A 56384-nucleotide genomic window follows, 5' to 3' on the forward strand; every position below is an offset into this window, starting at 1 on the left:
GTCCCAGAGGGGAAACGGGCTGTGGCATCAGGTCAAACGCTTTGACAGTGTACCCGCCTGACGGCGGGTAACTGAAGTGACTTTAAACATACAAGAGGGAATGAAAAGAAGTGTCCGGAGGGAGACTGGAAAAAGCGCTTTGAAAAACGACAGCGCCCAGAAATTCAAGGCAAAAAAAAGCTCCCTGGCGGGAGCTTTTCAATTTTTGGCACTGATTAATCGTCCAGGAAGCTACGCAGCACTTCAGAGCGGCTTGGGTGGCGCAGTTTGCGCAGCGCCTTCGCTTCGATCTGACGGATACGTTCGCGGGTAACGTCGAACTGTTTACCCACTTCTTCCAGCGTGTGGTCGGTGTTCATGTCGATACCGAAGCGCATACGCAGGACTTTCGCTTCACGCGCTGTCAGGCCAGCCAGAACGTCGTGTGTTGCGGAACGCAGACTTTCGGAGGTGGCAGAATCCAGCGGCAGCTCGAGGGTGGTGTCCTCGATGAAATCACCCAGATGCGAATCTTCATCGTCGCCGATTGGCGTTTCCATGGAGATAGGCTCTTTGGCAATTTTCAGCACTTTACGGATTTTGTCTTCCGGCATCAGCATACGCTCGGCTAACTCTTCCGGCGTTGGCTCACGGCCCATCTCCTGCAGCATCTGGCGCGAAATACGGTTGAGCTTGTTGATGGTCTCAATCATATGCACCGGAATACGAATGGTACGCGCCTGGTCGGCGATGGAGCGGGTGATAGCCTGACGGATCCACCAGGTTGCATAAGTCGAGAACTTATAACCACGGCGGTATTCAAACTTATCAACGGCTTTCATCAGGCCGATGTTGCCTTCCTGAATCAGGTCGAGGAACTGCAGGCCACGGTTGGTGTATTTCTTAGCGATAGAAATAACCAGACGCAAGTTGGCTTCAACCATCTCTTTCTTCGCACGGCGCGCTTTCGCTTCACCAATGGACATGCGACGGTTGATGTCTTTTACCTGCTCGATGGTCAGGCCGGTCTCTTCTTCGATCTGCTGCAGCTTCTGCAGGCTGCGGTGAACGTCTTCGGACACTTCATGCAGCTTCTCAGACCACGGCTTGTTCATCGCAATGGCCGCGTTGAACCAGGTTTCGCTGGTTTCGTTACCGGTGAACAGCGTGATGAAGTTTTTCTTCGGCATTTTGCACTGCTCAACGCACAGCTTCATGATGATACGTTCTTGGGTACGAACGCGGTCCATCATGACGCGCATGCTGTTGACCAGGTAGTCGAACTGTTTTGGCACCAGGCGGAACTGTTTGAACACTTCAGACAGCTGCAGGATCTCCGCGGCGGCGTCAGCGTGGCTGCGGCCCTTCGCTTTGATGGTGTCGCGAGTCAGTTCGTACTGCTTACGCAGCTCACCAAATTTTTCGCGCGCCAGTTCCGGGTCGATGCTGTTGTCATCGTCGGAGCTGTCGTCGTCAGACTCTTCGTCTTCGTCCTCATCATCGTCCATCTCTTCCTGAGAGAGTTCGGAGCCGACGTGGGTTGCGGTTGGTGCAAGATCTTCTTCCGCGTTCGGGTCAACAAAGCCGGTGATAAGGTCGGACAGGCGCGCTTCTTCTGCTTCGACGCGATCGTACTGCTCCAGCAGATAGGTGATCGCTTCCGGGTACTCGGCAACCGAGCACTGCACCTGGTTGATACCGTCTTCGATACGCTTCGCGATATCGATCTCACCCTCACGGGTTAACAGTTCAACGGTCCCCATTTCGCGCATGTACATACGCACGGGGTCGGTGGTACGTCCGATTTCGGATTCCACGCTGGACAGTACCTGAGCAGCCGCTTCTTCCGCGTCTTCATCGGTGCTGTTTGAGTTTTCAGCAAGCAAAAGATCATCGGCATCAGGGGCTTCTTCCATCACCTGAATGCCCATGTCGTTGATCATTTGGATGATGTCTTCGATCTGATCGGAGTCGACGATATCTTCCGGCAGATGGTCATTGACCTCGGCATAGGTCAGATAGCCTTGCTCCTTACCACGTTGGACAAGAAGCTTGAGCTGTGACTGCGGGTTTTGCTCCATAAGACGGTATCCACACTTCAGTATTAGGGTTGTGTCGGTAGGCGTTGCCGCCAACAATAACGTACGAGGGCTGATTTATTTTTATGCCGCAGCCCGTCCGTGCGGCGTTCGGGGGTGACCCGATCAATGTTCGGCAGTTAAGCCGCGAATCTATTTTTTGGCGCGCGACTGCGTGATCACGCGAACTTCTTCACGCTCCGCCGGGGTCAGCCCGGTCGTTCTGGAACGTGCCATTAATTCTTCAAACCTCAGCTCCAGCGCGGACTCAAAAAGATGGTCCAGCGAGTCGGTGAACGTTTTTTCAGCAATGTCCTTATCTGCTATATCGTCCCACGCCGAGAGTTTTTCAAGGGTCGTGGCCTCATTTGTGCCACGATATTGTTCCAGTAGTTGCCCTGTGGTCAGCCCTGGATGCGCCAGACAGGCGTCAACCAGGCCGCTAAACAGCGTTAAACCCGGCAACTTTGCGGCATCCAGCCCGCTTAGTGGCGGGACCAGCGGAGCCAGTTCCGGATTCTGTACCAATAACCCTATCAGTATACGCATGGTTGTGCGTTTTAGCTGAGGCGCCGGACGAGGTGTCGCACCTTCGGCCTGTTTAGGCATCAGCTTTTCAAGCTGGCTGTCGTCCAGAATACCGAGCTTATTGCCCAGCTCCTGGCGCAGATAGATACGCAGCGTTTCGCCGGGTACCTGGCTAATCAGCGGCAGAGCCAGCGTGCTTAGCCGCGCTCTTCCGTCTGGCGTACTCAAATCAACCTGCGGCAGCAGGCTGTTAAACAGGAACGTGGAGAGCGGCTGAGCCTGCTCCATCCGCGCTTCAAACGCGTCCTTTCCTTCTTTGCGCACCAGCGTATCCGGGTCTTCGCCGTCGGGGAGGAACATAAACCGCAACTGACGACCGTCCGTCATATAAGGTAGCGCAGTTTCCAGCGCTCGCCATGCCGCGTCTCGTCCTGCGCGATCGCCGTCATAACAGCAGACGACGTTATCCGTAACCCGGAACAGCAACTGAATATGATCGGCGGTTGTGGAGGTGCCCAGAGAAGCGACGGCGTAAGAAATGCCGTACTGCGCCAGCGCCACCACATCCATATATCCTTCGACTACCAGAAGGCGTGCCGGTTCCGGCTGACTCTGCTGGGCTTCATACAGGCCATACAGCTGGCGGCCCTTGTGAAAAATGTCGGTTTCCGGGGAGTTCAGGTATTTCGGCAGGGCATCGCCCAGCACGCGTCCACCAAACCCGATGACCCGGCCACGTTTGTCACGAATCGGGAACATCACCCGCTCGCGGAAGCGGTCATAACTGCGGCCCTGATCGTTGGTGACCAGCATGCCCGCGTCCGTTAGCGCCTGGCGGTTTTCGCTGTTGCCACCAAAACGTTTAAGCGCATTATCCCAGCCGGGCGGCGCATAACCGATGGCAAAATGGCTAATGACTTCGTCGCTCAGGCCACGCTTGCCCAGATACTGGCGCGCCGGTTCTGCGGCGGGCTGCTTCAGGGACTGCTGATAAAAGGCGTTCAGGCCATCCATCAGTTGATACAGACTTTGGCGCTGGTGTCGTTCGATCTGGCTTGGGCCATTGCCCGCTTCGTACGGCACTTCAAGGTTGTGCATGGTCGCCAGCTCTTCAACGCTTTCGACAAACTCGAGCTTGTCGTAGTTCATCAGGAAGTCGAGGGCGTTACCGTGTGCGCCACAGCCAAAGCAGTGGTAAAACTGTTTATCACCGTTCACGGTGAAAGAGGGGGTTTTCTCGTTATGGAATGGACAACATGCGTGGTAGTTCTTGCCCTGCTTTTTCAGCTTCACGCGAGCATCGATCAGGTCGACGATGTCGGTGCGAGCGATCAGGTCATTGATAAAAACACGCGGGATTCGTCCAGCCATAGGCCCCATGCTATATCCGTCATCTCTCAGGCGGTGGCCTAAAAGCTCAGGGATATGTCAGTTTATAAACGAGAATAAGCCGCGCATTCCTTTCGGAAGCACGGCCTTATAACTACTACTCAGTCTGAAGTTGAGGAGTGAATCCTCAGAAGATTAGTACAGACGAGTGCGGCGTGCGTTTTCGCGAGCCAGTTTCTTCGCGTGGCGTTTCACAGCAGAAGCTTTAGCGCGCTTACGTTCGGTCGTTGGTTTTTCATAGAACTCACGACGACGGACTTCCGCCAGAACGCCTGCTTTCTCGCAGGAACGCTTGAAGCGACGCAGTGCTACGTCGAACGGCTCGTTTTCACGTACTTTAATTACCGGCATGTAACTCTCACCTTTAATAATTCGGTTTGCCGCTGGCATACAGGCCAGCTTAATTCAAAATGGTGCGGAATTTTACTGCAACTCTTGCTGCTTTGTAAAGCACCGAACGACCAGAAACCTGGCTTTTAGGGCCGGTATCTTCCAGGGCCGCAGATTATACACCATTACTCCCGCCCAGGGGCAGCAAAGTTTTACTCCCCGTCATCCTTTGAGCCGCAACTGCACCGTCTGCACTCCCTTACCCCAGTCACTTACCTCAGTAAGCTCCTGGGGATTCAGTCCCTGGCCGTCTTGCTGCAACTCAAATGCTATAGGGTATACAAAGGAAGCCACCGGGATTAAACTTCGCGCCGGGCCAAAGAGGTAAAACAAGCCATGCGTGTACTGGGAATCGAAACATCCTGTGATGAAACCGGCATCGCCATTTATGACGATGAGAAAGGGTTATTAGCCAACCAATTGTATAGTCAGGTGAAACTTCATGCTGACTACGGCGGCGTGGTGCCGGAGCTGGCCTCCCGCGATCACGTTCGCAAGACCGTGCCGCTTATCCAGGCTGCCCTAAAAGAGGCTGGATTAACCGCCAAAGATATCGACGGCGTAGCTTATACCGCCGGGCCGGGCCTGGTTGGCGCGCTGCTGGTTGGCGCAACCATTGGCCGCTCGCTGGCGTTTGCCTGGGATGTGCCTGCCGTGCCGGTCCACCACATGGAAGGCCACCTGCTGGCCCCGATGCTGGAAGATAATCCGCCAGAATTCCCGTTTGTCGCGCTGTTGGTTTCCGGCGGCCATACCCAGCTCATTAGCGTTACCGGCATTGGTAAATATGAACTGCTGGGCGAGTCTATCGACGATGCGGCCGGTGAAGCTTTTGATAAAACCGCCAAGCTGCTGGGGCTCGACTACCCGGGCGGGCCGCTGCTTTCCAAAATGGCGGCGCAGGGCACGGAGGGACGTTTCACTTTCCCACGTCCAATGACCGATCGCCCTGGCATGGATTTCAGCTTCTCTGGCCTGAAAACCTTCGCGGCAAACACCATTCGTGATAACGACGCTGACGATCAGACTCGCGCGGATATCGCCCGTGCTTTTGAAGATGCGGTGGTGGATACGCTGGCCATTAAATGTAAACGTGCGCTCGAACATACCGGCTTTAAACGTCTGGTGATGGCGGGCGGCGTGAGCGCCAACCGCACTCTGCGCGCTAAACTGGCCGAGATGATGACCAAACGTCGTGGCGAAGTGTTTTACGCGCGCCCGGAGTTTTGCACCGATAATGGCGCGATGATCGCCTATGCCGGGATGATTCGTCTGAAAGCCGGTACTTCTGGTGAGCTGAGCGTTAGCGTTCGCCCACGCTGGCCGCTGGCAGAGTTACCCGCCGCCTGACAAGCAAACTAAAAGGAGCGTTTAACCGCTCCTTTTTTGTTTCTGAACTGCCTTCCAACGAGTCATATTCTGCAACAAACGAAAGCGAAATTAGCCCGGTACTTTCAGCGCACAATCCGGCACTCTATCGCGATACCCGACTGAACCTGGAGAATGTTGTGTCCGATATCCTCAGCAAAATTATCGCCGTTAAGCATGAAGAAATTGCCGCCGCCAAAAAAGCGATTTCCCTGAGCCAGCTCGCCGAACAGGCCGCTGCACAGAATCACCGCGATTTTGTTGCCGCACTCCGTCGCAAGCGTGATGCGGGCCTGGCGGGGGTAATTGCCGAAGTGAAAAAGGCCAGCCCGTCGAAAGGCTTAATCCGCGAAAATTTCAATCCTGCGGAGATAGCCGTTTCTTACCAACAAGGCGGGGCCGCGTGTTTGTCGGTGCTAACCGACGAACAGTTCTTCCAGGGAAGCGCTGCATATCTTCAGCAGGCTCGAGCTGCCTGTAAGCTGCCGGTTTTACGCAAAGATTTTATGATCGATCCTTGGCAGGTTGTGGAAGCCCGGGCGATGGGGGCGGATTGCATCCTGCTTATTGTTTCTGCGCTGGAGGATGGTCAGATGCAGGAGCTTGAGGCGCAGGCTCACGAGCTGGGTATGGCGGTACTGGTAGAGGTGCATGATGCCGATGAGCTGGAGCGTTCGCTCCGGTTGACCACGCCGCTTATTGGCGTGAATAACCGTAACCTGCGCACCTTCGAGACCACGATAGAAACCACCATCAGCCTGTTGGCACAGCTGCCGGCAGATCGCATGGTTGTTACCGAGTCAGGCATCGCTACGCGCGAGCATGTCATCCGTTTGCGCGAAGCTAACGTGAATAATTTCCTTGTGGGTGAAGCTTTTATGCGGGCAGAAGAGCCAGGCAAAGAATTAGCCGCGATGTTTTTCCCCGAGCGCTAAACGTCTGAACGTTTGTTAAACCACGCCTAAAGCCTGCTGAGATAGCGGGCTTTTTTATTGATGTTTGCCAGGATTATGTTGATAAATGTCGTGCACTTAAAGTGCATAAAAATGCAATTTATACAATAACGATAATGAGTGGGACAATATGAGCGATAAATGGTTAACAACGCTGATCACTGACGATCCGCAGGCAGGATATGAACTGGCGGTGACGCTGAGCCGTCGCGGAGTCAAAACCGTGCAGCCAGATCCGGAGGTATTGAAAAAGCTGCGTCCGGTTTACGCCAATGACGCAGATGCGCTGATTGCCTCATCGCAGGTCATCGCGATTCATTTCCAGACGATTGCTGCGGCGAATAATTACTGGAAGGTTTAGCGCTTAGCTGATTTACCTAAGAAAAAGGAGTGATTTATCACTCCTTTGTTGTTTCTGCGAGGTTCAAACAAGACAACGTTATTCAGGCTCGTCTTTTTTCTTTTTCTTTTTGAATCGCGCCCAGATTTTCGTTTCCTGGCCCCGCCACAGGCGCTGAATATTGTCGTGATGGCGCATCAGGATCAGGCAGGAGAGCATCGCCACCGGGAAGGTAAACTGCGGCTTGAACCACCAGACATAAAATGGGGCAATCAGGGCGCTGATAATGGCACCGAGGGAAGAATAGCCGCTTAACAATACGCTCAGCAACCAGGTTCCCGCCATCACGCCGGTTAAGTCCCAGCCAATGGGGGCAATAGCGCCAAACGCAGTGGCGACACCTTTACCGCCTCGAAACTTAAAGAACACTGGCCAGATATGGCCCATGCAGGCGGCAATAGCAATCAGGCCAAGCCAGAAGGGCGTCACACCTAGGGCCCAGGCCGCCCAGACCGGCAGCATGCCTTTCAGCACATCAAAAATTAGTACCGCTACGGCTGCACCTTTACCGCCAATGCGTAACACATTGGTTGCTCCTGGATTACCGGAGCCGCTCTCGCGTGGATCGGGGAGACCGGCAATGCGGCACACCAGAATGGCGCTAGAAATCGAGCCGCAAAGATACGCGAGGAAAATCATACCAGGCGCGATTGCACTCATAACGCTGTTCCATGTTGAAAGTGTCGAAGTCTTCTTTGCATCTGTGGATAATACGCATATTTCGCCGGAAGTGGTATCCGGCATGACTAAAAACCGGGCAGGGCGTGATGGACATTGTATTTATAGAGCAACTTTCGGTAATCACCACCATCGGTGTTTATGACTGGGAACAAACCATTGAACAGAAGCTGGTGTTCGATATCGAAATGGCCTGGGATAACCGCAAAGCCGCGAGCAGTGACGACGTTAAGGATTGCCTCAGCTATGCGGATGTCAGCGAAGCTGTTTTGCAGCACGTCGGCGGCGGGCGTTTTGCGCTGGTGGAGCGAGTAGCTGAAGAGGTTGCGGAACTGCTGCTGAGCCGCTTTAATTCTCCGTGGATTCGGTTAAAGGTGAGCAAGCCTGGCGCCGTTGCACAGGCCGCTAACGTCGGCGTCATTATCGAGCGTGGCAGTAATCTGAAACCAGGTAAATAATGGCCTGAGCGTTAAACCAAACGGCGACGCGCTGGTCTTATCAACGTATCTTTTGCGGCAGACGTAATTCGTGTGCCGTTTTTTGTGTTCGTTTTTCGGGATGAGGGGTAAGTGATGAGCGATTTACCAACGTTGGCGATTGCCGCCATTCTTGGCGTTGTGGAAGGGTTAACGGAGTTTTTACCGGTATCGTCTACCGGGCACATGATCATCGTAGGGCATCTTTTAGGTTTCGAAGGGCAGACTGCGGAAACCTTCGAAGTAGTTATTCAGCTAGGTTCTATTCTTGCCGTGGTCGTGATGTTCTGGCGTCGTCTGTTTGGTCTGATTGGCATCCACTTTGGTCGTCCTCCCGAGCATGAAGGGGTAGGCACCGGCCGTCTTTCTCTGATTCATATTTTACTTGGCATGATACCGGCGGTAGTGCTGGGCCTTCTTCTGCACGATGCCATCAAATCGCTGTTTAACCCGGTTAACGTGATGTACGCCCTGGTGGTGGGTGGCGTACTGCTGATCGCCGCCGAATGCCTGAAACCAAAGGTGCCGCGTGCCGTAGGCGTGGATGACATCACCTATCGCCAGGCGTTTATGATTGGGTGCTTCCAGTGTCTGGCGCTGTGGCCGGGATTCTCTCGTTCCGGGGCAACGATTTCCGGTGGGATGCTGATGGGCGTAAGCCGCTATGCGGCCTCCGAGTTCTCATTCCTGTTGGCGGTGCCGATGATGATGGGGGCGACGGCGCTTGATCTCTATAAGAGCATCGGCTTCCTGACCATGGGCGACCTGCCGATGTTTGCCGTGGGCTTTGTCACGGCGTTCATCGTGGCGCTGATCGCCATCAAAACCTTCCTGCAGCTCATCAAGCGAATTTCGTTTATTCCGTTTGCGATTTACCGCTTTATTGTTGCCGCCGTGGTGTTCTTTATCTTCACCTAGTAACCCTTGCCCTCAGCCTTGTGGCTGAGGGCAATGTGCTTCCTTCCAGGCCGCAACGGCCGTAATTCTCCGCTTCGTTAATTCTTCACGAATCGCCGGGCCGCTGAAGCCTGCTTCAATCACTTCTTTATTGGTTACGCTCTGCGCCGCAACCCAGGCCGCGCGTAGCATTCTGCCCTGCGGATAATCGCTGGCCTCAAAGCCGGTGCGCCCGCGCGCATCCGCTTCGCTGGTTAAGGCGATTTGCTCCACGCGTTGCGGCTTGCGCCAGGCATCAATGGCGTCGAACAGCTTGATCACCGTTTTGGGCTGCAAAATCGGGAAGGTGTGGATTAAGTCGTGGAATTCGGCGACCAGTTTGGCCAGATCCCGAATTTCGTTTGGCACGCGCAGGCGGGCACAAAGCTGTTCCACAAGCTTAACGCCCGCTGGCCCATGGCCGTGGTGGCTGGGCCATTTTTCCTTTGGCGTCAGCCCCTTCCCCAGATCGTGACACAGCGTGGCGAAACGCACATCTACCGCCGGGCTAAGCTGCGCGGCCATAGACAGGGTCATCAGCGTATGAATGCCGGTGTCGATCTCCGGATGCCATTTTGCCGGCGCCGGAACGCCGTAAAGCGCGTCAATTTCCGGGAACAGCACTTTCAGGGCGCCGCATTCGCGCAGTACGGCAAAAAAGACCTGCGGATTACGACTGGTTAGCGCATTTTCCGTCTCTTTCCACACGCGTTCGGCGGTGAGATGGGCAATTTCGCCGTTATCCGTCATGGATCGCATCAGGGCGAGCGTTTCTGGCGCGATCTGGAAATTAAGATGGGCATAACGTGCAGCAAAGCGCGCCACGCGCAAAACGCGCAGCGGGTCTTCATTGAAAGCCGGTGAAACATGGCGAAGCAGGCGACGCTTAATATCGGCAAGGCCGTTATACGGGTCGATTAGTTCGCCATTTTCGTCCTGGGCAATCGCGTTGATCGTCAGGTCGCGACGCAGGAGATCCTGTTCAAGCGTGACGTCCGGTGCCGAATAGCAGGTAAAGCCGGTATACCCCTGGCCCGATTTTCTTTCGGTACGGGCCAGCGCATACTCTTCGTGAGATTGCGGATGCAGAAACACCGGGAAATCTTTCCCAACCTGTTCGTAGCCTTCGTTCAGCATTTGCTGAGGCGTCGCCCCAACCACAACCCAGTCTTTATCCTTAACCGGCAGTTTTAATAACCCGTCACGAACCGCACCACCGACAAGATAAATCTTCACGCTTTACACCCCAGGCACCGTTATTGAACCACGAATGGTAAGTGTAGATGCGAGGGGGAATCAACGGCTAATCTGCCGCCTTTAGTTCATCCAGCGATCTTTCTTCTTGCGGCTTGGGATCATGTGCGGAAGCAGCAGGCCAATCAGCAGGCCAAACCCAGCCACGCCGCCGCCGTACATAAACCACTGCATGATGATGGCACGCTGTTTGTCATCAAGCTGGACGTTGGCGGCATCCACCTTTTTCTTGGCGACGATAAGCTGGTTTTTGAGCTGCTGATTCTCGTCCTTCAGGCCGTTAATCACGGTGTCGCTCTGGGCCACTTTCTGCTGCATTTCAGCGGTACGCTGATTCCAGGTTGTGTCGATGTTATTCAGCTTGTCGGTCAGCGTTTTGACCTGGTTTTCCAGATCGGGCACGCGGGTACGCAGGCTTGGCGTGGTGCTTAGCTGCGCGAGGGGGATCCAGGAGGTACGCCCGTTGCTGTCGCGTACCTGGCCGTATTTGGTTTCTTCATTGCTTTGCAGCAGCGTGACTTGTTCCCCTGCGTTGACTGTGCCAACCAGGCGGTAGTTATCGCCCGGGCCGCTGCGGACCCAGGTGTTTAATTCATCAGAGACATAACGTTTTTCTTCGGCATGAGCCACGACGGAAACGCTAAGGGAGAGCAAAGTGAGGCAAATCAGGCGTAATTTCTGCATTATTTCGTCGTTATTTTCATAAAGTGTGGAACGATAGTAGTGGCAACAGTCTGACGGCGCAATCCGTAAACCTGAATGAGAATCATCCTGATGTCAATTTGACCACCCGGTGTTCCCGCCCTACCGCAAATTCGCTACCCGACGGGGTATTTTGTCGTACTATTACAGACCTAATCGACGCTATTTAGTTCGCCAGGCGATCGCCTGGTGTGACGTAAACATAAGTAAAGAAGACATGGCCCAGGAAATCGAACTTAAATTCATCGTTAACCCCGCTGCGCTTGACGCGCTGCGCGAAAAATTAAATGCCCTGCCGGGCGAGCACAGCGACCCGCGTCAGTTGCTCAATATTTATTATGAAACGGCGGATAACCTGCTGCGTCGCCACGACATGGGGCTGCGTATTCGCGGGGATGCCGGGCAATACGAAATGACGATGAAAATCGCAGGCCGCGTGACCGGCGGGCTGCATCAGCGTCCTGAATACAACGTGGCGCTAAGCAAGCCCGAGCTGGATCTCGCTTTGCTGCCAGCAGAAGTTTGGCCGGAAGGGCTGGACGTGGCGACGTTACAGGCCGACGTGAAGCCGCTGTTCAGCACCGATTTTGCACGTGAAAAGTGGGTAGTTACTCACGGTGAGAGCCGCATTGAACTGGCGTTGGATCTGGGTGAAGTGAAAGCCGGTGAGCACCAGACCCCCATCTGCGAGCTTGAACTTGAGCTGCTGAGCGGTGAGACGGCGGATCTACTGACGCTGGCGGAAAGTCTGGTCACCGAACCTGGCCTGCGTCAGGGCAGCCTGAGCAAGGCGGCACGGGGCTATCACCTGGCCCAGGGCAATGCGGTGCGCGAAGTGAAACCGCTGGGCGTGCTGTATCCACCGGCCAAAGCCACCGTTGAACAAGGTCTGGAAGGTTCCCTGGAACTGGCGCTCGCCCACTGGCTTTACCATGAAGAACTCTGGCTTAGCGGCGTGAAAGCGGCTAAACAGCAAGTGATTGATGCCGTAGGTCTGGTGCGTCATGCCCTCGCGCTTTTTGGCGGTATTATTCCAAGAAAAGCGAGTACCCACTTACGTGAGCAACTGATTGCGCTCGAAGCACGCTTTGCCGGTGACGAAAAAGCCGAAGTGATTGTCTACAGCGCGCAGGCAAGCAGCGCTAAGCTGGCGCTGACCCGCTGGCTGGTGGAACGCCAGTGGCAGCCGTTCATTGATGAGAAAAACCGCACGAAACTGGATAGCTCCTTCAAGCGTTTCGCGGATACGCATCTTTCCCGCCATGCGGCTGAGCTAAAAGACGCGTTCCAGCGCCCGCTGGGGGATGCATACGCAGACCAGTTGCCGCGGCTGGCGCGTGAAACGGATGCGATCCGCCTTCTGGCCGGGGTGTACAGCGATGCGCAAACCCAGCCGTGGCTGGAAAACTGGCAGGGGCTGCGTCACGCCATTGTTACCCGCCAGCGCATAGAAATTGAGCACTACCGAAACGAAGCGATCTCGCAGGCGCCTTTCTGGCTGCACAGCGGGAAATAATAGACTGGTAACGGATACCCACCATGATGGCGCTGACCCCTTTATTACAGCAGCACCTGCAGGCGTTTTTACCGCGCCTGCCGCAAGAGATTGACTCCCTGACACTGAGCGAAGAAGCTCGCGCGGTGCTGGCGATAAGTGATTTTGTTGGTGACAGCGTGGTGGCGTATCCCGCCTGGCTGCAAACCCTGCAGCAGGACGCCCCCACGGCGGACGAATGGTGTCATTATGCCGCCTGGCTCCAGCAGGATCTGCAGGATGTGCACGACGAAGCGGCATTGATGAAAGCGCTGCGTTTTTTCCGCCGCCGTATCATGGTGCGAATCGCCTGGGCGCAGGCGCTGGAGCAGGTAGATACGCAAAGCACGCTGCAGCAGCTGAGCGTGCTGGCGGAAACGCTGATTGTTGCCGCCCGCGACTGGCTTTACGCCGCCTGCTGCCGCGAATGGGGCACGCCCTGCAACGCCGCCGGTGAGCCGCAGCCGCTGCTGATCCTCGGCATGGGGAAACTGGGCGGTGGCGAACTTAATTTCTCTTCCGATATCGACCTGATTTTTGCCTGGCCGGAAAACGGCTCAACCCAGGGCGGGCGGCGTGAACTGGATAACGCCCAGTTCTTCACCCGTATGGGGCAGCGCCTGATCAAAGTCCTTGACCAGCCCACGCAGGACGGCTTTGTCTACCGCGTGGATATGCGCCTGCGCCCGTTTGGCGACAGCGGTCCGCTGGTGCTGAGCTTTGCCGCGCTGGAAGATTATTACCAGGAGCAGGGGCGCGACTGGGAACGCTACGCGATGGTAAAAGCGCGGATTATGGGCGACAACGACGATGTCTGGAGCCAGGAATTGCGCAACATGCTGCGGCCATTTGTGTTCCGCCGCTACATCGATTTCAGCGTGATTCAGTCCCTGCGCAACATGAAAGGCATGATTGCCCGTGAAGTCCGTCGCCGTGGGCTAACGGACAATATTAAGCTCGGCGCCGGTGGCATTCGCGAAACCGAGTTTATCGTGCAGGTCTTCCAGCTTATTCGTGGTGGCCGGGAGCCTTCGTTGCAATCCCGCTCGCTGCTCCCCACCCTTGAAGCCATTCAACAGCTTCATCTGCTGCCAGAAGAAGATGCGCAGAAACTGCGGGCGGCTTACCTCTATCTGCGTCGGCTGGAAAACTTACTGCAAAGCATCAACGACGAGCAGACGCAAACCTTGCCCGGCGACGATCTTAACCGTGCGCGACTGGCGTGGGCGATGCAGGCGGCTAACTGGGCCGAGCTGCAGCAAACGCTGCAGCTGCATATGAACGACGTGCGTCAGGTCTTTAACGATCTGATTGGCGACGACGAACCGGAAGCCGGTGAAGATAAAGTGGCTGAAGGCTGGCGTGAGCTATGGATCGACGCCCTGGATGCCGATGAAAATACGGCGGTTCTGAGCCATCTAACCTCTGAGGCGCGGGCCGAATTACTTAAGCAAGTTAGCCATTTCCGGCAAGAGATCGACAAGCGCACCATTGGCCCGCGCGGCCGCCAGGTGCTGGATCAACTTCTGCCGCACCTGCTGAGTGAAGTCTGTTCCAGGGCAGACGCGCCGCTGACGTTTTCCCGCCTGACGCCGCTGCTGTTTGGGATCCTCACCCGCACAACCTATCTGGAGTTGCTCAGCGAATTCCCCGGCGCGCTTAAGCACCTGATTACGCTGTGTGCGGCCTCGCCGATGATTGCCGCGCAGCTTGCCAGCTACCCGCTGCTGCTGGATGAACTGCTCGACCCCAATACGCTGTATCAGCCCACGGCCATGGACGCCTATCGCGACGAACTGCGTCAATATCTGCTGCGCGTGCCGGACGAAGACGAAGAGCAGCAGCTGGAAGCGCTGCGTCAGTTTAAACAGGCGCAGATGCTGCGCGTGGCGGCGGCCGATATCGCTGGCACCTTGCCGGTGATGAAGGTCAGTGACCATTTGACCTGGCTTGCGGAAGCGATTCTCGATGCGGTGGTACAGCGTGCCTGGGCGCAAATGGTGGCGCGCTACGGCCAGCCTCGTCATTTGCAGGACAGAGAAGGGCGCGGCTTTGCCGTGCTGGGCTATGGCAAACTGGGCGGCTGGGAGCTGGGCTACAGTTCCGATCTGGACCTGGTTTTCCTGCATGATTGCCCGATGGAAGTGATGACGGACGGCGAACGAGAAATCGATGGCCGTCAGTTTTACCTGCGCCTGGCGCAGCGCATCATGCATCTGTTTAGCACACGAACTTCGACCGGGATTTTGTACGAAGTTGACGCACGCCTCAGGCCGTCCGGTGCGGCAGGTATGCTGGTCACCACCGCAGAATCGTTTGCTGATTATCAGAAGAATGAAGCCTGGACCTGGGAACATCAGGCGCTGGTTCGCGCCCGCGTGGTGTACGGCGATCCGGCGCTAAACCGCCAGTTTGACGCCATCCGCCGCGAGATCCTGTGCACGCCGCGTGAAGGAGAAGCCCTGCAGGTAGAAGTGCGCGAGATGCGTGAAAAAATGCGCGCGCATTTGGGCAATAAGCACCGCGATCGCTTTGATATTAAAGCCGATGAGGGCGGGATCACTGACATTGAATTTATTACGCAATATCTGGTGCTGCGCTATGCCAGAGAAGCGCCGAAGCTAACCCGCTGGTCCGATAACGTGCGCATTCTGGAGCTGATGGCGCAGAACGACATTATGGATGAAGCCGAGGCCAAAGCGCTGACCCACGCCTATGTCACGCTGCGGGATGAATTGCACCATCTGGCGCTGCAGGAATTGCCGGGCCACGTTGCGCTGGACGCCTTCGTGAAAGAGCGCGAGCAGGTGCGTTGGAGCTGGCAAACCTGGCTTGGCGAGCCGCAAACGCACGCGGGAGAGTAATTATGTTATCATCCCGCGCAAAATTTTATCCCTCGCTGGAGAGTCAGGAATGAAAGTAACGCTGCCCGAATACAGCCGTGCAGGCGTCATGGTGGTTGGTGATGTGATGCTGGATCGCTACTGGTACGGCCCAACCAGCCGTATTTCGCCGGAAGCCCCGGTGCCGGTGGTGAAAGTCGATACCATCGAAGAACGCCCTGGTGGCGCGGCTAACGTGGCGATGAACATTGCTTCGCTGGGCGCGAATTCTCGTCTGGTTGGCCTGACCGGCATCGACGATGCGGCACGCGCCCTCAGCCAGAGTCTGGCCGGGGTCAACGTGAAGTGTGACTTCGTTTCTGTTCCGACTCACCCGACGATTACCAAGCTGCGCGTGCTGTCCCGCAACCAGCAGTTGATTCGCCTCGACTTCGAAGAAGGGTTTGAGGGTGTCGATCCCGAGCCGCTGCACGAGCGTATCAGCCAGGCGCTGCCGCAGATTGGCGCGCTGGTGCTTTCCGACTACGCAAAAGGCGCCCTGGCGACTGTGCAGCAGATGATTGGCCTGGCTCGCGAAGCCAAAGTCCCGGTGCTTATCGACCCGAAAGGAACCGATTTTGAGCGCTACCGTGGCGCAACGCTGCTGACCCCGAACCTTTCAGAATTTGAAGCCGTAGTCGGCAAGTGCAAAACCGAAGCCGAGCTGGTGGAACGTGGCATGAAGCTTATCGCCGATTATGAACTGTCGGCGCTGCTGGTGACGCGTTCAGAACAAGGCATGACGCTCCTGCAGCCGGGCATTGAGCCTTTCCATCTGCCGACTCAGGCGCAGGAAGTTTATGATGTGACCGGGGCCGGTGACACGGTGATTGGCGTGCTGGCGGCAACGCTTGCGGCGGGGAACTCGCTGGAAGAAGCCTGTTACTTCGCGAATGCTGCGGCTGGCGTGGTGGTTGGCAAGCTGGGGACGTCAACCGTTTCTCCGGTCGAGCTGGAAAACGCGGTGCGCGGGCGCGCGGAAACGGGTTTTGGCGTGATGACCGAAGCCGAGCTGAAAGTTGCGGTTGCCGCTGCCCGTAAGCGCGGTGAGCGCGTGGTGATGACCAACGGCGTGTTTGATATTCTGCATGCAGGGCACGTTTCCTATCTGGCGAATGCCCGCAAGCTGGGCGACCGCCTGATTGTCGCGGTCAACAGCGACGCTTCAACCAAACGTCTGAAAGGGGAAACCCGTCCGGTGAACCCGCAGGATCAGCGCATGATCGTGCTGGCTGCGCTGGAAGCGGTGGACTGGGTTGTGTTGTTTGAAGAAGACACGCCTCAGCGCCTGATTGGTGAAGTCCTGCCGGATCGTTTAGTGAAGGGCGGCGACTACAAACCAGAACAGATTGCCGGGAGCAAAGAAGTTTGGGCCAACGGCGGGGAAGTGATGGTGCTGAACTTCGAAGATGGCTGCTCCACCACCAATATCATCAAGAAGATTCAAAATAATGGCTAAATGAGCCGCTGAGAAAAAAGCCCTCGTCAGAGGGCTTTTCTGTTTTTAGTGCTTCACTAACGTGGCGAAGTAGTAAACCAGCGGAATAGCCAGCAGGTACAGCCCTACCGGAATTTCACGCCACTTACCGGCAATCACTTTAATGATGATGTAGAACAGCAGGCCGCCGGCGATCCCGGTCCCGAAGCTGTTGGCGATAAGCGTAATCATCACCATCATCAGCACCGGCAGGCCTTCGGTGAAGTTGCCCAGATCCACTTTGCGCAGGCCGCTGAACATGTTCAGGCCGATAAGGATCAGCGCGGGGGCGGTAGCCTCTTTCGGGATCATCAATGCCACCGGGGTAAACAGCAGCATCAGCAGGAACATCACTGCGGCCGCCAGTGCGGTCAGGCCGGTTTTACCGCCCGCTTCTGCGGCTGCCGAAGACTCAATCAGCGCCGTAGCCGCCGGAATACCGACCCACGGACCAAGAGCGGCGGCAATGGAATCCACCATAAACGGACGGTTGATGTGCGGCATGTTGCCGTGCTCGTCCAGCAAACCAGCTTCACCTCCCACCGCCAGCGTCGTGCCCATGGTGGAGAAAAACTCTGAGGCAAAGAACACAAACAGGAACGGCAGGAAGGCGATGTTCAGCGCGCCGAGCATATCCACGTGACCGAGTACCGGTGCCAGCGAGTGCGGCATCGCGATAAAGCTTTGTGGCAGGTGGGTGACGCCCAGCGGAATACCGACCAGAGTGGCAAACAGAATCGCCCATAAAATGGCCCCCGGCACGCGGCGAGCCTGAAGCGCAATGGCCAGGAACAGGCCGCACAGCGCCACGACAGCGCCAGCAGAAGTGAAGTCACCGAGCGCCAGCGCGTTAGTTTTGGCGTTGGCGAGCACCAGCCCGGCGTTGCGGAAGCCCAGCACTGCAACAAACAGGCCGATGGAGGCCGTCAGCCCAAGCTTGATTGACTGCGGTACCGATCGTGTGACCACTTCACGCAGGCCAAGGCGGGTAAGCGCAAAGAACAGAATGCCGGACCAGCAGGCGATACCCAGGCCAATCTGCCAGCCAATATGCTCACTCCCGGCCAGCGTCACGCCGACCAGTACCGAACCGCCGATGCCTGGCCCGACAATAAACGGCAGGTTGCCGTAAAAGGCCATCAGCAGCGTGCCGAGAACGAAAACGATGATCGTCCCGGTCGTTGCTGCGCCTTTATCCATCCCGCCCACGGCCAGCAGGCCAGGGATCACAACCAGCAAATAGGCGGCGGCGAGAAAGCCGGTGATGCCCGCGAGGCATTCGGTTTTCACTTTGCTTTGGCGGCTGCGAAGCTGGAATCGCCGCTCCAGCCAGCTTTCGCTGGCAGCCTGAGACACTGAATTTTCGGCCATTATTTGGCTCTCCGGATTAATGTGTTGTGTGTGCGTCTGCCGGGTGTTCGTGGCATTCAATAAGCGGGTCGACGATCTGGCGAGTGCTGCCGTCCGTCAATCCCAGGTCGGTCAAATGTGGCCCGGCGTTACAGGCCAGGCAGGTGCCTTCGATGGCCTTGAACACGCGGTAGGGCGGCTCCCAGTCGGCGACTTTATTGCTCAATTCACGGAGTTGAGCAAACTGCTGCGCCAGCTCGGCGGCGGGCAGGTCGGAGAGCATCCCGGCAATCGGCATTTCTACCTTTGCCAGCATCTGCCCGTTCTGGCTCAGCGCCATCCCGCCTCCGCAGGCAATCAGCTCGTTAGCGGCGAGCGCCATGTCCTGCGGATCTCTGCCGAGGACAACGAGGTTGTGCGAGTCGTGGGAATAGGTGGTGGCAATCGCGCCGCGCAGCTCACCCCAGCCTTCGAGCAGCGCTAGCTGTGGTTTTGCCTCATGGCGACCGTGGCGATGCTGAACCCAAATCAGGCTGAAGCCGTCCGGGATCTGAACTTCACCGTGCCGGACTTCTACTTCAACTTCGCTCCACTGTGTGAAGCGAGCTCCCTTGATGTGGCGCAGGCGCGCGCGACCATTATTCACTGGTACCTTGAGAACAAAATCGTTCGGACTCAGCGGCTGCAACTGAACCGTATCTCGCGGGGGAACGATGGCCGGTGCCGCGACGGGTTCCAGCATTTTTCCCTGCTCCGCGACGAGCTTACCGGCGACATAAACGGTTTGGGCGCTCAGTTTTTCCAGAGAATCGAAGACCACCAGATCGGCGGTGCGGCCCGCGGCAATCAGGCCGAGATCCGGACGTTGCAGGCGCAGCGAGGCGTTCAGCGTAGCCAGGCGCAAAGCATCCTCGGCCTTCATGCCGTGCTCAATGAGTAAATTCAGCAGGGCAACGATGCCGCCTTTTGCCAGCAGCATGTCTGGTGGCACGTCGTCGGTGCAGACGGTGACCTGCGATGACAGATGCGGCAGGCCGTTCAGGGCGGCGACAATCTCTGGCAGCAAATACGGATGTGACCCGCGTATCTCCAGAGTCAGCCCGGCACGCAGTTTTTCCAGCGCGTCGGCTGCGGAGGTCAGTTCATGATCTGACGTCACGCCAGCGGCAAGGTAGGCCTGCAATCCGACGCCGTTCAGGCCGCGGGCGTGTCCTTCAATCAGTTTGCCGCTTTCCAGGCCAGCATTAAGAATTTCGAGCATTCTTTCGCTGCCGTTAAGCACGCCGTGCATATCCATCACTTCTGCCACGCCCGCCACTTCCGGCCATGAAAGCAGGGTTTCCATCTCTTTTCCGGCAAAATCAGCGCCGGACATTTCCAGGCCCGGCGTTGAAGGCACGCTGGACGGGGCTGCGCAGATCACGCGAAGCGGCAGGTTGCGGCTGGCGTCAACGGCGTAACGCACGCCTTCAATACCGAGCACGTTTGCCAGCTCGTGCGGATCCCAAAAAATCGTTGTGGTGCCCTGGGCGACGATGATTTCCGCATAGCGCGCGGGCGGTAGGTGGGAGCTTTCAACGTGGACGTGGGTATCCATCAATCCCGGGCTGAGATAGTTTCCGGCGAGATCGTGAATCTGTTCGGCATCTTCGCGGCTGCCGCGTGGATGTACGCTGGCGATAAGCGTACCGACGATACCGACATCCGCCTCACGGATTTCACCGGTGGCCATATCCACGATCCGGCCATTGGTGAGCAGCAGGTCGAAGGGCGTTTCGCCGAGGGCGGCTTTTACCGCGCGGCGACGTAAATCAGCAGGCGTCATGACAGGTTCCAAAAAAGGGGCTCTGACGGCTACTCTAGGCAGGGGAATACACTTTGCCCAGATGATTTAATTTATCAGCCGATAAGAAACGTTTATCCTGTGGCAAACGTTTACCTGGTAACCCTGATACTCCAATGGCTGAACCCTGGCAGCGCCTTCCCGCACTCTCGTTAAAACAGATCCAGTATTTTGTGACGCTGGCCAAACTCCGTCATTTCACCGATACCGCCAACCGGCTGGCCATTAGCCAGCCCGCGCTAAGCAGTGCGTTAAGGCAGATTGAGTCCGTGCTGGGCGGGAAGCTGGTTAACAGAACCGCTGCGGCAGTGACGCTGACGGACCTGGGCGCAGCGCTATTGCCCCATGCCGAACGCGTGCTCAACGTCGCGCAGCGCGCCTTTGACGACATGCAGCGAATTGTCCAGGACGGCGGTGACGGCACGCTTCGCATAGGCCTGGTGCCCTCGGTCGGCAGCCTTTTATTTCCCGAAATTCCTCAACGTATTGCAGAGGCTTTTCCTCGCCTGCGAGTGGAGTTTCATGACCGTACTAATGACGCGCTGATTGCCCAGCTTGAAAGCGGCCAACTGGACTTTGGCCTGGGGGCGCTGGACAGCTCGGTGCCCAAAACGTTGGAGATCCATCCGCTGCAGGAAGATCCCTTCGTGGCGGTAGTCAACTGTCACGATCCTCTGGCAGAATCCAGCCACGCGCCGTGGCGAAGCCTGGTGAAGCGGGACATCGCGGTGTTTTCAAAAGGTAATATCAGCCGGCTGGTAGCGGCGATGGCGGAAAGCCAGCGCCTGACGCTCAATGCGCGCTATCAGGTTGATTTTATTGAAACCCTTTATGGGCTGGTGCGCTCTCAGCTGGCGGTGGCGATTCTGCCGCAGCTCTACACCACCTTTTTGCAGGACCCTGAGCTGAAAGTGATTCATTTGCAGCAGCCATCGCTGAGTCGCACCGTGGCGCTGATGCGCAGCACCGAGCCGTTCGCGCCGCAAATAGAAGCCTGCTTCCAGCTTATTGTCCGCCTATTACAACAACGAAAAGTACTCTGACTTTACAAGGAAAACCTGACATGAAAAAGATCCTGCGCGTGGTGGTTGTGCTGCTGATTTTGCTGGTGGCCGCCGTCGCAATCCGCCTGTGGCTACTGCATCGCCACAGTGACGCTCTGTGGAATATCATCAGCCAGCAGTGCATTCCCAATCAGCAGCAGAACAACTCGCCTGCACCTTGCCTGAAAGTCGATCTGACCGGGCGCTATCTGGTGTTCAAAGATGCCAAAGGCCCGCTGCATAATTTGCTGATGCCGACGGACAAAATCACCGGTATCGAGAGCCCGAAGATCCTCGAAAACGGCGCGCCGAACTACTTCCTGGACGCGTGGGAGAATCGTCACTATCTGCTGGATGAAACCACGAAAGCGGTTCGCGATGATGATTTGGTGCTGGCCATTAACTCTCGCTACGGACGTTCTCAGAACCAGCTGCACATTCATTTGTCCTGCCTGCGCCCTGAAGTGTATCAATCCATTAACCAGCTTGCTGATAAGGTCGGTGACCAGTGGCAGCCGTTTGGCGCGGAGATCCTTGGCCATAAATATCTGGCGAGAAAAATCCCGGCAGAGGCGAATCCGTTTACCGTGCTGGCGGAGTACGTGAAGGCTCAGGGCGATGAGATGGAAAACTTTGGCCTGGCGCGGGTGGTGACGGCGAAAGGGGATGTGATGCTGTTGGCTAACCCTCGCCAACTGCTGGGCGGGAACCAGGGCTCGGCGGAAGAGATGCTGGACTACAGTTGCTCGCTGGCAAACTAAAGAAAAATGGCCTCGAATAAGAGGCCATTTTTTTATGCTATTACGACAGGTAATTCATGCCCTGTTTGAGCACCAGATCGCAGGCTTTAGTTTTCACCTTTTCAGCCAGCGGCGAGTTGCCGATGCTGTTCAGATCCAGCTTCTGGCCGTTGGCCGTGTTCAGTAAGCCCATCAGGCCCTGATTGTAGTCCTGCTTGTCGGCAGGCTTGGTGCTGCTTTCCAGCCCCAGCTTGGTCATCAGCTGGTTTTTAATGTTGTCGGTATTGGTGACGGAAGCCAGTTTGTTCTTCGCGCAGTATTCCATCACGCCAGCCGCATTGGTCATCGTACTTGAGCTAAGAGACTTGCTGTTGCCGTTCAGCAGGCTGGTCAGTGAAGAGAGAGACAGACCGCCGCTCTGAGCACCATTGCTGGTGGAGGTTGCGTTGCCGCTTTTAGTCAGCTCATTGGCGGCGCTGGAAAGTTGTTCCTGCCAGTTTGCTGCCGAAGCCTGGCCCGCGAAAAAGGCTGCTGCCAGCGCCATTGCGCAGAGCGTTTTATTCCTTGCTTTCATCTTGTGATACTCGCTTTGTTTGCCTGCGGTGCAGGAGATTTCAGGCGAGAGTATAGCGCTTTGGCCGGAAGCAGGGGGATTGAGAGTTGTCTTAAACCGTGGGGGCAGGTGAAAAAGCCGGGTTTCCCCGGCTTGTCATATCAGTTGATGATGTTCAGGGTCACATCGATGTTGCCGCGGGTTGCGTTGGAGTATGGGCAAACAATGTGTGCCGCATCGACCAGTTTTTTCGCTTCAGCAGCATCCATACCCGGCAGGTGGATGTTCAGCTTCGCTTCGATACCGAACCCAGTTGGCAGTGGCCCGATGCCGACTTCCCCTTCAATGAAAGCGTCAGACGGCATGGAGATTTTGTCGCGACCGGAGACAAACTTCATCGCGCCCAGGAAGCACGCGGAGTAGCCCGCAGCGAACAGCTGCTCAGGGTTGGTGACTTCGCCGCCCGCGCCGCCCATCTCTTTTGGCAGACCCAGCTTGACGTCCAGTACGCCGTCGGAAGAGGTTGCACGACCTTCACGGCCACCGGTGGCTTTGGCTTTTGCGGTGTATACGACTTTTTCTAAAGACATGGCAGGTTCCTCATCTTACATTTGGTTTGTGCTATAAAATAGCGTGCGATTTATATGATGTTTTAAAAATCGCCGACAGTATCGACGATTAATTATTACGTATTTAAATTACTGCGCAAGGTTTCCAGCTGCGCCTTCAGCGCCAACATGCTGTCCACGCTACAGGCGGAAGCGCAGCGCACGGAGTCTGGAATACCCAACGCTTTTTCCTGCAGCGCTTTGCCTTCCTGAGTCAGCGTCACGGCGACCTGACGCTCATCTTCTCGGGAGCGCTGGCGTAATAAGAGTCCGGCGCTTTCCAGGCGTTTAAGCAATGGCGTTAAGGTGGCTGAATCTAAAAACAGCCGTTCGCCGATTTGCGAAACCGTGACATCGTCCTGCTCCCACAGCACCAGCATCACCAGATATTGCGGATAGGTAAGCTGCAGCGGCGCAAGCAGCTGGCGGTAGAGCTTGTTCACCGCCAGGTTGGCGGAGTAGAGCGCGAAGCAAAGCTGGTTGTCCAGCAGCAGGGCGTTCGTTTCGGTCGATGTCTTCTTCATGATTTCCAATATAGATAGTGCGCGATTAAATAGCAAATTTTATTTTGTACGTGTTTGCCTGCGCGATCATACCCGGGGCTTTTTGCGATAAAGCCACAGTCCCGGCAGCGAGAGCCCGATGGAGAGCGCCCCCACGATAAATGACGCTTTTAAGAAGTTGGTCACCAGTTGGATCATCAGCGGATCGCTGTAACCAAAGTGCGTCAATTTTACCGCCGAGATCATCGCGGTGTAGGCGTAGATCCCCGGAAACATGGGAATGACGGCCGCAACGGTAAAGACCTTCGGATGAGCAAGATACCAGCGCGACCACTGAATACCAATGATACCGACCAGAATCGAAGCCAGAAAAGTGCTCCATTCGATGTTTAAACCCGCCATCATCATCGCCATGCGTGAGCCGTGGCCGATGGCACCGAGCAGGCCGCAGTAAGGCAGGGCGCGCTGAGGCACGTTAAAAACTAATGCAAAGCCCACCGCCGGTACGGCAGACAGCGCCATGTCCTGAGCCAGAGCGAGAACAAACTCAATTATGCCCATCCTCTTAGCCCCCATACCGCCATCGCCATCACTACGCCAATGCAGGTGGCAAGCGTAAGCAGGCTGGCCATCGCCCACCGGGCAAGCCCGGTGTTAACGTGGCCTTTGAACATGTCGGCCACGGCGTTAATCAGCGGGAAACCGGGAACGAGTAATAACACGCTCGCGGCCATCGCAATATTGGAAGTGGCGGCGAACGGGCCTTTGGCGATAAGCAGCCCCGACACGGTAGTGGCGACAAACGCGGTGATGCAGAAATTGATCTGCGGATGAAGCTGGCGGTGGGTGAGCAGCTGGCGGACATACATCGCCAGTGAGCTGGCGATAAAGGCGACAAACGCCCCGTCCCAGCCACCGTTGTTCAGTTTACAGAAGCAGCCGCAGGAAAGTCCCACCATCAGGACGACCAGCCAGCGCGGGTAGCGCAGCGGTTTGATGTGCTCGAAGCGTTTGAGAACGTCCCTGGCATCCAGCAGTTTGTGCTCGGTGAGGATCACGATGTGCTGAACTTCAGTCACGACGTGCATGTTGATCCCGCGATCGTTATTTTTACGGGTGGTCGTCAGGCACTGATTGTCTTTAATGGTGCTAAGCACAATGGCGTTAGCGGAGATTGAGCTTTCCACGCTGTCCATCCCCAGCGCTTTGCCAAGGCGGGTTGAAAGCTCCTCTACCAGCGCGCTTTCTGCCCCGTGCTGCAGTAAAAATAGCGCGCATTGAATACATAAACGAGTGACGTCCCGCTGGGAAGCAACATCTGGCTGCATGCTTGATCCTGACCAAAGAGAATGAAATACGCTTAACGTTTATCCATTTAACATGAGCGCTTCGCTTTATTAGCGGCGTTAGATCAAGCTTTGCGTCACTATCTCCGGCGATGAAACGTGATTATTTTTTCCAGCCATTGGTTGCAGCTCACGCAGACAATGCCGCCGATGACGAAAACCGATCCCAGCAAAAAACCGGCGTTTATCTTTTCATTCAGTAACCAGGCACCAAACACGACCCCGAGCAGCGGCGTGACAAAAGAAAAGGCGCCGAGCGCAGAAGCCTGGTAGCGCCGCAGTAAAGCAAACCAGATAAGCAAGCTCAGGAAGGAAACAATCACAGACTGAAAGACCATATTGGCCAGCAGCAGCGGTGTGGGGTTAAAGCGGGTTTGCCCCAGGAGGAACGACGCTGCAAGCAGCACAATAAAAGCCCCCGCAAGCTGAAACAGCGTCGTTTGGGCGGCGGAAACCTGGGCCAGGCGGGAGGTGCGAACCAGCACGGTGGTCGCGCCCCATGATGCGCCGGAAAGCAGGCAAAAGAGATCGCCGAAAAGCGATGAGTGCCCACCATCTGGCGCTGAAAATGTGACGATGACGCCAATAAATGCCAATACGATCCCAATCCATTGTACCGGCGTCAGGCGCTCAGAGAGCAGGGTAAAGTGTAGGCCCACGGCGGCAAACAGCGGTGCGGTATAGAGAAAAACTACGCCGTGCGCGGCACTCGTATAACGCAGGCCGATGCCAAGAAACAAATACTCGAGTGCAAACAAAACCCCAGCTCCCGCGCCAGCAAGCCAGGGCAGGGAGGCGTACTGAATTTTCTCTTTTCTCAACAGCATATAAAGTGCGACCAGCCCCGCGCCTATACCAGAACGTAAGGCGATTTGTAGGATGGGGCTGGCGTCTTCAGCCGTGGCTTTCAGGCCAGGCTGTTGCAGGCTCCATATCAGGCAGAGGGTGATCATCCCGGCGACGGCCAGGCGGTCTATGGTCTTGTATCTGGACATGCGTTTTCTCCCGAAAAACGCATTATCAACTGGGGCGATATGCTTGATATAGTGAGAAACCGCCATGCCATTGTGCGTTTCGGTCAATGTTTTCTCGACGACCTTGAAGGTGGATATCCGTGCCAAAGAAAACGCCCAGTATCCTTACCGCGCCTTTTACCGGCGAGCTTCCGGCGACGCTGTACTTTCGCAGCGCGCCGATGCCTGCGCACGGTTTGTACCTGGAACACAGTCATCCGTGGGGAGAATTTGTCTCGGCGGTAAGCGGCGTTGTGGAGGTGCAATATGCCGGAGGACACTTTGTGGTGCCGTCCCAGTACGGTATCTGGCTGCCGCCGGACACCCAGCATCTTGCGCAAAATCGGATGGAGGCGTGGCACAGCTCCGTATATGTCAGCCTCGCGGAGTGCGCAGCGTTTCCGCAGCAGGTGACCGTTATGGCTATCACGCCTCTCGTCCAGGCGATGCTCGAGCATTTACACCTTAACCCGCCGGGTATCCCTCCTTCTGAAGAGGAGTCGCGGTTCCTGCGCGTGCTGGTTGACAGGCTGATTGAGGCCGAACGTGTGGGGAACTATTTGCCAGGGTCGGACGACCCAGTGGTTCAGCGGGTGCTTAACCTTCTGGAACAAAACCCTGGGGATAGCCGCTCCGTGGCGGCGTTGGCGGCTTTGGCCAATACCAGTGAGCGAACGTTGATGAGACGTTGCCAGCGGGAGTTGGGTATGACGCTGGCGGAGTGGCGGCAGAGGCTAAGAATTGTGAAAGCGATGCCTTTGCTGGCCGAGGGATGGACCGTCGAGAATATCGCTTTTGAGCTAGGTTACGGCAGTTCATCGGCGTTTATTACGATGTTCCGCCGCTTAACCCAGGAAACGCCGGATGAGTATCGCAAGCGTGTCACCGGGCTGGAGCGTTAACTGAGCCGAAAGTCTTTTGCCTCCGGCTGCAGCAAACTTACTGGCAGACGTCGACCCATTTAGCGTGTGTGAGTTCGGCCATACGTTCAGGTGAAATGCGGACGGCGCTGTGGATAGCCCCTGCGGCGGGCAGCACTTCATCGTACTGGCGGAGTGAGATGTCGCAGAACACCGCCAGCGGGTTTTCCAACCCGAACGGGCAGACGCCGCCGACCGGATGCCCGGTCCAGTTCACCACTTCATCGCTGCTGAGCATTCGCGCTTTAGAGCCAAATGCTTCTTTAAGTTTCTTATTATCAAGACGTGCATCGCCCTTCGCGACGATCAGAATAATGTCGTTTTTGACCTTTAATGAGAGCGTTTTGGCTATTTGCCCAGGGGCCACATTGTGAGCTGCAGCGGCAAGCGCGACGGTAGCGGTGCTTTGGTTTAGCTCGATGATATCTATATCGGGGGCATGGTCGGCGAAGAATTGCCGCACGGACTGCAAACTCATGATTTTCTCCTGATCCAGGTGGCAAATAATTTCGCATAAGCTTGTGCTTTCTGTAAACCGCTTATACTTATCTCATACCCCCCTTGTCAGAAATTTCTGGATCTCCTTCACAATCACTGAAACCGGTTGCGGTAACCGGTTGCAGTAATAAATTCCGCGAGGAATACTGAACCCTGTAACCACCCCCTGTACCTAATAATAAGAGTCGTCTATGAAACGTATCCTTTTATGCTGTGCCGCTGGTATGTCTACCAGTATGGTCGTGAACAGGATGAAACAGGCCGCCCAGGATCAACAGATTGAGGTTGAGATCAAGGCGGTGGGTATCGAACAGTTCACGGATGTTATGCCTGAATTTGATTGCTGTTTACTCGGTCCGCAGATCAAATACCGTCTGGAAGATTTTAAGGCTCAGGCCGCGCCCAAACGGATCCCGGTCACGGTCATTAACTCTATGGATTACGGAATGATGCGCGGCGACAGAATTCTCGCCGATGCACTCGCGTTGATAGCCTGACAGGAGAGCCACTATGTCTTCCAACCATGCTGCATTTAATTTAATTTTTCGGTTTGTTGAAAACTACGTTAGCCCGATAGCGGGTCGCATTTCTTCCCAGCGTCACGTGATGGCCATTCGCGACGGCTTTATTTCTGCGATGCCGTTTATGATTGTCGGCTCGTTCCTGCTGGTTTTTGCTTATCCACCGTTTTCGCCAACAACCACCTGGGGCTTTGCCCGCGCCTGGCTCGACCTGGCGAAGCAGTTTGAGGGGCAAATTCTAACGCCGTTCGATATGACGATGGGCATCATGTCTATCTACATTTGTGCGGCCATAGCCTACAACCTCGGGAAACACTACGTTAAATCGCACGGGCTTGATCCTTTCATGTGCGCGATGCTGTCGCTGATGGCTTTCCTGGTGGTTGCGGCCCCGAAAACCAAAGGTACGCTGCCGGTGGACAGCCTTGGCGGTACAGGGATCTTCACCGCGATTCTGGTGGCGATTTACTGCGTAGAAATGATGCGTTTCCTGAAGGCACACAACATCGGCATCAAGCTGCCTGACCAGGTGCCACCGATGATCAAAAACTCCTTTGATCTGCTGATCCCGGTGCTGGTTGTGGTGCTGACGCTGTATCCGCTGAGTCTGTTTATTCAGTCCCAGTTCGATATGCTGATCCCACAGGCGATTATGGCCGTGTTCAAACCGCTGGTGTCCGCGGCGGATTCCCTGCCGGCGATTCTGCTTGCCGTGTTGATTGCTCACCTGCTGTGGTTTGCGGGTATCCACGGGGCGGCGATTGTCTCCGGGATGCTGCAGATGTTCTGGCTGACCAACCTGGGCCTTAACCAGGGCGCGCTGGCGGCCGGTGCACCTCTGCCGCATATCTTTATGGAGGCATTCTGGACCTTCTTCATCGTGGTCGGCGGTTCCGGGGCGACGATGGGGCTGGTTATCTGCTACCTGCGCAGTAAATCTGCTCACCTGCGTTCCATTGGCCGTCTGAGCATTGTGCCAACCTGCTTTAACATTAACGAGCCGGTGATCTTCGGTACGCCGATTGTGATGAACCCGGTGTTCTTCATTCCGTTCCTGCTGGCACCCATGGTTAACGCCGTGCTGGCCTGGGGCGCGATGAAGCTGGAGCTGATTGGCCGTGTGATTTCCGTTGTGCCGTGGACCGCGCCTGCGCCAATCGGTGCTGCCTGGGCGCTGGGCTGGGACTTCCGTGCCGCTATCCTGGTGATTCTGCTGGCCTGCGTGTCGTCCATCATCTACTTCCCGTTCTTCAAAGTGTACGAGAAGCAGCTGCTGGAGCAGGAGAAAGAAGAAGCTCAGAGAGCGAGCGAGGAAGGGAGCCAACAGCTGGCTTAATGGTTTAGCTCAATGAAGAACGGCGGGGAAACCCGCCGTTTGCTATTTCAGGGTACAGTCGCCGCAGCGTTGAACGTCAGGCAGCTTATAGCGCTGGCAGCAGGTGCGTCTGACCAGAATGCCTTCACGCGAAATGACCGTGCGGTAGAGTGGATTATCCCGGCCACATGAAAGCTGTTTTTCAAAGAAACAGGTCTGTACCAGCGTTGCCAGGCTCTGTTCATCCAGCAGCGGTTTTAGCTCGCCGAAGAACCAGTTTACCAGGTAGCCGGTGTTGCTCCAGATAAGCCGGGCATTGATCTCTTCGCTGGCTTCCAGCGCCGCCACTACCGGCATCAACCCTTCGACGATGAATTTTTCCAGCCGCAGGTGGAGCGGCAGCTCGCTTACCTGACAATCCTCAGACACATCAATCCAGAAGCATTTTGCCCGCCCCGTTTCGTGGAACTCCACCCGCACATGCTGAGGCGAAATGTTCAGCGCTTTAGGCTGAGTCAGCAGCGCCATCATCATCGGCGGCACCAGCAGGCCGATGTACCATTGCGCCCATAAAGACTTCAGCGGTTTGTGCTCGCGGGTAAGCTGAGGCTGGTGACGATAGATATGGTCGCCGTAGGCCGCCATCAGAGAGGTTAGCGTGGCGGGACGCTGCCACTCGCTTAGCGACATTGCTGCGGCGGGAGCCTGTTCGTTTAATTTGAGGATGTCGTTGAAGTAGGGGCGGTGCGCGGCAAAATACTCCCGCAGCGAATCTGCCAGTGGGCTTTCCGTTGGGGGCCAGGGAAGCACAAAGCAGCCGCTGTCGTCGCTGAGCTGGAGGGATTGAAGCGCCATACCTTTGTCAGTACTTAATCTAAATGATAATGATTAGCAATACTAACTGCGGGGGAAATCTCTGGCAAGGTGAATTCACCGCCATCGCTGAGAGATGGCGGTTTTTGCGATCCAGGGCGCGTCTCGCCGGGTTAACTCACGGCAAGCATTTCGTTCGTCAGGATGCTGTTTCTTCCGCGGTTTTTGGCCTGGTATAACGCTTTATCGGCAAGGCTCAGGGCATCGTCAATGCTGCCTTCAGTGAAGGGCGCAAGCCCAATACTGACGGTAACGTTGGTCGCGACCTGGTTATTAAACATATGTGGAATGTCCAGATCGAAAACGCGCTGGCGGATCCTTTCCGCCGACTGCATAGCACGTTCAGCATCGATGTTGGTGAGCATAATCATGAACTCTTCCCCGCCGTAGCGCGTGACAAGATCCCTTGAACGCACGGCATCGCGAATCGCCGCTGAGACCCGAATCAACGCCTGGTCGCCCATCGCATGGCCGTAGTGGTCGTTGTAGGACTTGAAGTGGTCGATATCCAGCAGCAAAACGTAGTGGCTGCCGCTGCCAGAGGCCTGAATGTGATCGAGGCGGTTTTGAAAGCCGCGGCGGTTGTACAGGCCGGTTAAAGGATCAAGCATGCTGAGATCGGTCAGCGTCTCTTTTTCTTCGAGCAGTTTATTCATCAGTCGCTGGGTGAAGCGGTCATTACGTTTCTGAATAATATGCTGAATAGCGATCCCGATAGCGGGCAGCGCAATGGAATAGATCACCCGCAGCCATTGATCAACGTTGCCCAGCCAAAGTACGACCAGTGCAACAGGGAGGCTGTGCAGCAGGAAAGCCACAATATTATTAATAAATGCAATCGCGCCAATAAAAAGCACCGACATCAGGCTAATCACCAGAAATGAGGTGTCCAGATCCCCGATAGCCGCATTTTTAATGAAAATATGTATCGCCCATAATAACCCGAGAAATAAAGAAACAAAGTTCAGGTTAATCAATAGCTTTTTTTTCAACATCTGCCAGCCAAGTAGCGCCAGGCTAATCAGCAGAATGGCGACGATGGGCGGCGTTATGCGCATTGTCGAATGGAGCGGAAAGAGCATCGAAAAAACGGCTGCCAGGGCATTGAGCAGCAAAAATAAACGTAAAGAAAGCAGCTGCTTTGCTTTGAGTAAGGCTCGCCAGGTTTGGGCTGTCATAGAACGATTGTGTCTTGGGTAAACGCGTCAGGTGTTGTGTGTGTCGTATCAATGAAAAGCGAGTTATCGACTTTTCTGGCAACTATTGGAATTTTTATAAGGCAAACTAAAGCCGGCGCTCAATCTATCACCTTACTGAAAATCTGTCATTAAATGACACGTCAACCCTGGCTATTTCAGCCATAGGTCGCGCACGTTTTTACGCTGACAGTTGAGAAAATTTATCATATGATATTGGTTATCATTATCATGATGAGGCATAAAGATGCTGCAACGACGACTCGAAGGTGGCTGGAGTATAATGGTGGCGGGGCTTGCCGTGGCGCTGCTTGCCTGCCTGGATCTCAGTTTCAGCCAGTGGCGCGTGCTGGTGGTTATCGGCCTGCTTGCAACGGCATTGATGCTCTATCACAAGACCTTGAGACACTTTGTTTTACTGCCATCATGCGTAGCATTTGCCAGCGGATTGCTGTTGATTGTGATGAATTTGGGTGCAATGAGATAAACAAGCTGGGGAGAAAAAGAGGGTCACTTCATAAGAAGTGGTGCGAAGAGAGGGACTTGAACCCTCACGTCCGTAAGGACACTAACACCTGAAGCTAGCGCGTCTACCAATTCCGCCACCTTCGCACAGTTTCCAGATTTGCATCTGAAGAGTTTTGATATCGCCTTCGCATTGGTGCGAAGAGAGGGACTTGAACCCTCACGTCCGTAAGAACACTAACACCTGAAGCTAGCGCGTCTACCAATTCCGCCACCTTCGCGCAGTGCGAACGATATCTTTCGTGGTTTTGTTGGTGCGAAGAGAGGGACTTGAACCCTCACGTCCGTAAGAACACTAACACCTGAAGCTAGCGCGTCTACCAATTCCGCCACCTTCGCATACCTGTAATACCGAAGTATCACAACCACGGAGGCGCATTCTAGATGTTTTCTGAGCTTCGTCAACACTTAATTTGGTGCCGCTTTCCCGACTGATGCAAAAAGCGGCACCTGAGCGCTTCTAGCGCTTTTTACCCGCTCGGGTCAGCACGGCGCGGTAAACTTTGAAGCGGCCGGTTTGAGCAATAACTTCATGGCTGCCAAACACTTCGTCCAGTACGTCCGGGTAGGCAAGGAAGGCGTTCGCTACGATGCGCAATTCGCCACCCATATTCAGATGGCGCGCCGCGCCGCGAATAAGCTGGTGCGCCGCATCGAGGCTGGTTTGCATCCCGTCGTGGAATGGCGGGTTGGAGATGATCATGTCGAAACGGCCGTTGATTTCCGAGTAGACGTTACTGGCGATCACTTCCCCTTCAATGCCGTTGGCGGCAAGCGTTGCGCGGCTGGCGGCGACCGCCGGTGCGCTAACATCGCTAAGCGTGAGGCGGACTTTTGGCGAGTGGCTGGCGAGAGTAATCGCCAGTACGCCTGCGCCGCAGCCAACATCCAGCACTTTGCCTTTGGTGTGTGGCGTCAGAGTGGAAAGCAGCAGTTTGCTGCCGGTATCCAGACCGTCGCGGCTAAAGACGCCCGGCAGGGTTTTCACGGTCATCCCTTCATGAGGGTATTCGCCCCACCAGCTGTTTTCATCAAACGCGGGTTGTTGCTCAAGGCGGCCGTGGTACAGACCGCAGCGGCGCGCGCTGTCGATTTTCGTCAGCGGGCAAACGTCAGCCAGCATTTGCTCTGCGCTACGCACGCCAGAGCGGTTTTCTCCGACGACAAAAACATCGGTACCAACCGGCATCAGCGACAGAATGTTCATCAACTGGAACTGGGCTTCCGGCTTGTTTTTCGGCCAGTAGTAGATAAGCGTATTGCTGTCGGCAACGTCATCCGCGCCGGCCACCAGGCCATATCGTGCGTTCTCACCCATCTGCGCGCTTAATACCTGCCAGTGGTGGAATTGCTGGGTGTGGGCGCGGCTGGCGGCGGTGTCGAAACGCGCCGGCAGGTCGTCTTGCATGTCACCGGCAAACAACACACGGCTCTCGGTAAAATCATCGCTGTGGCGCAGCAGTACTTCACTCGCCGGGGTAAACGCACTCATCAAATTGCTCCTGGAAAATCAGAGCGTGGATTATAGAGCTTTAATGGCGTGGATTCGATGAATTTGCTATATTTGCCGCCCGAATTACGCTCTCAACAGGTTTCGCTATGACTTCCCCTTCCCGACGTGACTGGCAGTTACAGCAACTGGGTATTACCCAGTGGGTGCTGCGCCGTCCGACGGCTTTACAGGGCGAAATTGCGGTATCTTTGCCCGCGGGCGTGCGTTTAGTGATGGTGGCAGAGACGCTACCAGCCTTGAACGATCCGCTGGTGAAGGACATTTTACGCAGCATAGCGTTAAGCCCTGAGCAAGTCATGCAACTGACGCCGGAGCGGGCTGCAATGATGCCGCCCGACAGTCGCTGCAATAGCTGGCGCTTGGGCGTTGAGCAGCCGCTGACGCTAAGCGGCGCGCAGCTTGCGTCCCCTGCGCTTGACGAGCTTTATCACAATGGCAACGCGCGACAGGCGCTGTGGCAACAGATTTGCGAACATGAACACGATTTCTTCCCTGACGCCGAATGATTTGGCGGACGCGTATGCCATTGAGCTGCGCAGTCATGCTTTTCCCTGGAGTGAAAAAACCTTTGCCAGTAATCAGGGCGAACGCTATTTCAATTTGCGGCTGGATGTTGACGGCAAACTTGCTGCTTTTGCGGTGACGCAGGTCATTCTCGATGAAGCCACGCTGTTTAACATTGCTGTCGATCCGGCGTATCAGCGTCAAGGGCTTGGAAAAGCGCTGCTTGAGCATCTTATTGCAGAGCTTGAGAAGCGGGATGTCTTTACGCTGTGGCTGGAGGTGCGCGCCTCTAACGTCGCCGCCAGAACGCTGTATGAAAACCTGGGCTTTAACGAAGCGACGGTGCGTCGCAATTATTATCCTGCAAAAGAAGGTCGGGAAGACGCGATCGTGATGGCGCTCCCCCTCGGTTAATTTTTAAAAGGTGTGTGGATGAACTGGGACTGGATTTTATTTGATGCGGACGAAACGCTGTTTACCTTTGACGCGTTCGGCGGTTTGCAGCGCATGTTTCTCGATTACAGCGTGACCTTTACTGCAGATGATTTCCAGGAGTACCAGGCGGTAAACAAGCCGCTGTGGGTCGACTACCAGAACGGGGCGATTACCGCGCTGCAGCTGCAGCTCAGGCGTTTTGAGGACTGGGCCGGGCGGCTGAATGTGCCGTCAGCAGAGCTGAACGATGCCTTTTTATCCGCTATGGCCGAAATTTGCGCCCCTCTGCCTGGCGCGGTTTCTCTTCTGAATGCGCTGAAGGGCAAAGCGAAACTTGGCATCATCACCAACGGCTTTACCGCGCTCCAGCAGATCCGCCTTGAGCGCACCGGTCTGCGTGACTATTTCGATCTGCTGGTGATCTCCGAGCAGGTGGGGGTCGCCAAGCCAGACCGCCGTATTTTCGACTATACCTTTGAGCAGATGAAACAGCCGCCGCGCGACCGCGTTTTAATGGTTGGTGACACGGCAGAATCCGACATTCTTGGCGGTATCAACGCCGGGATAGCAACCTGCTGGCTGAACGCCCACGGGCGCACCGCGCCGGAAGGGATTGAACCGACCTGGCAGGTCACCTCGTTAAGTGAACTGGAGCAACTGCTGTGTAAGCCATGATTGTTGATTGTTAAACCCGCAATGATGGGTAAAATAGCCGCCAAATAACGTTCACTCGCCGCGTGGCTCAAGGCCGCGCGCACTTACAGAAGATGTAATTATGACTTTGTCTCCTTATTTGCAAGAGGTGGCTAAACGCCGCACTTTTGCCATTATCTCTCACCCGGATGCCGGTAAAACGACCATCACCGAAAAGGTGCTGCTGTTCGGACAGGCGATCCAGACCGCCGGGACGGTTAAAGGCCGTGGCTCAAGCCAGCACGCTAAATCCGACTGGATGGAGATGGAAAAACAGCGTGGGATCTCGATCACCACCTCGGTGATGCAGTTCCCGTATCGCGACAGCCTGGTCAACCTGCTGGATACCCCAGGGCACGAAGACTTCTCCGAAGATACCTACCGTACCCTGACCGCCGTTGACTGCTGCCTGATGGTTATCGATGCCGCGAAAGGCGTAGAAGATCGTACCCGTAAGCTGATGGAAGTTACCCGTCTGCGCGACACGCCGATCATCACCTTCATGAACAAACTGGACCGCGACATTCGCGATCCAATGGAAGTGCTGGATGAAGTTGAGCGCGAGCTGAAGATTGGCTGTGCGCCAATCACCTGGCCAATCGGCTGCGGCAAGCTGTTCAAAGGGGTTTACCATCTTTATAAAGATGAAACCTACCTCTACCAGACCGGTAAAGGCCACACGATCCAGGAAGTGCGCATCGTGAAAGGGCTGAACAGCCCGGAACTCGACGCGGCAGTAGGGGAAGATCTCGCTCAGCAGCTGCGTGACGAGCTGGAACTGGTGCAGGGCGCTTCCAACGAGTTCGATCATGAGCTGTTCCTGGCCGGTGAAATTACCCCGGTATTCTTCGGCACCGCGCTGGGTAACTTCGGCGTCGACCACATGCTGGATGGCCTGGTGGAGTGGGCGCCGGCTCCGATGCCGCGCAAAACCGACACGCGTCTGGTGGAAGCGGCGGACGAGAAGTTCACCGGATTTGTCTTTAAGATCCAGGCCAACATGGACCCGAAACACCGCGACCGCGTCGCCTTTATGCGCGTGGTGTCCGGTAAGTATGAGAAGGGCATGAAGCTACGCCAGGTGCGTATCGGCAAAGACGTCATTATTTCTGACGCGCTGACCTTTATGGCCGGGGATCGTTCTCACGTGGAAGAAGCTTATCCGGGCGATATCATCGGCCTGCACAACCACGGCACGATTCAGATCGGCGATACCTTTACCCAGGGCGAAATGATGAAGTTCACCGGTATTCCGAACTTCGCCCCGGAACTGTTCCGCCGCATTCGCCTGCGCGATCCGCTTAAGCAGAAGCAGTTGCTTAAAGGTCTGGTTCAGCTGTCTGAAGAAGGTGCGGTGCAGGTGTTCCGTCCTATTGCCAACAACGACCTTATTGTTGGTGCGGTTGGGGTTCTGCAGTTCGACGTGGTCGTCGCCCGTCTGAAGAGCGAATACAACGTGGAAGCGATTTACGAATCGGTCAACGTGGCGACGGCGCGTTGGGTTGAAGGGAATGACGTTAAGAAGTTTGAAGAATTCAAACGTAAAAACGAAGTTCAGTTGGCGCTGGATGGCGGCGATAACCTGACCTATATCGCCCCAACGATGGTAAACCTGAACATCACTCAGGAACGTTACCCTGACGTGACCTTCCGTAAAACGCGCGAGCACTAATTATCAGCCAGAGCACGGTGTTTGCCGTGCTCTTCCCACTTTCCCTGTCTTTTTAATCCCTTGCAGAATCCTCTTAATTTCCCGCGAATCCTGTGTCATTGCTGCTTTTTCCATCAACACGTCATGCACTTTTATGATTGTGATCTATATTTAACAAAGTGATGACAATTTTATTGGATGAAAGCTCCGGGAATTAATCATTTTCTGGTGTCTTGTTGGCGTTTCTCATGTCATCTCAATATTAATAGCTGATTTTTTTCAGCTTACGAGAAACGAGAAAGCTCAAATGATGAGCAAACCTACAGGAATTAATCGATGACTACGACTAAGATTTCAAAAACTCTGCTGGCGGTTGTGTTGGGCTCTGTACTGGCAAGCACCAGTGCCTTTGCGGAAGACACTCTGCTCAATAAAACGGAATCTACCGCTGATAGTGCAGGGAAAAAAATCGATAGCTCAATGACTAAAGTCGGTAATTTCATGGACGACAGCGGCATCACAGCGAAAGTCAAAGCAGCACTTGTTGACGATAAAAACATCAAAAGTACCGACATTTCGGTCAAAACCGACAATAAAGTGGTCACCCTGAGCGGTTTTGTTGAAAGTCAGGCGCAGGCGGAGCAGGCCGTTGCCACGGCGAAAAAAGTGGAAGGCGTGACCTCGGTGAGTGACAAGCTCCACGTTCGTGACGCGAAAACGCAGTCGGTGAAAGGCTATGCCGGTGATGCGGCCACGACCAGCGAGATCAAAGCGAAATTACTGGCCGACAGCATTGTGCCGTCGCGCCATATAAAAGTAGAAACCACTGACGGCGTGGTTCAGCTGTCCGGTGAGGTGAAGTCCGCCGCCCAGTCTGAGAAGGCAGAAAGCATTGCCAAAGCTGTTGAAGGCGTAAGAAGCGTTAAAAACGATCTGAAAGTGAAGTAAAGCAGCACCCGAAATGGCTTCCAGGGCTCGTGCCTGGAAGCGATAAGCACCACCTTTACACATTATCGCCTGCGGGTTAGCCATTCGGCGCCCGTGAAGAAGCGATAAGATTCACTATGGTTAAGGAGAGTCTATGTTTCGTTGGGGCATTATTTTTCTGGTTATTGCGTTGATCGCTGCGGCCCTGGGCTTCGGTGGTCTGGCCGGTACCGCTGCAGGTGCTGCAAAAATTGTCTTTATCGTCGGGATCATTCTGTTCCTGGTCAGCCTGTTTATGGGGCGCAGACGTCCTTAGCAACGCTCACTGAGTAACATGCCGATACAAAAGAAAAGCCAGTCCTGGTGACTGGCTTTATACTGGCGACAACCCTCTGTCGTTAGAAAAGAACTACCAGACGGCTCGTTAAAAAAAACAGGAAAATCAATTCATTGATTTTCAGCTGCTCACCATAAAGAGGGAAAAACCACGCTTTTTCCCTCTTTGTCAGCAACCTTAAGCCAGTCCTTGTGACTGGCTTTCGCCGTTTTACTTAGCGCGCTATGGGTATAGGGTAGAAATTCACAACAACAGAATTCAGGAAAGCAGGGTGGGAAATCGTATACCCGTTACGCTCGGCAATATTGCGCCGCTGGCGACTAAATCTTTTCGTCCTGGAAAGCTCGCTCTGATTTGTGAAGGGGGCGGGCAGCGCGGGATCTTTACGGCCGGGGTTCTGGATGAGTTTATGCGCGCGGAATTCAACCCCTTTGATCTGTTCCTTGGTACTTCAGCCGGGGCGCAGAATCTCTCCGCTTACGTTTGTAATCAGCCGGGATACGCGCGCCGCGTCATTACGCGGTTTACGACGACGAGGGATTTCTTTAATCCACTCCGCTTTGCGCGCGGAGGACATCTGATCGATCTCGACTGGCTGATTGAGTCGACCGCCGCCAGGCTGCCGCTGTCGATATCCAGCGCCGACCCGCTGTTTGAGCAGGGAAAAGAGTTCTTTATGTGTGCCTGCCGCAGTGATGACTATACGGCGAATTATTTTTCGCCGACCGCAGATACCTGGCTAAATTTGCTGAAAGCCTCCAGCGCCATTCCCGGTTTTTACCGCTCAGGCGTGGATATTGACGGCGTGAGCTACCAGGACGGCGGTATCAGTGATGCGGTACCGGTGCGGGAGGCGGTTAATCGCGGGGCGGAAACGCTGGTGGTCATTCGCACCGTGCCTTCACAGATGTACTACACGCCGCAATGGTTCAAACATATGGAGCGCTGGCTGGGCGAAAGCAGTCTGCAGCCGCTGTTGAACCTGGTACAGCACCACGAAGAAAGCTACCGTGAGATCCAAAACTTCATTGAGAAGCCGCCAGGTAAACTGAGAATCTTCGAGATTTATCCACCTAAAGCGCTATTAAGCAGCGCGCTCGGCAGCCGCCTGCCTTCGTTGACGGCGGATTATCAAACGGGGCGCTTGTGCGGGCGCTATTTCCTGGCCACCATTGGCAAACTGCTGGTGGCTAAGCCGCCGTTAAGACGCCATTTGCCGCGTATTAATACGCCAGGCCCGTTGGTCATCCCCCCGGCGGCGGCGGCAAATGAATCGCTGGTTAAACCGCTTAGCCCTGGCCTGCAGGCGAATGATGCGGCGTTTGATAATGAGGATCTTGCGTGAGTTTTACGTTCTACGACACCCATTGCCACTTTGATTTTCCCCCTTTCACCGGGGATGAAGAGCACAGCCTCGCGCTGGCCGCTGAAGCTGGGGTGCGTAAAATTATTGTGCCCTCAATAGAAGCAGAACGTTTCAATCGCGTACTCGCGCTGGCGCAGAGTTACCCTGCGCTTTATGCCGCTCTGGGCATGCATCCGATTGTGATTGAAAAGCACGATGAAACAGGGCTGGCCACGCTGGAAGATCTTTTGCGGCAAAAGCCGGAGAAGCTGATCGCGATCGGTGAGATTGGGCTGGATCTTTATCGTGAAGATCCGCAGCTCGACAGGCAGGAGTTTATCCTCGGTGAGCAGTTGAAGCTGGCGAAGCGTTACGATCTGCCGGTGCTGCTTCACTCCCGCCGTACTCACGACAAGCTGGCGCTGCACCTGAAGCGCCACAATTTGCCCAGAACCGGCGTGGTGCACGGTTTTGCCGGGAGCTTGCAGCAGGCGGAACGGTTTATTGCGATGGGCTATCGCATTGGTGTCGGCGGTACCATCACCTATCCGCGTGCCAGCAAAACCCGGGATGTGATGGCCCGGCTACCGCTTTCATCGCTGTTACTGGAAACCGATGCACCGGATATGCCGCTGAACGGCTGGCAGGGGCAGCCCAACCGCCCGGAACGTGCCGCAAAGGTCTTCGACGTGCTGTGTGAATTACGCCCGGAGCCCGCAGAAATCATTGCTAATACCTTGAAAAACAACGCAGACGAATTATTCGCTTTCTAATGAGTCACGCTCAAAGTGTGACGCTCATCACCATGCTATGTAAATTTTTCTATACATTTCGTCCTACACGTGATTGCTCCGGCACTTTTCTCGTCCCTGTGGTTATAATCCGCGCGCTAAAAAGGGGCTGCTAAAGCCCGAATCTTTCCAGTTGATACACAGGGATACTGTATGCAAATACTCATGGGATTGATCGGCATGGTGGCATTGCTGCTGATCGCCGTTTTACTGTCCAGCAACCGCAAGGCGATCAACCTGCGCACCGTCATTGGCGCGTGGCTTATCCAGATCGGTATCGGGGCGTTGATCCTTTACGTTCCGGTCGGGCGTAAGGTGCTGCTCGCGATGTCGGAAGGGGTGGCTAACGTCATCGCCTACGGCAACTCAGGGATTTCCTTCCTGTTTGGCGGGCTGGTTTCTGACAAAATGTTTGAAGTTTTTGGCGGCGGCGGCTTTATTTTCGCGCTGCGCGTTCTGCCGATTATCGTCTTCTTCTCCTCGCTTATCGCCGTGCTTTACTACCTCGGCGTGATGCAGTTAGTGATCCGGATTCTTGGCGGTGGCCTGCGTAAGGTACTGAAAACCTCGCGCACTGAATCCTTGTCGGCGACGGCGAATATTTTCGTTGGCCAAACCGAAGCGCCGCTGGTTGTGCGCCCTTATATCGCCACGATGACCCGATCTGAGCTGTTTGCCGTCATGTGCGGCGGTCTTGCTTCCGTGGCGGGTTCCGTGCTGGCGGGCTATGCGCAGATGGGCGTGCCGCTGGAATACCTGATTGCCGCGTCCTTTATGGCCGCGCCGGGCGGGCTACTGTTTGCCAAGATCATGCTGCCTGAAACGGAAACCCCGAACGACACGCCGGAGCTGGAGTCGATGAAAAACGACCCGGACCGCCCGGCTAACGTGCTGGATGCGGCGGCGTCTGGCGCAGCTTCCGGGATGCAGCTGGCGCTGAACGTCGGGGCGATGCTGCTGGCGTTTGTGGCGCTGATTGCCCTGCTGAACGGGATGCTGTCCGGCATCGGCGGCTGGTTCAACTATCCGCAGCTTTCGCTGGAGCTGATGCTCGGCTGGGTGTTTTCCCCGGTCGCCTGGTTGATTGGCGTGCCGTGGAGCGAGGCGACTGTCGCGGGCTCGTTTATCGGCCAGAAGCTGATCATCAACGAGTTCGTAGCCTACCTGAACTTTGGCGCTTACCTGAAGGATGATGCCGAAGTGGCTGCGGCGGGTCTGCAGGTGCTGTCCGGCCATACCAAAGCGATTATCTCCTTCGCGCTGTGCGGATTTGCTAACCTTTCTTCTATCGCCATTCTGATCGGTGGCCTGGGCAGCATGGCACCAAACCGTCGGCATGATGTGGCTCAGCTGGGCATGAAGGCCGTGGCGGCGGGGACGCTGTCTAACCTGATGAGTGCCACCATCGCCGGGCTTTTCCTGGCGCTGTAGCCTGCAATAAAAATGTTATAATAATAACATTCAGCGGTAACCGATGGCTGGCGCTCTGTCAGCCATTTTCTTGCTTCCTGGCGCAATTTAGCGCGTTATTTTGTTCCTTTAATCACATATACTCTATGAAAGCTTGCAATTCATGCTTTGGCTTTTGTGAGGCGAGACACAAAATTGCATCGGTGGTGGGTGTTAGAATTCTAACATTGCAACCGGCAATGTGCGGTGAGAAGGATCTCAACGTGAGGGTGACCCAGGTGACCACTCTTCTTCAAGGAACCAAGTCCGCTCCAACGTGTTGAGTTTCCAGGCCGGAGACTTATTTCCCTTTTGTTGGAGAGCGTTATGACCGATTTAACCCAAAGCAGCCTGCGTGCGCTGAAACTGATGGATCTGACTACCCTGAACGACGATGACACTAACGAGAAAGTCATCGCTCTGTGCCATCAGGCGAAAACCCCAGTCGGTAACACCGCTGCGATTTGTATCTACCCGCGCTTTATCCCAATTGCCCGTAAAACCCTGAAAGAGCAGGGCACTCCGGACATCCGCATTGCGACGGTGACCAACTTCCCACATGGTAACGACGATATCGACATCGCGCTGGCAGAAACTCGTGCCGCTATCGCTTACGGCGCGGACGAAGTGGACGTGGTATTCCCATACCGGGCGCTGATTGCCGGTAACGAGCAGGTAGGCTTCGACCTGGTGAAAGCGTGTAAAGACGCCTGTGCCAGCGCTAACGTCCTGCTGAAAGTGATCATCGAAACCGGCGAGCTGAAGACCGAAGAACTGATCCGCAAAGCGTCTGCTATTGCGATTAAAGCCGGGGCCGATTTTATCAAAACCTCGACTGGTAAAGTGCCGGTTAACGCTACTCCAGAAAGCGCTCGCATCATGATGGAAGTGATCCGCGATATGGGCGTGGAAAAAACCGTAGGCTTCAAACCAGCCGGTGGTGTTCGCTCTGCTGAAGATGCTGCGCAGTTCCTGGCTATCGCAGACGATCTGTTCGGTGCCGATTGGGCCGACTCCCGTCATTACCGCTTCGGGGCATCCAGCCTGTTAGCCAGCCTGCTGAAAGCGCTGGGCCATGGGGACGGTAAAAGCGCCAGCAGCTATTAATTACTCGTCATACTTCAAGCCGCAGGTGCGTTAGCTGCACTCCCTCACCCCAGTCACTTACTTCAGTAAGCTCCTGGGGATGAGCTCTTTTGCCGTGTGATTCGGTCCATTTGGATCTCACCCCAAGGGGCCAGTGCAAGCACTGTTCAAAACGCTAATCGTTTTGTCCTGCGACTCGAATTATCCAGAGTAATCTTTAATTGCGGCGGGTTTTCCGCCGCCTTTCACCCGCATTTCCCAGGGGGGTGCCGTGTTTCTCGCACAAGAAATTATTCGTAAAAAACGTGATGGCCTGGTACTGAGTGACGAAGAGATTCGCTTCTTTATCAATGGTATTCGCGACAACACCGTCTCTGAAGGGCAAATTGCTGCTCTGGCGATGACCATTTTCTTCCACGACATGACTATGCCGGAAAGGGTGTCGCTGACGATGGCGATGCGGGATTCAGGCACCGTACTGGACTGGAAAAGCCTTAACCTCAACGGCCCGATTGTAGACAAACACTCCACCGGCGGCGTGGGCGATGTCACTTCGCTGATGCTTGGCCCTGTGGTGGCGGCCTGCGGTGGCTATGTGCCGATGATTTCAGGCCGTGGCCTGGGGCACACCGGCGGGACGCTGGACAAGCTGGAGGCGATTCCGGGCTTCGATATCTTCCCGGATGATAACCGTTTCCGCGACATTATTAAGGACGTCGGCGTGGCCATCATCGGCCAGACCAGCTCGCTGGCACCGGCGGACAAACGTTTTTATGCCACCCGCGATATTACCGCGACGGTGGATTCCATCCCGCTTATCACAGCTTCCATTCTGGCAAAAAAACTGGCCGAAGGATTGGACGCGCTGGTGATGGACGTGAAAGTTGGCAGCGGTGCATTTATGCCGACTTACGAGCTGTCAGCCCAACTGGCAGAGGCTATTGTTGGCGTTTCTAACGGCGCAGGCGTGAAGACCACCGCACTGCTGACGGACATGAACCAGGTGCTGGCTTCCAGCGCGGGTAATGCCGTAGAGGTCCGTGAAGCGGTACAGTTCCTGACGGGTGAATATCGTAACCCGCGTCTGTTCGACGTCACGATGGCGCTGTGCGTGGAAATGCTGATTTCCGGCAAGCTTGCCAAAGACGATACGGAAGCACGTGCGAAACTGCAGGCAGTGCTGGACAACGGCAAAGCGGCCGAAGTGTTTGGCCGAATGGTTGCCGCGCAGAAAGGCCCGAGCGACTTCGTTGAAAATTATGCGAAGTACTTGCCAACGGCGATGCTGAGCAAGGCGGTGTATGCCGAAACGTCCGGATTTGTCTCGGCGATGGACACTCGCGCGCTGGGCATGGCGGTAGTGTCGATGGGCGGCGGTCGTCGCCAGGCTTCCGACACCATTGATTACAGCGTCGGCTTTACCGACATGGCGCGTCTGGGAGAATCTATCGACGGTGAACGTCCGCTGGCGGTGATCCACGCGAAAGACGAAGCCAGCTGGCAGGAAGCTGCGAAGGCGGTGAAAGCGGCAATCAGCATTGACGAAAAAGCACCGCAGGAAACACCAACGGTCTATCGCCGAATCACCGAATAACGGTATACTGATCTGATCCCTATTTTATAGAGCACAAGGTACGGAGAATAATATGAAACGTGCGTTTATTATGGTGCTGGACTCGTTCGGCATCGGTGCTACCGAAGACGCAGAGCGCTTCGGAGATGTCGGCTCTGATACCCTCGGTCACATCGCGGAGGCTTGCGCCAAAGGCGAAGCTGACAAAGGCCGTAAAGGCCCCCTGAACCTGCCTAACCTGACTCGTCTTGGGCTGGTCAAAGCTCATGAAGGCTCCACCGGCAAAGTGGCCGCAGGCATGGACGGTAAGGCAGAAGTTATCGGCGCTTACGGCTGGGCACACGAGCTTTCTTCCGGCAAAGACACCCCGTCTGGCCACTGGGAAATCGCTGGCGTGCCGGTTCTGTTTGACTGGGGCTATTTCAGCGATCACGAAAACAGCTTCCCGCAGGAGCTGCTGGACAAACTGGTCAAGCGTGCCAATCTGCCGGGCTACCTCGGCAACTGCCACTCTTCCGGGACCGTGATCCTGGACCAGCTGGGCGAAGAGCACATGAAAACCGGGAAACCGATTTTCTACACCTCTGCTGACTCCGTGTTCCAGATTGCCTGCCACGAAGAAACCTACGGTCTGGATAAGCTTTATGAGCTGTGCGAAATCGCGCGTGAAGAGCTGACCGAAGGCGGCTACAACATTGGCCGCGTTATCGCGCGTCCGTTTGTTGGCGATAAAGCTGGCAACTTCCAGCGTACCGGTAACCGTCACGACTTAGCGGTCGAGCCACCTGCCGCCACCGTGCTGCAGAAGCTGGTTGATGAGAAAAACGGCCAGGTTGTTTCCGTGGGTAAAATTGCGGACATCTACGCCAACTGCGGTATCACTAAAAAAGTGAAGGCAACCGGTCTGGATGCGCTGTTCGACGCAACCATCAAAGAGATGAAAGAAGCCGGCGACGACACCATCGTGTTCACCAACTTCGTAGACTTTGACTCTTCCTGGGGCCACCGTCGCGACGTCGCTGGCTACGCGGGCGGCCTTGAGCTGTTCGACCGCCGCCTGCCGGAGCTGATGGCGCTGCTGAAAGAGGACGATATTCTGATCCTCACCGCGGACCACGGCTGTGATCCGACCTGGCAAGGCACCGACCATACTCGCGAGCACATTCCGGTGCTGATCTACGGCCCGAAAGTGAAAGCCGGTTCCCTCGGCCACCGCGAAACCTTCGCGGATATCGGCCAGACGGTAGCGAAGTACTTCGGTCTTTCCGACATGGACTACGGCAAAAACATGCTGTGATCCCTTTGGGCGGGCGGTTGCCCGCCTGATTGCTAACTTTTTAAATCAAGGAATACACAATGGCTACGCCACACATTAACGCAGAAATGGGCGATTTCGCTGACGTAGTACTGATGCCGGGTGACCCGCTGCGCGCCAAGCACATCGCGGAAACTTTCCTGGAAGACGTGCGTGAAGTGAACAACGTGCGCGGCATGCTCGGTTTCACCGGAACTTACAAAGGCCGTAAGATCTCCGTTATGGGTCACGGCATGGGTATCCCATCCTGCTCCATCTACGCGAAAGAGCTGATCACCGACTTCGGCGTGAAGAAAATCATTCGCGTGGGTTCCTGCGGCGCGGTTCGTGCGGACGTTAAGCTGCGCGACGTGGTTATCGGTATGGGCGCGTGTACTGACTCTAAAGTTAACCGCCTGCGCTTCAAGGATCACGACTTCGCGGCTATCGCGGACTTCGATATGGTTCGCAACGCGGTTGATGCGGCAAAAGCGCTGGGCGTTGACGCTCGCGTGGGCAACATCTTCTCTGCAGACCTGTTCTATACGCCAGATCCGTCCATGTTCGACGTGATGGAAAAATACGGCATTCTGGGTGTGGAAATGGAAGCGGCCGGGATCTACGGCGTAGCGGCTGAGTTCGGTGCGAAAGCGCTGACCATCTGTACCGTGTCTGACCACATCCGTACTCACGAGCAGACCACCGCCGCTGAGCGTCAGACCACCTTCAACGACATGATCAAAATTGCTCTGGAATCCGTCCTGCTGGGCGACAAAGAGTAAATTTTTGTTCTCGTTTAAAAGGCGCCTTAGGGCGCCTTTTTTATGCCAGATATCTATTCATATGAGCGAGAGACTTCGGTGGCTCGCTTAACGAACGGCCTGAGCAATCCAGGCGGAAAGTTCCCGGAGTTCGGCTTCCTGTTCAGGGAAGCTGTAAATCAGCGTTTCACACTCCTGCTGCAGCAGAATGCTGCGGTACAGGCAGCCTTTTAGTCGTGCAGCCAACGCTTCAAGCGGGGCAGGGTTGAGGCTATCGGTGAAGACCTGCGCGCGGGTGATATGGCCTTTCTCGACGTCAAAATGCAGCTCAACGCCACCCCAGCTAAAGCGGTTGTCCAGCAGATGCGTAAAAGCTGGCGCCTGGCCAAAATTCCACTCCCAGCTGCTCTGGCGGGCAAAGGTTTCGGTAAAGCCTGGTAGGTCGGGGAGCGCTTCCGGGGAGATATGCTCGGCTTCTACATGCTCGCCGTAGTGAGTGAAAAACGCTGCCGTAATCGCGTCGGCTATCTGCTCGTGGGTCAGTCCTGGCTTGATGTCGCTGAGGTTGGCGACCCGGCTTCTTACGGAGGTAATGCCTTTGGCCTGGAGCTTTTTCGGATCGGGATTGAGGTAGTTTGCCAGGCGGCTCAGATCGGCATTCAGCAACAGGGTGCCGTGATGAAACCCGCGATCCAGGGTTTCCCGGTAGGCGGAACCGGAAATCTTGCGCGTACCTTCGGCGGTCTCGACCTCAAGATCGTTGCGCCCCGATGCGGTGGCTTTCAGACCAAGGCTCGCCAGCGCGTTCAGTACGATAGCCGTGGAAATACTCTTGTCATATTCCGGCTTGCCGGCCATAAACGTGAAGCAGGTGTTACCGAGGTCGTGGAACACTGCGCCACCGCCGCTGCTACGCCTTGCCAGCCGAACGTTGTCCTGCTCCATGCGCCCGGTATTGCACTCTTTCCACGGGTTCTGGGCGCGGCCAATGACTACCGTGTCCGCATTACGCCATAGAAACAGAACCCGCTGGGTGGCGGGCATCTGCCGAAAAATAGTCTCTTCAACGGCCAGGTTAAACCACGGGTCGTAAGAGTCAGAGATAAGCAAACGCAAAGTCGACATAACAAAGATCCTTGTCCCAGAATAAAGGCGTTATCTTACCATGCAGATGGCGCGGCAAATTTACCGCGGGAGCTTTACTTCGTTTCGTCTTCTTCCGTGACCTTGGTATTGGCGGTCAGCAGGAACGGCGATTGCTGCCAGCGGGTACGTTTGCCGTGCAGCAGCGTGCGGGTCAGCACAATACCGATCGCGACTGCAAGCAGCAGCATCAGGCGCAGAATATTGGTGGTGTTGTCCACCTGCTTGGCTTCGGTGGCAAGGGTATGGGTGTCCAGGGTAATGCGCAGGTAGCCGATAGGCCCGCTTTTATCGGAGATAGGTTCGACAATTTGCTGGTTGAAGTAGCTGCCGGCTTTTTGGCCATCCAGCGCCAGGCGGTCGCGAACCTCAATGTTTTCCCCCGCTCGCGCAATCTGGTCACCTTCGCTGTCGTACACGGCTGCGTCCAGAATACGGCTATCCTTAGTCAAAAGGTTAAGCACGGTGGAAATGCGCTTTTCATCCGGGTTCTCAGTTCTCATTACCGGTACCAGATTAAACGCGACCTGGCGGGAGAGGGTACGGGCCAGCTCCTCCAGTTGAACGTTTCGCGCCTGCTGGCTGCCCCGGCTGAACCAGGATGCGCCCTGCATTAGCGCTACCAAAAGTGCGAGGCAGAACAGCACAATCACTGCGCGGTGGAGCCGAAATTTAAATTTTACCCGAACCATGATGCACCTTTGGAAAATTGCGTACTTTAATGTTGCCAGAAGCAAGGCGGACAAGGTAGCCTCATGCGTTGTTTTTACCCGGATACCTTTCTGCCATTTCCCCTAATTTCGACAGCAAAAGGGTATGTTTACTTGATTCTGGAGCCGCAATGCCAAACAGTTTGACCTGGTGCGATTTGCCTAACGATGTTTCACTTTGGCCTGGGTTGCCGCTTTCCCTGAGCGGCGACGAAGTGATGCCGCTGGACTACCGCGCTGGCCGCAGTGGCTGGCTCCTGTACGGGCGTAATCTGGACAAACAATGCCTGACCAAATACCAGCGTAAGCTGGGCGCAGCGATGGTGATTGTGACCGCCTGGTGTGTGGAAGATTATCAGGTCATCCGTCTGGCTGGCTCTTTAACGCCGCGAGCCACCAAGCTTGCGCATGACGCCGGGCTGGACGTGGCACCTCTGGGTAAAATCCCACATTTAAAAACGCCGGGCCTGCTGGTCATGGACATGGACTCCACCGCTATTCAGATCGAGTGCATCGACGAGATTGCCAAGCTGGCGGGAACGGGGGAAATGGTGGCTGAAGTCACCGAGCGCGCAATGCGTGGCGAACTGGACTTTACCGCCAGTCTGCGCCAGCGCGTGGCAACCCTGAAGGGCGCGGATGCCAATATTTTGCGCCAGGTACGCGACGAGCTGCCGCTGATGCCGGGGCTAAAGTCTCTGGTACACAATCTCGATACGCTGGGCTGGAAAGTTGCGATTGCCTCTGGCGGATTTACCTTCTTTGCTGAATACCTGCGCGACACATTAAATCTGACGGCGGTCGTCGCCAATGAACTCGAGATTTGCGACGGCAAGCTGACCGGCGAAGTGCTGGGGCAGATTGTGGACGCAAAGTTCAAAGCGACCACTCTGAAGCGTTTGGCCGAAAAATATGAAATCCCTGCCGCACAGACTGTTGCGATTGGCGACGGGGCCAATGATTTACCCATGATCCACGCCGCAGGCCTGGGAATTGCCTATCATGCTAAACCGAAGGTGATTGAGAAGAGCGAAGTCAGTATCCGCCATGCGGATCTGATGGGCGTGTTCTGCATCCTTTCCGGCAGCCTGATTCAGGAAGAACGTTAACAAGAGGTATAAAGGTGGCGAAAGCTCCAAAACGCGCATTTGTTTGTAACGAGTGTGGTGCGGATTACCCGCGCTGGCAGGGGCAGTGCAGCGCTTGCCACGCGTGGAATACCATTACCGAAGTGCGCATCGCCGCTTCTCCACAAGTTGCCCGCAACGAACGCCTTTCTGGCTATGCCGGGAGCGCGGGCGTCAGCCGGGTGCAAAAGCTTTCGGACATCAGCCTGGAAGAACTGCCGCGCTTCTCCACCGGTTTTAAAGAGTTCGACCGGGTGCTGGGCGGCGGCGTAGTGCCGGGCAGCGCCATTCTGATCGGTGGTAACCCAGGTGCAGGGAAATCAACGCTGCTGCTGCAAACGCTCTGTAAGCTGAGCGAGCAGATGAAAACCCTGTACGTCACCGGCGAAGAGTCGCTTCAGCAGGTGGCGATGCGCGCCCACCGTTTAGGCCTGCCGACGCAAAACCTCAATATGCTGTCGGAAACCAGCATCGAACAGATCTGTATGATCGCCGAGGAAGAACAGCCGAAGCTGATGGTGATCGACTCGATCCAGGTCATGCACATGGCGGATGTGCAGTCTTCGCCGGGCAGCGTGGCCCAGGTGCGTGAAACCGCAGCCTACCTGACGCGCTTTGCAAAGACGAAAGGTGTGGCGATCGTGATGGTCGGGCATGTCACGAAAGACGGTTCTCTGGCGGGGCCAAAAGTCCTCGAACACTGTATCGACTGTTCAGTCATGCTAGACGGCGATGCTGATTCCCGCTTCCGTACTCTGCGCAGCCATAAAAACCGCTTTGGGGCTGTAAACGAGCTGGGTGTATTCGCGATGACCGAGCAGGGTCTGCGTGAAGTCAGCAACCCGTCGGCCATTTTCCTCAGCCGGGGCGATGAAGTGACGCCTGGCAGTTCGGTGATGGTGGTTTGGGAAGGAACGCGCCCGCTGCTGGTTGAGATCCAGGCGCTGGTGGATCAGTCGATGATGTCCAACCCTCGCCGCGTGGCCGTTGGCCTGGAGCAAAACCGACTGGCGATTTTGCTGGCCGTGCTGCACCGTCACGGCGGCCTGCAAATGGCCGATCAGGACGTGTTTGTGAACGTGGTGGGTGGGGTAAAAGTGACTGAAACCAGCGCCGATCTGGCATTGCTGCTGGCGATGGTGTCCAGCCTGCGCGACAGAGCCTTGCCGCAGGATTTAGTGGTATTTGGTGAAGTCGGGCTGGCGGGTGAAATCCGCCCGGTACCCAGCGGCCAGGAGCGTATTTCCGAAGCCGCCAAACACGGCTTTAAGCGCGCGATTGTGCCGCAGGCCAACGTACCGAAAAAAATTCCTGAAGGGATGCAGGTCTTCGGCGTGAAAAAACTTGCTGATGCGCTTTCTGTATTCGACGACTTATAATTGAGTAATTTGCGGGAACCGTTCCCGCTCCGGCAGGAGGCAGCGCGTGTCGTCATTCGACTATATTAAAACGGCTATTCGTCAGCAGGGCTGTACCTTACAGCAGGTTGCGGATGCCAGCGGCATGACTAAAGGCTACCTGAGCCAGTTACTGAACGCGAAAATCAAAAGTCCCAGCGCGCAAAAACTGGAGGCGCTGCACCGCTTCCTTGGGCTGGAATTCCCGCGTCGTGAAAAGAAAGTCGGCGTGGTGTTCGGCAAGTTTTATCCGCTGCATACCGGGCATATCTATTTGATCCAGCGAGCCTGTAGCCAGGTGGACGAGCTGCATATCATCATGGGCTACGATGAGCCCCGCGACCGCGCGCTGTTTGACGATAGCGCGATGTCCCAGCAGCCAACCACCGGCGACCGCCTGCGCTGGTTGCTGCAAACGTTTAAATACCAGAAGAATATCCGCATTCACTCCTTTAACGAGGAGGGGATGGAGCCTTATCCCCACGGCTGGGACGTCTGGAGCCGCGGAATTAAAGCGTTTATGGACAGCAAAGGTATTTCGCCAGACCGGATCTACACCTCCGAAGAAGGGGATGCCGCGAAGTTTACCGAACATCTCGGGATCGAAACGGTGGTGGTCGATCCTAAGCGTACCTTTATGAATATCAGCGGCACGCAAATCCGTGAAAACCCGTTCCGCTACTGGGAATACATTCCTACCGAGGTAAAGCCGTTCTTCGTGCGCACGGTGGCGATCCTCGGCGGTGAGTCGAGCGGGAAATCGTGGATGGTGAACAAGCTCGCCAACATCTTCAATACCACCAGTGCCTGGGAATACGGGCGGGATTACGTCTTCTCGCACCTTGGCGGTGACGAAATGGCGCTGCAATATTCGGACTACGATAAAATTGCCATCGGCCATGCACAGTACGTCGACTTTGCGGTGAAGTACGCCAATAAAGTGGCATTTATCGACACCGACTTTGTGACCACTCAGGCCTTCTGCAAGAAGTATGAAGGCCGCGAGCACCCGTTTGTACAGGCGCTGATCGACGAATACCGCTTTGACCTGGTTATTCTGCTGGAAAACAATACGCCGTGGGTGGCCGACGGTTTACGCAGTCTCGGCAGCGATGTGGACAGAAAATCGTTCCAGAACCTGCTGGTGGAGATGCTCAAAGAGAACAACATCGAGTTTGTTCACGTCGAAGAGTCTGACTATGACTCGCGCTTCCTGCGCTGTGTGGATCTGGTGAAAGAGATGATGGGCGAGCAGCGGTAAAGCGTACGCTGGCCCTCACCCTAACCCTCTCCCGGAGGGAGAGGGAAGAAACAAAATTACCTGTCGTTTTTTCTCCCTCGCCCCTTTGGGGAGAGGGCCGGGGTGAGGGGAAAAGAACTCGCCATAAAAAAGGCACCGTGAAGGTGCCTTTTGCATTTACTTGGTTACGCGCTTGTACTTGATGCGTTTTGGCTCCAGGGCATCGGAGCCGAGGGTACGCTTCTTGTACTCTTCGTATTCGGTGAAGTTACCTTCGAAGAATTCGACTTTACCTTCATCCTGGTAATCCAGAATGTGGGTAGCGATACGGTCCAGGAACCAGCGGTCGTGCGAGATAACCATCGCGCAGCCCGGGAATTCCAGCAGGGCGTTTTCCAGCGCGCGCAGGGTTTCGATATCCAGGTCGTTGGTTGGTTCATCGAGCAGCAGAACGTTACCGCCAACCTGCAGCAGTTTCGCCAGATGCAGACGACCACGCTCACCGCCAGACAACTCGCCCACGCGTTTGCCCTGGTCGACGCCTTTGAAGTTAAAGCGGCCGACGTAGGCGCGGCTTGGCATCTCGGTGTTACCGATACGCATAATGTCCTGGCCGCCGGAGACTTCTTCCCACACGGTTTTGCTGTTGTCCATGGCGTCACGGAACTGGTCAACGGAAGCCAGTTTCACGGTCTCACCGAGGGTGATAGAGCCGCTGTCAGGCTGTTCCTGACCGGACATCATGCGGAACAGGGTGGATTTACCCGCGCCGTTCGGACCGATGATGCCGACGATGGCGCCTTTCGGTACGGAGAAGCTCAGATCATCAATCAGCAGGCGGTCGCCGTAAGATTTACGCAGGTTGTTAACTTCCACCACTTTATCCCCCAGGCGTGCGCCAGGTGGAATAAACAGTTCGTTGGTTTCGTTACGTTTCTGGTATTCGGTGTTGTTCAGCTCTTCGAAGCGTGCCAGACGGGCTTTGCCCTTAGACTGACGGCCTTTAGCGCCCTGACGAACCCACTCCAGCTCTTTCTCAATGGATTTACGGCGAGCCGCTTCCGTTGAGGCTTCCTGCGCCAGGCGTTGATCTTTCTGCTCCAGCCAGGAGGAGTAGTTGCCTTCCCATGGAATACCTTCCCCACGGTCAAGTTCGAGGATCCAACCGGCGACGTTATCGAGGAAGTAACGGTCGTGGGTGATCGCCACCACGGTGCCTTCGAAGTCGTGCAGGAAGCGCTCCAGCCATGCCACGGATTCTGCATCCAGGTGGTTAGTTGGTTCGTCGAGCAGCAGCATGTCTGGTTTTTCCAGCAGCAGGCGGCACAGTGCAACACGGCGACGTTCACCCCCGGACAGCTTCTCGATTTTTGCATCCCAGTCCGGCAGGCGCAGGGCATCAGCGGCACGCTCCAGCTGCACGTTCAGGTTATGACCGTCGTGCGCCTGAATGATTTCTTCATACTTGCCTTGCTGCGCGGCCAGCTTATCGAAGTCCGCGTCCGGCTCGGCGTATTTGGCGTAGACTTCGTCCAGGCCTTTCAGCGCGTTAACCACTTCAGAAACCGCTTCTTCTACGGACTCGCGTACGGTGTGTTCCGGGTTCAGCTTAGGTTCCTGCGGCAGGTAGCCGATCTTGATGCCAGGCTGAGGACGGGCTTCACCTTCGATATCGGTATCGATGCCGGCCATGATGCGCAGCAGGGTGGATTTACCGGCACCGTTCAGACCCAGTACGCCGATTTTGGCGCCAGGGAAGAAGCTGAGCGAAATATTTTTCAGAATATGTCGTTTCGGCGGGACAACTTTGCCGACACGATGCATGGTATAAACGAATTGAGCCACAGTGCGACTTTGCCTCTTTTATCGTGATGTAAGATGGTACTTAACAAAGGCGAAGTGTAGCGGTTTTCACGGTCTAATCCCAGCGGGGTATCGTGCTTCTGCCGGGCAGGGCGCCTTTATACGTTTCATGACCAAAATATCCCTTCCGGACGTGGCGTATTGCGTCTCCCCTGGTTAGCATGAATGCATTCGCTTATTGCAGCGCAGGCATGATGCCGTCAGGAAAATAATGAGGAGAAGGTGTGGTAAAAGCCAAACAAGTCGTATGGCAGTTGCTTGCCGCGGGCGTTAGCCTGGTGATGTTAAACGGTGCCGTACGTGCAGATTCTCTCGATGAGCAGCGCAACCGTTACGCGCAAATTAAACAGGCCTGGGATAACAAGCAAATGGACGTGGTACAGCAGCTTATGCCCACGTTGCAAACCTATCCGCTTTATCCTTATCTCGAATACCGACAGCTTACCGACGACCTGATGAACGAGCCGACCGTGGCGGTGGCCCAGTTTATCCAGGCTAACCCAACCCTGCCTCCGGCGCGCACCTTAAGCTCCCGGTTTGTTAACGAGCTGGCAAGGCGCCAGGACTGGCGAGGTTTGCTGGCCTTTAGCCCCGAGCCGCCCGCTACAAACGAAGCAAAATGTAATTACTACTTTGCCAAGTGGAATACCGGGCAAGCGGATGCCGCCTGGGCCGGTGCGAAAGAACTTTGGCTGACGGGAAAAAGCCAGCCATCGAGCTGTGATGCGCTGTTTTCGGCGTGGCGAGCTTCCGGCACGCAGGATCCGCTGGCTTACCTCGAACGTATACGCCTGGCGTTGAAAGAGGGGAATACCTCGCTGGTGAACGCGCTTGCGAACCAGATGCCTGCGGAATATCAGACCATCTCCAGCGCCCTGGTCAGCCTGCAAAATAATCCCAGCACGGTGCTGACCTTCGCCAATACGGTGGGCGCAACGGACTTCACTCGTCAGGCGGCCGCTATCGCCTTTGCAAGCGTTGCCCGCCAGGATGTAGAGAATGCTCGCCTGATGATCCCGTCGCTGGCCCAGGCGCAGAAACTGACCGAGGAGCAGGTGCAGGAATTACGTGACGTTGTGGCATGGCGATTGATGGGCACCGACGTGACGGATGAACAGGCCCGCTGGCGGGATGACGCCATTATGCGCTCCCAGTCCACCTCGTTGATTGAGCGGCGCGTACGTATGGCGCTGGGGGCGGGCGATCGTACAGGACTGAACACCTGGCTGGCGCGTTTGCCGATGGAAGCCAAAGAGAAAGACGAGTGGCGCTACTGGCAGGCTGATTTACTGCTGGAGCGGGGACGTGAAGATGAAGCGAAAGGCATTCTTCGTGCCCTGATGCAGCAGCGCGGCTTCTACCCGATGGTCGCTGCACAGCGGCTTGGAGAAGAATACCCATTGCGCGTGGATAAAGCTGAACCTGTGAACCCGGCGCTGGTGCAGGGGCCTGAAATGGCCCGCGTCCGCGAGCTAATGTACTGGAATATGGATAACACCGCGCGTAGCGAATGGGCAAACCTGGTCACCAGCCGCAGCAAGCAGGAGCAGGCCGGGCTGGCGCGCTATGCTTTTGAGCAGGACTGGTGGGATCTCAGCGTGCAGGCAACCATTGCCGGCAAGCTGTGGGATAACCTCGAAGAGCGCTTCCCGCTGGCTTATAAAGGCACCTTTGCCCGCTATGTTAGCGGCAAAACTGTGCCACAAAGTTATGCCATGGCGATTGCCCGCCAGGAAAGTGCCTGGAACCCGAAAGTGCGTTCCCCGGTGGGGGCAAGCGGCCTGATGCAGATTATGCCAGGCACGGCCACCCATACGGTGAAGATGTTCAGTATTCCAGGCTACAGCAGCCCGGTGCAGCTTTTGGATCCTGACACTAACATCAATATCGGCACCAGCTACCTGCAGTACGTGTTCCAGCAGTTTGAGAACAACCGTATCTTTGCTTCCGCCGCCTACAACGCCGGGCCGGGGCGTGTGCGCACCTGGCTGGGTAACAGCGCAGGGCGGATTGACGCCATCGCATTCGTGGAAAGTATTCCGTTTTCTGAGACACGTGGCTATGTGAAGAACGTGCTGGCCTACGATGCCTATTACCGGTATTTCATGGGGCAGCCGGACAAAATTCTGTCGGACAGCGAGTGGCAGCGGCGTTACTGATTGCGCGGAGAGTATGTTATGCTGCCGTACTAGTTAAAGAGTATGGTGGCCTGACATGACTCAGCTCTCTCAGTATTCGGCGGAACAGGCCGAGCAAAGTAATAAAGAGTGGCTCCGCTTTGTGGGGCTGTTGCAGCAAGCTTTTGGGCAGGAGCTTCACATGCCTCTGCTGACGCTGCTGTTGACGCCGGATGAGCGTACGGCGTTAGGCACGCGAGTACGCATCATTGAAGAGTTGTTGCGCGGTGAGCTTAGCCAGCGTGAGCTGAAGAATGAACTGGGCGCGGGTATCGCAACCATCACCCGCGGCTCTAACAGCCTGAAAGCTGCGCCGACGGAGCTACGGGCATGGCTGGAAAAAGAGCTGCTGCAGGGTGGCAGCTCAAACAGCTAAAGAAATTCTCGGCGGTAAATTTCGTTATGAAACGGACTTAGCGCCAAAATCACCGCCTGATGGTAAACGCTGCTACGCGTGAGCTTTCCGGCGGTGAACACCCCAATCGCTCCCTCTTTAC

General features: G+C 55.7%; 54 protein-coding genes and 3 tRNA genes (1 of these 57 running past the window's edge). 32 read left to right on the top strand and 25 right to left on the bottom strand.

What is annotated here, in order from left to right; all coding sequences use genetic code 11:
* Positions 1 to 215 precede the first annotated feature (215 nt).
* The 3 genes from rpoD to rpsU form a co-directional block, all read right to left on the bottom strand.
* On the bottom strand, positions 216 to 2060 hold the full coding sequence (gene rpoD / locus B9Y90_RS11925; RefSeq protein WP_008460031.1) for an RNA polymerase sigma factor RpoD: 1845 nt from the start codon (positions 2058 to 2060) through the stop codon (positions 216 to 218).
* Between the two features lie 150 nt (positions 2061 to 2210).
* Complete coding sequence (gene dnaG, locus B9Y90_RS11930; protein ID WP_039296459.1) at positions 2211 to 3956, bottom strand: DNA primase; 1746 nt, start codon at positions 3954 to 3956, stop codon at positions 2211 to 2213.
* A 153-nt stretch (positions 3957 to 4109) separates the two neighbouring features.
* Positions 4110 to 4325 carry a 30S ribosomal protein S21 gene (gene rpsU / locus B9Y90_RS11935; RefSeq protein ID WP_001144069.1) on the bottom strand — a complete coding sequence of 72 codons (216 nt, stop codon included), beginning with the start codon at positions 4323 to 4325 and terminating at the stop codon, positions 4110 to 4112.
* Positions 4326 to 4700: 375 nt separating this feature from the next.
* On the opposite strand from rpsU, the gene tsaD reads away from it, so the two are divergent.
* The 3 genes from tsaD (at position 4701) to B9Y90_RS11955 (ending at position 7046) form a co-directional block, all read left to right on the top strand.
* Complete coding sequence (tsaD, locus tag B9Y90_RS11945; RefSeq protein ID WP_039289971.1) at positions 4701 to 5714, top strand: tRNA (adenosine(37)-N6)-threonylcarbamoyltransferase complex transferase subunit TsaD; 1014 nt, start codon at positions 4701 to 4703, stop codon at positions 5712 to 5714.
* 158 nt (positions 5715 to 5872) lie between these two features.
* Complete coding sequence (trpC, locus tag B9Y90_RS11950; protein ID WP_085541352.1) at positions 5873 to 6667, top strand: indole-3-glycerol phosphate synthase TrpC; 795 nt, start codon at positions 5873 to 5875, stop codon at positions 6665 to 6667.
* Between the two features lie 148 nt (positions 6668 to 6815).
* Positions 6816 to 7046, top strand: a complete 231-nt coding sequence (locus B9Y90_RS11955; RefSeq protein WP_039296462.1) for a hexameric tyrosine-coordinated heme protein — start codon at positions 6816 to 6818, stop codon at positions 7044 to 7046.
* Between the two features lie 78 nt (positions 7047 to 7124).
* On the opposite strand, the gene plsY is transcribed toward B9Y90_RS11955, so the two are convergent.
* Entirely contained in the window at positions 7125 to 7745 is a 621-nt protein-coding gene (gene plsY / locus B9Y90_RS11960) for a glycerol-3-phosphate 1-O-acyltransferase PlsY (protein WP_039289976.1), read from the bottom strand.
* A gap of 107 nt (positions 7746 to 7852) precedes the next feature.
* On the opposite strand from plsY, the gene folB reads away from it, so the two are divergent.
* Complete coding sequence (gene folB, locus B9Y90_RS11965; RefSeq protein ID WP_085541353.1) at positions 7853 to 8221, top strand: bifunctional dihydroneopterin aldolase/7,8-dihydroneopterin epimerase; 369 nt, start codon at positions 7853 to 7855, stop codon at positions 8219 to 8221.
* 114 nt (positions 8222 to 8335) lie between these two features.
* Positions 8336 to 9157, top strand: a complete 822-nt coding sequence (gene bacA, locus B9Y90_RS11970; protein ID WP_039289980.1) for an undecaprenyl-diphosphate phosphatase — start codon at positions 8336 to 8338, stop codon at positions 9155 to 9157.
* 12 nt (positions 9158 to 9169) lie between these two features.
* On the opposite strand, the gene B9Y90_RS11975 is transcribed toward bacA, so the two are convergent.
* Positions 9170 to 10411, bottom strand: a complete 1242-nt coding sequence (locus B9Y90_RS11975) for a multifunctional CCA addition/repair protein (RefSeq protein ID WP_085541354.1) — start codon at positions 10409 to 10411, stop codon at positions 9170 to 9172.
* A gap of 81 nt (positions 10412 to 10492) precedes the next feature.
* Positions 10493 to 11113: a TIGR04211 family SH3 domain-containing protein gene (locus tag B9Y90_RS11980; protein WP_008460042.1), complete on the bottom strand. Its 621-nt coding sequence runs from the start codon at positions 11111 to 11113 to the stop codon at positions 10493 to 10495.
* A gap of 235 nt (positions 11114 to 11348) precedes the next feature.
* Here B9Y90_RS11980 and B9Y90_RS11985 point away from each other — a divergent pair, with 235 nt between their 5' ends.
* Genes B9Y90_RS11985 through hldE form a run of 3 tightly spaced genes read left to right on the top strand, consistent with a single transcriptional unit; the run spans position 11349 to position 17006 of the window.
* A complete protein-coding gene (locus tag B9Y90_RS11985; protein ID WP_085541355.1) occupies positions 11349 to 12647 on the top strand; it encodes a CYTH domain-containing protein in 1299 nt (432 codons plus the stop codon).
* A gap of 23 nt (positions 12648 to 12670) precedes the next feature.
* Positions 12671 to 15529 carry a bifunctional [glutamate--ammonia ligase]-adenylyl-L-tyrosine phosphorylase/[glutamate--ammonia-ligase] adenylyltransferase gene (glnE, locus tag B9Y90_RS11990; RefSeq protein ID WP_139827386.1) on the top strand — a complete coding sequence of 953 codons (2859 nt, stop codon included), beginning with the start codon at positions 12671 to 12673 and terminating at the stop codon, positions 15527 to 15529.
* 49 nt (positions 15530 to 15578) lie between these two features.
* The gene (hldE, locus tag B9Y90_RS11995) at positions 15579 to 17006 is read left to right on the top strand and encodes a bifunctional D-glycero-beta-D-manno-heptose-7-phosphate kinase/D-glycero-beta-D-manno-heptose 1-phosphate adenylyltransferase HldE (protein WP_039289994.1); all 1428 of its coding nucleotides are present in this window, start codon (positions 15579 to 15581) and stop codon (positions 17004 to 17006) included.
* A 45-nt stretch (positions 17007 to 17051) separates the two neighbouring features.
* Here hldE and B9Y90_RS12000 read toward each other — a convergent pair whose 3' ends face one another.
* Both B9Y90_RS12000 and B9Y90_RS12005 read right to left on the bottom strand, forming a co-directional pair.
* Entirely contained in the window at positions 17052 to 18395 is a 1344-nt protein-coding gene (locus B9Y90_RS12000) for an NCS2 family permease (protein ID WP_039289999.1), read from the bottom strand.
* A 16-nt stretch (positions 18396 to 18411) separates the two neighbouring features.
* Positions 18412 to 20199, bottom strand: coding sequence for an adenine deaminase (locus B9Y90_RS12005; RefSeq protein ID WP_085541356.1), 1788 nt, complete (start codon positions 20197 to 20199; stop codon positions 18412 to 18414).
* 134 nt (positions 20200 to 20333) lie between these two features.
* Between B9Y90_RS12005 and B9Y90_RS12010 the strand changes: the two genes are divergently transcribed.
* The gene (locus B9Y90_RS12010; RefSeq protein ID WP_085541357.1) at positions 20334 to 21260 is read left to right on the top strand and encodes a LysR family transcriptional regulator; all 927 of its coding nucleotides are present in this window, start codon (positions 20334 to 20336) and stop codon (positions 21258 to 21260) included.
* Between the two features lie 20 nt (positions 21261 to 21280).
* Positions 21281 to 22021 (top strand): CDP-diacylglycerol diphosphatase, encoded by a 741-nt coding sequence (locus B9Y90_RS12015; protein ID WP_085541358.1) that lies wholly within the window; start codon positions 21281 to 21283, stop codon positions 22019 to 22021.
* Positions 22022 to 22061: 40 nt separating this feature from the next.
* Here the strand turns inward: B9Y90_RS12015 and B9Y90_RS12020 are convergent, their stop codons facing one another.
* The 6 genes from B9Y90_RS12020 to B9Y90_RS12045 all read right to left on the bottom strand — a co-directional run bounded on the left by B9Y90_RS12020 (position 22062) and on the right by B9Y90_RS12045 (position 26005).
* Positions 22062 to 22574: a YjjA family protein gene (locus B9Y90_RS12020; protein WP_039290011.1), complete on the bottom strand. Its 513-nt coding sequence runs from the start codon at positions 22572 to 22574 to the stop codon at positions 22062 to 22064.
* Between the two features lie 140 nt (positions 22575 to 22714).
* Positions 22715 to 23143 carry an organic hydroperoxide resistance protein gene (locus tag B9Y90_RS12025; RefSeq protein WP_008460060.1) on the bottom strand — a complete coding sequence of 143 codons (429 nt, stop codon included), beginning with the start codon at positions 23141 to 23143 and terminating at the stop codon, positions 22715 to 22717.
* A gap of 95 nt (positions 23144 to 23238) precedes the next feature.
* Positions 23239 to 23685, bottom strand: coding sequence for a MarR family winged helix-turn-helix transcriptional regulator (locus B9Y90_RS12030; protein ID WP_039290014.1), 447 nt, complete (start codon positions 23683 to 23685; stop codon positions 23239 to 23241).
* Between the two features lie 66 nt (positions 23686 to 23751).
* Positions 23752 to 24225 carry a threonine/serine exporter gene (locus B9Y90_RS12035; protein WP_085541359.1) on the bottom strand — a complete coding sequence of 158 codons (474 nt, stop codon included), beginning with the start codon at positions 24223 to 24225 and terminating at the stop codon, positions 23752 to 23754.
* Complete coding sequence (locus B9Y90_RS12040) at positions 24216 to 24992, bottom strand: threonine/serine exporter family protein (RefSeq protein ID WP_039290021.1); 777 nt, start codon at positions 24990 to 24992, stop codon at positions 24216 to 24218. Before B9Y90_RS12040 ends, B9Y90_RS12035 begins: the two co-directional genes overlap by 10 nt.
* Positions 24993 to 25090: 98 nt before the next feature.
* Positions 25091 to 26005 carry a DMT family transporter gene (locus tag B9Y90_RS12045; protein WP_085541422.1) on the bottom strand — a complete coding sequence of 305 codons (915 nt, stop codon included), beginning with the start codon at positions 26003 to 26005 and terminating at the stop codon, positions 25091 to 25093.
* Positions 26006 to 26124: 119 nt separating this feature from the next.
* Between B9Y90_RS12045 and B9Y90_RS12050 the strand changes: the two genes are divergently transcribed.
* Entirely contained in the window at positions 26125 to 26925 is an 801-nt protein-coding gene (locus tag B9Y90_RS12050; protein ID WP_217808982.1) for an AraC family transcriptional regulator, read from the top strand.
* A gap of 37 nt (positions 26926 to 26962) precedes the next feature.
* On the opposite strand, the gene B9Y90_RS12055 is transcribed toward B9Y90_RS12050, so the two are convergent.
* Entirely contained in the window at positions 26963 to 27421 is a 459-nt protein-coding gene (locus B9Y90_RS12055; RefSeq protein ID WP_008460069.1) for a YbaK/EbsC family protein, read from the bottom strand.
* A gap of 211 nt (positions 27422 to 27632) precedes the next feature.
* Between B9Y90_RS12055 and B9Y90_RS12060 the strand changes: the two genes are divergently transcribed.
* Complete coding sequence (locus tag B9Y90_RS12060) at positions 27633 to 27938, top strand: PTS sugar transporter subunit IIB (protein WP_085541360.1); 306 nt, start codon at positions 27633 to 27635, stop codon at positions 27936 to 27938.
* 13 nt (positions 27939 to 27951) lie between these two features.
* Positions 27952 to 29298 carry a PTS sugar transporter subunit IIC gene (locus B9Y90_RS12065; RefSeq protein ID WP_085541361.1) on the top strand — a complete coding sequence of 449 codons (1347 nt, stop codon included), beginning with the start codon at positions 27952 to 27954 and terminating at the stop codon, positions 29296 to 29298.
* Between the two features lie 42 nt (positions 29299 to 29340).
* Here the strand turns inward: B9Y90_RS12065 and fhuF are convergent, their stop codons facing one another.
* Positions 29341 to 30132 carry a siderophore-iron reductase FhuF gene (gene fhuF / locus B9Y90_RS12070; protein ID WP_085541362.1) on the bottom strand — a complete coding sequence of 264 codons (792 nt, stop codon included), beginning with the start codon at positions 30130 to 30132 and terminating at the stop codon, positions 29341 to 29343.
* A gap of 131 nt (positions 30133 to 30263) precedes the next feature.
* Positions 30264 to 31328, bottom strand: coding sequence for a GGDEF domain-containing protein (locus tag B9Y90_RS12075; protein WP_085541363.1), 1065 nt, complete (start codon positions 31326 to 31328; stop codon positions 30264 to 30266).
* 265 nt (positions 31329 to 31593) lie between these two features.
* Between B9Y90_RS12075 and B9Y90_RS12080 the strand changes: the two genes are divergently transcribed.
* Positions 31594 to 31833: a DUF1435 domain-containing protein gene (locus tag B9Y90_RS12080; protein ID WP_085541364.1), complete on the top strand. Its 240-nt coding sequence runs from the start codon at positions 31594 to 31596 to the stop codon at positions 31831 to 31833.
* 38 nt (positions 31834 to 31871) lie between these two features.
* Here the strand turns inward: B9Y90_RS12080 and B9Y90_RS12085 are convergent.
* The 4 genes from B9Y90_RS12085 to rsmC form a co-directional block, all read right to left on the bottom strand.
* Positions 31872 to 31958 (bottom strand) — tRNA-Leu (locus tag B9Y90_RS12085).
* 47 nt (positions 31959 to 32005) lie between these two features.
* Positions 32006 to 32092: transfer RNA gene (locus B9Y90_RS12090), tRNA-Leu, on the bottom strand.
* A 31-nt stretch (positions 32093 to 32123) separates the two neighbouring features.
* Positions 32124 to 32210 (bottom strand) — tRNA-Leu (locus B9Y90_RS12095).
* Positions 32211 to 32331: 121 nt separating this feature from the next.
* Positions 32332 to 33363 carry a 16S rRNA (guanine(1207)-N(2))-methyltransferase RsmC gene (gene rsmC, locus B9Y90_RS12100; RefSeq protein ID WP_039290042.1) on the bottom strand — a complete coding sequence of 344 codons (1032 nt, stop codon included), beginning with the start codon at positions 33361 to 33363 and terminating at the stop codon, positions 32332 to 32334.
* Between the two features lie 107 nt (positions 33364 to 33470).
* On the opposite strand from rsmC, the gene B9Y90_RS12105 reads away from it, so the two are divergent.
* The 13 genes from B9Y90_RS12105 (at position 33471) to deoD (ending at position 46251) form a co-directional block, all read left to right on the top strand.
* Positions 33471 to 33890 (top strand): DNA polymerase III subunit psi, encoded by a 420-nt coding sequence (locus B9Y90_RS12105; RefSeq protein WP_085541365.1) that lies wholly within the window; start codon positions 33471 to 33473, stop codon positions 33888 to 33890.
* Positions 33859 to 34302, top strand: coding sequence for a ribosomal protein S18-alanine N-acetyltransferase (gene rimI / locus B9Y90_RS12110; RefSeq protein WP_085541366.1), 444 nt, complete (start codon positions 33859 to 33861; stop codon positions 34300 to 34302). The genes B9Y90_RS12105 and rimI overlap by 32 nt, the downstream gene beginning before the upstream one ends.
* An 18-nt stretch (positions 34303 to 34320) precedes the next feature.
* The gene (yjjG, locus tag B9Y90_RS12115; protein ID WP_039290052.1) at positions 34321 to 34998 is read left to right on the top strand and encodes a pyrimidine 5'-nucleotidase; all 678 of its coding nucleotides are present in this window, start codon (positions 34321 to 34323) and stop codon (positions 34996 to 34998) included.
* Positions 34999 to 35098: 100 nt separating this feature from the next.
* Positions 35099 to 36688 carry a peptide chain release factor 3 gene (prfC, locus tag B9Y90_RS12120; RefSeq protein ID WP_039290055.1) on the top strand — a complete coding sequence of 530 codons (1590 nt, stop codon included), beginning with the start codon at positions 35099 to 35101 and terminating at the stop codon, positions 36686 to 36688.
* Positions 36689 to 37003: 315 nt separating this feature from the next.
* On the top strand, positions 37004 to 37615 hold the full coding sequence (osmY, locus tag B9Y90_RS12125) for a molecular chaperone OsmY (protein WP_085541367.1): 612 nt from the start codon (positions 37004 to 37006) through the stop codon (positions 37613 to 37615).
* Between the two features lie 133 nt (positions 37616 to 37748).
* Positions 37749 to 37910: a DUF1328 domain-containing protein gene (locus tag B9Y90_RS12130; RefSeq protein ID WP_007373037.1), complete on the top strand. Its 162-nt coding sequence runs from the start codon at positions 37749 to 37751 to the stop codon at positions 37908 to 37910.
* Between the two features lie 292 nt (positions 37911 to 38202).
* Positions 38203 to 39276 carry a patatin-like phospholipase family protein gene (locus B9Y90_RS12135; RefSeq protein WP_085541368.1) on the top strand — a complete coding sequence of 358 codons (1074 nt, stop codon included), beginning with the start codon at positions 38203 to 38205 and terminating at the stop codon, positions 39274 to 39276.
* Entirely contained in the window at positions 39273 to 40049 is a 777-nt protein-coding gene (locus B9Y90_RS12140; RefSeq protein WP_085541369.1) for a TatD family hydrolase, read from the top strand. The genes B9Y90_RS12135 and B9Y90_RS12140 overlap by 4 nt, the downstream gene beginning before the upstream one ends.
* A 171-nt stretch (positions 40050 to 40220) precedes the next feature.
* The gene (locus B9Y90_RS12145) at positions 40221 to 41498 is read left to right on the top strand and encodes a NupC/NupG family nucleoside CNT transporter (RefSeq protein ID WP_085541370.1); all 1278 of its coding nucleotides are present in this window, start codon (positions 40221 to 40223) and stop codon (positions 41496 to 41498) included.
* 345 nt (positions 41499 to 41843) lie between these two features.
* On the top strand, positions 41844 to 42623 hold the full coding sequence (gene deoC / locus B9Y90_RS12150) for a deoxyribose-phosphate aldolase (RefSeq protein ID WP_039290078.1): 780 nt from the start codon (positions 41844 to 41846) through the stop codon (positions 42621 to 42623).
* Between the two features lie 250 nt (positions 42624 to 42873).
* On the top strand, positions 42874 to 44196 hold the full coding sequence (deoA, locus tag B9Y90_RS12155; protein WP_085541371.1) for a thymidine phosphorylase: 1323 nt from the start codon (positions 42874 to 42876) through the stop codon (positions 44194 to 44196).
* 52 nt (positions 44197 to 44248) lie between these two features.
* Positions 44249 to 45472 carry a phosphopentomutase gene (deoB, locus tag B9Y90_RS12160; RefSeq protein WP_085541372.1) on the top strand — a complete coding sequence of 408 codons (1224 nt, stop codon included), beginning with the start codon at positions 44249 to 44251 and terminating at the stop codon, positions 45470 to 45472.
* Positions 45473 to 45531: 59 nt separating this feature from the next.
* Positions 45532 to 46251, top strand: a complete 720-nt coding sequence (gene deoD / locus B9Y90_RS12165; protein ID WP_008460099.1) for a purine-nucleoside phosphorylase — start codon at positions 45532 to 45534, stop codon at positions 46249 to 46251.
* 87 nt (positions 46252 to 46338) lie between these two features.
* Here the strand turns inward: deoD and lplA are convergent, their stop codons facing one another.
* Together lplA and B9Y90_RS12175 are read right to left on the bottom strand one after the other, a co-directional pair.
* Positions 46339 to 47355, bottom strand: coding sequence for a lipoate--protein ligase LplA (lplA, locus tag B9Y90_RS12170; protein ID WP_085541373.1), 1017 nt, complete (start codon positions 47353 to 47355; stop codon positions 46339 to 46341).
* A gap of 74 nt (positions 47356 to 47429) precedes the next feature.
* Positions 47430 to 48065: a YtjB family periplasmic protein gene (locus B9Y90_RS12175; protein ID WP_039290089.1), complete on the bottom strand. Its 636-nt coding sequence runs from the start codon at positions 48063 to 48065 to the stop codon at positions 47430 to 47432.
* A gap of 149 nt (positions 48066 to 48214) precedes the next feature.
* Here B9Y90_RS12175 and serB point away from each other — a divergent pair, with 149 nt between their 5' ends.
* The 3 genes from serB to nadR are packed head-to-tail and all read left to right on the top strand — an operon-like array spanning position 48215 to position 51868.
* Complete coding sequence (gene serB / locus B9Y90_RS12180; protein ID WP_039290090.1) at positions 48215 to 49192, top strand: phosphoserine phosphatase; 978 nt, start codon at positions 48215 to 48217, stop codon at positions 49190 to 49192.
* A 14-nt stretch (positions 49193 to 49206) separates the two neighbouring features.
* Entirely contained in the window at positions 49207 to 50589 is a 1383-nt protein-coding gene (radA, locus tag B9Y90_RS12185) for a DNA repair protein RadA (protein ID WP_008460107.1), read from the top strand.
* A gap of 46 nt (positions 50590 to 50635) precedes the next feature.
* Positions 50636 to 51868, top strand: a complete 1233-nt coding sequence (gene nadR / locus B9Y90_RS12190; RefSeq protein WP_039290095.1) for a multifunctional transcriptional regulator/nicotinamide-nucleotide adenylyltransferase/ribosylnicotinamide kinase NadR — start codon at positions 50636 to 50638, stop codon at positions 51866 to 51868.
* Between the two features lie 156 nt (positions 51869 to 52024).
* On the opposite strand, the gene ettA is transcribed toward nadR, so the two are convergent.
* On the bottom strand, positions 52025 to 53692 hold the full coding sequence (ettA, locus tag B9Y90_RS12195; RefSeq protein ID WP_008460109.1) for an energy-dependent translational throttle protein EttA: 1668 nt from the start codon (positions 53690 to 53692) through the stop codon (positions 52025 to 52027).
* A 242-nt stretch (positions 53693 to 53934) separates the two neighbouring features.
* Here ettA and sltY point away from each other — a divergent pair, with 242 nt between their 5' ends.
* Positions 53935 to 55869, top strand: coding sequence for a murein transglycosylase (sltY, locus tag B9Y90_RS12200; protein WP_085541374.1), 1935 nt, complete (start codon positions 53935 to 53937; stop codon positions 55867 to 55869).
* A gap of 55 nt (positions 55870 to 55924) precedes the next feature.
* Positions 55925 to 56263 carry a trp operon repressor gene (gene trpR / locus B9Y90_RS12205; RefSeq protein WP_085541375.1) on the top strand — a complete coding sequence of 113 codons (339 nt, stop codon included), beginning with the start codon at positions 55925 to 55927 and terminating at the stop codon, positions 56261 to 56263.
* Here trpR and yjjX read toward each other — a convergent pair.
* A protein-coding gene (yjjX, locus tag B9Y90_RS12210) for an inosine/xanthosine triphosphatase (protein ID WP_085541376.1) crosses the window boundary here: on the bottom strand, positions 56260 to 56384 show its final stretch. The gene runs 403 nt beyond the window's last position; only the last 125 of its 528 coding nucleotides appear in the window; its start codon lies off the right edge, out of view; its stop codon occupies positions 56260 to 56262. The genes trpR and yjjX overlap by 4 nt on opposite strands.

Origin of the sequence: Cedecea sp. NFIX57, assembly GCF_900177785.1 — a bacterium.
GTDB classification, from domain to species: domain Bacteria; phylum Pseudomonadota; class Gammaproteobacteria; order Enterobacterales; family Enterobacteriaceae; genus Cedecea; species Cedecea neteri_C.

Coding starts and splice junctions, on each gene's coding strand:
- deoC (WP_039290078.1), top strand. CDS start 41,844: ATGACCGATTTAACCCAAAGCAGCCTGCGTGCGCTGAAACTGATGGAT.
- osmY (WP_085541367.1), top strand. CDS start 37,004: ATGACTACGACTAAGATTTCAAAAACTCTGCTGGCGGTTGTGTTGGGC.
- hldE (WP_039289994.1), top strand. CDS start 15,579: ATGAAAGTAACGCTGCCCGAATACAGCCGTGCAGGCGTCATGGTGGTT.
- B9Y90_RS12055 (WP_008460069.1), bottom strand. CDS start 27,421: ATGAGTTTGCAGTCCGTGCGGCAATTCTTCGCCGACCATGCCCCCGAT.
- B9Y90_RS12105 (WP_085541365.1), top strand. CDS start 33,471: ATGACTTCCCCTTCCCGACGTGACTGGCAGTTACAGCAACTGGGTATT.
- serB (WP_039290090.1), top strand. CDS start 48,215: ATGCCAAACAGTTTGACCTGGTGCGATTTGCCTAACGATGTTTCACTT.
- yjjG (WP_039290052.1), top strand. CDS start 34,321: ATGAACTGGGACTGGATTTTATTTGATGCGGACGAAACGCTGTTTACC.
- B9Y90_RS12035 (WP_085541359.1), bottom strand. CDS start 24,225: ATGGGCATAATTGAGTTTGTTCTCGCTCTGGCTCAGGACATGGCGCTG.
- B9Y90_RS12145 (WP_085541370.1), top strand. CDS start 40,221: ATGCAAATACTCATGGGATTGATCGGCATGGTGGCATTGCTGCTGATC.
- rimI (WP_085541366.1), top strand. CDS start 33,859: ATGAACACGATTTCTTCCCTGACGCCGAATGATTTGGCGGACGCGTAT.
- B9Y90_RS12060 (WP_085541360.1), top strand. CDS start 27,633: ATGAAACGTATCCTTTTATGCTGTGCCGCTGGTATGTCTACCAGTATG.
- deoD (WP_008460099.1), top strand. CDS start 45,532: ATGGCTACGCCACACATTAACGCAGAAATGGGCGATTTCGCTGACGTA.
- B9Y90_RS12005 (WP_085541356.1), bottom strand. CDS start 20,199: ATGACGCCTGCTGATTTACGTCGCCGCGCGGTAAAAGCCGCCCTCGGC.
- prfC (WP_039290055.1), top strand. CDS start 35,099: ATGACTTTGTCTCCTTATTTGCAAGAGGTGGCTAAACGCCGCACTTTT.
- B9Y90_RS11955 (WP_039296462.1), top strand. CDS start 6,816: ATGAGCGATAAATGGTTAACAACGCTGATCACTGACGATCCGCAGGCA.
- dnaG (WP_039296459.1), bottom strand. CDS start 3,956: ATGGCTGGACGAATCCCGCGTGTTTTTATCAATGACCTGATCGCTCGC.
- rpoD (WP_008460031.1), bottom strand. CDS start 2,060: ATGGAGCAAAACCCGCAGTCACAGCTCAAGCTTCTTGTCCAACGTGGT.
- tsaD (WP_039289971.1), top strand. CDS start 4,701: ATGCGTGTACTGGGAATCGAAACATCCTGTGATGAAACCGGCATCGCC.
- deoB (WP_085541372.1), top strand. CDS start 44,249: ATGAAACGTGCGTTTATTATGGTGCTGGACTCGTTCGGCATCGGTGCT.
- B9Y90_RS12130 (WP_007373037.1), top strand. CDS start 37,749: ATGTTTCGTTGGGGCATTATTTTTCTGGTTATTGCGTTGATCGCTGCG.
- B9Y90_RS12065 (WP_085541361.1), top strand. CDS start 27,952: ATGTCTTCCAACCATGCTGCATTTAATTTAATTTTTCGGTTTGTTGAA.
- rsmC (WP_039290042.1), bottom strand. CDS start 33,363: ATGAGTGCGTTTACCCCGGCGAGTGAAGTACTGCTGCGCCACAGCGAT.
- rpsU (WP_001144069.1), bottom strand. CDS start 4,325: ATGCCGGTAATTAAAGTACGTGAAAACGAGCCGTTCGACGTAGCACTG.
- B9Y90_RS12030 (WP_039290014.1), bottom strand. CDS start 23,685: ATGAAGAAGACATCGACCGAAACGAACGCCCTGCTGCTGGACAACCAG.
- B9Y90_RS12075 (WP_085541363.1), bottom strand. CDS start 31,328: ATGACAGCCCAAACCTGGCGAGCCTTACTCAAAGCAAAGCAGCTGCTT.
- B9Y90_RS11985 (WP_085541355.1), top strand. CDS start 11,349: ATGGCCCAGGAAATCGAACTTAAATTCATCGTTAACCCCGCTGCGCTT.
- B9Y90_RS12175 (WP_039290089.1), bottom strand. CDS start 48,065: ATGGTTCGGGTAAAATTTAAATTTCGGCTCCACCGCGCAGTGATTGTG.
- fhuF (WP_085541362.1), bottom strand. CDS start 30,132: ATGGCGCTTCAATCCCTCCAGCTCAGCGACGACAGCGGCTGCTTTGTG.
- lplA (WP_085541373.1), bottom strand. CDS start 47,355: ATGTCGACTTTGCGTTTGCTTATCTCTGACTCTTACGACCCGTGGTTT.
- B9Y90_RS12080 (WP_085541364.1), top strand. CDS start 31,594: ATGCTGCAACGACGACTCGAAGGTGGCTGGAGTATAATGGTGGCGGGG.
- B9Y90_RS12010 (WP_085541357.1), top strand. CDS start 20,334: ATGGCTGAACCCTGGCAGCGCCTTCCCGCACTCTCGTTAAAACAGATC.
- B9Y90_RS12040 (WP_039290021.1), bottom strand. CDS start 24,992: ATGCAGCCAGATGTTGCTTCCCAGCGGGACGTCACTCGTTTATGTATT.
- B9Y90_RS12045 (WP_085541422.1), bottom strand. CDS start 26,005: ATGTCCAGATACAAGACCATAGACCGCCTGGCCGTCGCCGGGATGATC.
- B9Y90_RS12000 (WP_039289999.1), bottom strand. CDS start 18,395: ATGGCCGAAAATTCAGTGTCTCAGGCTGCCAGCGAAAGCTGGCTGGAG.
- B9Y90_RS12015 (WP_085541358.1), top strand. CDS start 21,281: ATGAAAAAGATCCTGCGCGTGGTGGTTGTGCTGCTGATTTTGCTGGTG.
- B9Y90_RS11980 (WP_008460042.1), bottom strand. CDS start 11,113: ATGCAGAAATTACGCCTGATTTGCCTCACTTTGCTCTCCCTTAGCGTT.
- glnE (WP_139827386.1), top strand. CDS start 12,671: ATGATGGCGCTGACCCCTTTATTACAGCAGCACCTGCAGGCGTTTTTA.
- B9Y90_RS12025 (WP_008460060.1), bottom strand. CDS start 23,143: ATGTCTTTAGAAAAAGTCGTATACACCGCAAAAGCCAAAGCCACCGGT.
- bacA (WP_039289980.1), top strand. CDS start 8,336: ATGAGCGATTTACCAACGTTGGCGATTGCCGCCATTCTTGGCGTTGTG.
- folB (WP_085541353.1), top strand. CDS start 7,853: ATGGACATTGTATTTATAGAGCAACTTTCGGTAATCACCACCATCGGT.
- plsY (WP_039289976.1), bottom strand. CDS start 7,745: ATGAGTGCAATCGCGCCTGGTATGATTTTCCTCGCGTATCTTTGCGGC.
- B9Y90_RS12020 (WP_039290011.1), bottom strand. CDS start 22,574: ATGAAAGCAAGGAATAAAACGCTCTGCGCAATGGCGCTGGCAGCAGCC.
- trpR (WP_085541375.1), top strand. CDS start 55,925: ATGACTCAGCTCTCTCAGTATTCGGCGGAACAGGCCGAGCAAAGTAAT.